39 protein-coding genes (1 of these 39 running past the window's edge) are annotated in these 57,671 nt (G+C 49.1%); 12 read left to right on the forward strand and 27 right to left on the reverse strand.

The features are described 5' to 3' along the window. Window positions 1-586: 586 nt before the first annotated feature. The 3 genes from B7988_RS10870 to B7988_RS10880 are packed head-to-tail and all read left to right on the forward strand — an operon-like array spanning window position 587 to window position 4,215. Entirely contained in the window at window positions 587-1,468 is an 882-nt protein-coding gene (locus B7988_RS10870; protein ID WP_088657926.1) for an electron transfer flavoprotein subunit beta/FixA family protein, read from the forward strand. Window positions 1,469-1,471: 3 nt separating this feature from the next. Next, window positions 1,472-2,497, forward strand: a complete 1,026-nt coding sequence (locus B7988_RS10875; RefSeq protein WP_072798132.1) for an electron transfer flavoprotein subunit alpha/FixB family protein — start codon at window positions 1,472-1,474, stop codon at window positions 2,495-2,497. Between the two features lie 5 nt (window positions 2,498-2,502). Beyond that, a complete protein-coding gene (locus tag B7988_RS10880) occupies window positions 2,503-4,215 on the forward strand; it encodes an acyl-CoA dehydrogenase family protein (protein ID WP_088657927.1) in 1,713 nt (570 codons plus the stop codon). Window positions 4,216-4,512: 297 nt separating this feature from the next. Here B7988_RS10880 and B7988_RS10885 read toward each other — a convergent pair whose 3' ends face one another. The 3 genes from B7988_RS10885 to B7988_RS10895 all read right to left on the reverse strand — a co-directional run bounded on the left by B7988_RS10885 (window position 4,513) and on the right by B7988_RS10895 (window position 9,883). Further along, window positions 4,513-5,166 carry a hypothetical protein gene (locus tag B7988_RS10885; protein WP_088657928.1) on the reverse strand — a complete coding sequence of 218 codons (654 nt, stop codon included), beginning with the start codon at window positions 5,164-5,166 and terminating at the stop codon, window positions 4,513-4,515. A 16-nt stretch (window positions 5,167-5,182) separates the two neighbouring features. Next, window positions 5,183-8,452, reverse strand: a complete 3,270-nt coding sequence (locus tag B7988_RS10890; RefSeq protein ID WP_170930637.1) for a fibrobacter succinogenes major paralogous domain-containing protein — start codon at window positions 8,450-8,452, stop codon at window positions 5,183-5,185. Between the two features lie 564 nt (window positions 8,453-9,016). After that, window positions 9,017-9,883, reverse strand: a complete 867-nt coding sequence (locus B7988_RS10895; protein ID WP_088657974.1) for an Abi family protein — start codon at window positions 9,881-9,883, stop codon at window positions 9,017-9,019. A 356-nt stretch (window positions 9,884-10,239) separates the two neighbouring features. Here B7988_RS10895 and B7988_RS10900 point away from each other — a divergent pair, with 356 nt between their 5' ends. Then, window positions 10,240-10,905 (forward strand): DUF4230 domain-containing protein, encoded by a 666-nt coding sequence (locus B7988_RS10900; RefSeq protein ID WP_088657930.1) that lies wholly within the window; start codon window positions 10,240-10,242, stop codon window positions 10,903-10,905. 14 nt (window positions 10,906-10,919) lie between these two features. On the opposite strand, the gene B7988_RS10905 is transcribed toward B7988_RS10900, so the two are convergent. The 3 genes from B7988_RS10905 to rpsB all read right to left on the reverse strand — a co-directional run bounded on the left by B7988_RS10905 (window position 10,920) and on the right by rpsB (window position 15,995). Next, window positions 10,920-14,120 (reverse strand): EAL domain-containing protein, encoded by a 3,201-nt coding sequence (locus B7988_RS10905; RefSeq protein WP_088657931.1) that lies wholly within the window; start codon window positions 14,118-14,120, stop codon window positions 10,920-10,922. A gap of 248 nt (window positions 14,121-14,368) precedes the next feature. Then, window positions 14,369-15,253 carry a translation elongation factor Ts gene (gene tsf, locus B7988_RS10910; protein WP_088657932.1) on the reverse strand — a complete coding sequence of 295 codons (885 nt, stop codon included), beginning with the start codon at window positions 15,251-15,253 and terminating at the stop codon, window positions 14,369-14,371. Between the two features lies 1 nt (window position 15,254). Next, window positions 15,255-15,995: a 30S ribosomal protein S2 gene (rpsB, locus tag B7988_RS10915; RefSeq protein ID WP_088628043.1), complete on the reverse strand. Its 741-nt coding sequence runs from the start codon at window positions 15,993-15,995 to the stop codon at window positions 15,255-15,257. 177 nt (window positions 15,996-16,172) lie between these two features. Between rpsB and B7988_RS10920 the strand changes: the two genes are divergently transcribed. Beyond that, on the forward strand, window positions 16,173-16,928 hold the full coding sequence (locus tag B7988_RS10920) for a flavodoxin family protein (RefSeq protein WP_088657933.1): 756 nt from the start codon (window positions 16,173-16,175) through the stop codon (window positions 16,926-16,928). A gap of 9 nt (window positions 16,929-16,937) precedes the next feature. Here the strand turns inward: B7988_RS10920 and B7988_RS10925 are convergent, their stop codons facing one another. The 7 genes from B7988_RS10925 to B7988_RS10955 all read right to left on the reverse strand — a co-directional run bounded on the left by B7988_RS10925 (window position 16,938) and on the right by B7988_RS10955 (window position 25,932). Continuing rightward, window positions 16,938-17,576, reverse strand: a complete 639-nt coding sequence (locus tag B7988_RS10925) for a hypothetical protein (protein WP_088657934.1) — start codon at window positions 17,574-17,576, stop codon at window positions 16,938-16,940. Continuing rightward, complete coding sequence (locus B7988_RS10930) at window positions 17,566-18,441, reverse strand: hypothetical protein (protein ID WP_088657935.1); 876 nt, start codon at window positions 18,439-18,441, stop codon at window positions 17,566-17,568. Before B7988_RS10930 ends, B7988_RS10925 begins: the two co-directional genes overlap by 11 nt. A 228-nt stretch (window positions 18,442-18,669) precedes the next feature. After that, window positions 18,670-19,074, reverse strand: coding sequence for a 30S ribosomal protein S9 (gene rpsI / locus B7988_RS10935; protein WP_088628047.1), 405 nt, complete (start codon window positions 19,072-19,074; stop codon window positions 18,670-18,672). A 17-nt stretch (window positions 19,075-19,091) separates the two neighbouring features. Next, window positions 19,092-19,520: a 50S ribosomal protein L13 gene (gene rplM / locus B7988_RS10940; protein ID WP_073055384.1), complete on the reverse strand. Its 429-nt coding sequence runs from the start codon at window positions 19,518-19,520 to the stop codon at window positions 19,092-19,094. A 512-nt stretch (window positions 19,521-20,032) separates the two neighbouring features. Continuing rightward, on the reverse strand, window positions 20,033-21,817 hold the full coding sequence (locus tag B7988_RS10945) for an endo-1,4-beta-xylanase (protein ID WP_088657936.1): 1,785 nt from the start codon (window positions 21,815-21,817) through the stop codon (window positions 20,033-20,035). Between the two features lie 189 nt (window positions 21,818-22,006). Continuing rightward, entirely contained in the window at window positions 22,007-23,872 is a 1,866-nt protein-coding gene (locus B7988_RS10950) for an endo-1,4-beta-xylanase (RefSeq protein ID WP_088657937.1), read from the reverse strand. Window positions 23,873-24,051: 179 nt separating this feature from the next. Next, window positions 24,052-25,932, reverse strand: a complete 1,881-nt coding sequence (locus B7988_RS10955; protein WP_088657975.1) for a cellulase family glycosylhydrolase — start codon at window positions 25,930-25,932, stop codon at window positions 24,052-24,054. 265 nt (window positions 25,933-26,197) lie between these two features. On the opposite strand from B7988_RS10955, the gene B7988_RS10965 reads away from it, so the two are divergent. Next, window positions 26,198-27,724: a PHB depolymerase family esterase gene (locus tag B7988_RS10965; RefSeq protein WP_088657939.1), complete on the forward strand. Its 1,527-nt coding sequence runs from the start codon at window positions 26,198-26,200 to the stop codon at window positions 27,722-27,724. A 124-nt stretch (window positions 27,725-27,848) separates the two neighbouring features. Here the strand turns inward: B7988_RS10965 and B7988_RS10970 are convergent, their stop codons facing one another. From B7988_RS10970 to B7988_RS11015, 10 genes are all read right to left on the reverse strand, one after another. After that, complete coding sequence (locus B7988_RS10970) at window positions 27,849-29,780, reverse strand: carbohydrate-binding protein (protein WP_088657976.1); 1,932 nt, start codon at window positions 29,778-29,780, stop codon at window positions 27,849-27,851. Window positions 29,781-30,097: 317 nt separating this feature from the next. Beyond that, window positions 30,098-33,589 carry a glycoside hydrolase family 2 TIM barrel-domain containing protein gene (locus B7988_RS10975; RefSeq protein ID WP_088657940.1) on the reverse strand — a complete coding sequence of 1,164 codons (3,492 nt, stop codon included), beginning with the start codon at window positions 33,587-33,589 and terminating at the stop codon, window positions 30,098-30,100. Window positions 33,590-33,865: 276 nt separating this feature from the next. Continuing rightward, window positions 33,866-35,965, reverse strand: a complete 2,100-nt coding sequence (locus tag B7988_RS10980) for a family 43 glycosylhydrolase (RefSeq protein WP_088657941.1) — start codon at window positions 35,963-35,965, stop codon at window positions 33,866-33,868. A gap of 113 nt (window positions 35,966-36,078) precedes the next feature. Beyond that, window positions 36,079-39,057: a glycoside hydrolase N-terminal domain-containing protein gene (locus tag B7988_RS10985; RefSeq protein ID WP_088657942.1), complete on the reverse strand. Its 2,979-nt coding sequence runs from the start codon at window positions 39,055-39,057 to the stop codon at window positions 36,079-36,081. A 90-nt stretch (window positions 39,058-39,147) separates the two neighbouring features. Continuing rightward, window positions 39,148-39,372 (reverse strand): winged helix-turn-helix domain-containing protein, encoded by a 225-nt coding sequence (locus B7988_RS15470; protein ID WP_088657943.1) that lies wholly within the window; start codon window positions 39,370-39,372, stop codon window positions 39,148-39,150. A gap of 3 nt (window positions 39,373-39,375) precedes the next feature. After that, the gene (locus tag B7988_RS10995; protein WP_249268968.1) at window positions 39,376-39,528 is read right to left on the reverse strand and encodes a hypothetical protein; all 153 of its coding nucleotides are present in this window, start codon (window positions 39,526-39,528) and stop codon (window positions 39,376-39,378) included. Between the two features lie 46 nt (window positions 39,529-39,574). Further along, window positions 39,575-40,627 (reverse strand): PDDEXK nuclease domain-containing protein, encoded by a 1,053-nt coding sequence (locus B7988_RS11000; protein ID WP_088657944.1) that lies wholly within the window; start codon window positions 40,625-40,627, stop codon window positions 39,575-39,577. Window positions 40,628-41,075: 448 nt separating this feature from the next. Next, window positions 41,076-42,272: an ATP-binding protein gene (locus B7988_RS11005; RefSeq protein ID WP_088657945.1), complete on the reverse strand. Its 1,197-nt coding sequence runs from the start codon at window positions 42,270-42,272 to the stop codon at window positions 41,076-41,078. Between the two features lie 338 nt (window positions 42,273-42,610). Further along, window positions 42,611-43,645: an ORF6N domain-containing protein gene (locus B7988_RS11010; protein WP_088657946.1), complete on the reverse strand. Its 1,035-nt coding sequence runs from the start codon at window positions 43,643-43,645 to the stop codon at window positions 42,611-42,613. 330 nt (window positions 43,646-43,975) lie between these two features. Then, window positions 43,976-44,308, reverse strand: coding sequence for a type II toxin-antitoxin system RelB/DinJ family antitoxin (locus B7988_RS11015; RefSeq protein ID WP_073114134.1), 333 nt, complete (start codon window positions 44,306-44,308; stop codon window positions 43,976-43,978). Between the two features lie 242 nt (window positions 44,309-44,550). On the opposite strand from B7988_RS11015, the gene B7988_RS11020 reads away from it, so the two are divergent. From B7988_RS11020 to B7988_RS11035, 4 genes are all read left to right on the forward strand, one after another. Further along, complete coding sequence (locus B7988_RS11020) at window positions 44,551-45,099, forward strand: helix-turn-helix transcriptional regulator (RefSeq protein ID WP_212668317.1); 549 nt, start codon at window positions 44,551-44,553, stop codon at window positions 45,097-45,099. A 26-nt stretch (window positions 45,100-45,125) separates the two neighbouring features. Next, complete coding sequence (locus B7988_RS11025; RefSeq protein WP_088657948.1) at window positions 45,126-48,083, forward strand: DUF3427 domain-containing protein; 2,958 nt, start codon at window positions 45,126-45,128, stop codon at window positions 48,081-48,083. A gap of 6 nt (window positions 48,084-48,089) precedes the next feature. Further along, window positions 48,090-48,473, forward strand: coding sequence for a (deoxy)nucleoside triphosphate pyrophosphohydrolase (locus tag B7988_RS11030; RefSeq protein WP_088657949.1), 384 nt, complete (start codon window positions 48,090-48,092; stop codon window positions 48,471-48,473). Between the two features lie 305 nt (window positions 48,474-48,778). After that, a complete protein-coding gene (locus tag B7988_RS11035) occupies window positions 48,779-50,434 on the forward strand; it encodes a hypothetical protein (RefSeq protein WP_170930638.1) in 1,656 nt (551 codons plus the stop codon). 284 nt (window positions 50,435-50,718) lie between these two features. Here the strand turns inward: B7988_RS11035 and B7988_RS11040 are convergent, their stop codons facing one another. Next, complete coding sequence (locus B7988_RS11040) at window positions 50,719-51,048, reverse strand: hypothetical protein (RefSeq protein WP_088657951.1); 330 nt, start codon at window positions 51,046-51,048, stop codon at window positions 50,719-50,721. Window positions 51,049-51,529: 481 nt separating this feature from the next. Here B7988_RS11040 and B7988_RS11045 point away from each other — a divergent pair, with 481 nt between their 5' ends. Both B7988_RS11045 and B7988_RS11050 read left to right on the forward strand, forming a co-directional pair. Then, window positions 51,530-52,567 (forward strand): PDDEXK nuclease domain-containing protein, encoded by a 1,038-nt coding sequence (locus B7988_RS11045; RefSeq protein ID WP_170930639.1) that lies wholly within the window; start codon window positions 51,530-51,532, stop codon window positions 52,565-52,567. Between the two features lie 180 nt (window positions 52,568-52,747). Then, the gene (locus tag B7988_RS11050; protein WP_088657953.1) at window positions 52,748-54,112 is read left to right on the forward strand and encodes an AAA family ATPase; all 1,365 of its coding nucleotides are present in this window, start codon (window positions 52,748-52,750) and stop codon (window positions 54,110-54,112) included. A 21-nt stretch (window positions 54,113-54,133) separates the two neighbouring features. On the opposite strand, the gene B7988_RS11055 is transcribed toward B7988_RS11050, so the two are convergent. The 3 genes from B7988_RS11055 to B7988_RS11065 form a co-directional block, all read right to left on the reverse strand. Then, a complete protein-coding gene (locus B7988_RS11055) occupies window positions 54,134-54,568 on the reverse strand; it encodes a MarR family transcriptional regulator (RefSeq protein WP_088657954.1) in 435 nt (144 codons plus the stop codon). 8 nt (window positions 54,569-54,576) lie between these two features. Beyond that, window positions 54,577-55,119 carry a glutathione peroxidase gene (locus B7988_RS11060; protein WP_088657955.1) on the reverse strand — a complete coding sequence of 181 codons (543 nt, stop codon included), beginning with the start codon at window positions 55,117-55,119 and terminating at the stop codon, window positions 54,577-54,579. 164 nt (window positions 55,120-55,283) lie between these two features. Then, window positions 55,284-57,671 carry the 3' portion of a carbohydrate-binding protein gene (locus B7988_RS11065; protein WP_088657956.1) on the reverse strand. Its footprint extends 231 nt past the window's final position, so the window shows 2,388 of its 2,619 coding nt (coding positions 232-2,619); its start codon lies beyond the right edge, outside the window — the gene reads right to left on this strand; its stop codon occupies window positions 55,284-55,286.

Here is a 57,671-nt window from a genome sequence, read left to right on the forward strand (position 1 = left end):
CGGAGATGAATGCCCTAAGGCGGAAGAAAATGTGTCGTTGAGCGAACATTAGAGGGCGAAGCCCGAGGCCATGCAAGCGTGCGGAGCAGGCTGAGCCGGAGCGTTTTTTTTCGGACATGAAAAGCTGATGCCGATTTTCATCGGCATGACGTGGGCGGGGAAAGGAGGTGCCGCATCAAGTGCGGCAAGACAGTGAGCAATTCATTCCACACGGCACATTTCTGGAGCCGTGGGCATTTTGAAGCCGGGGCGTTACGGGCGCGGCGATTGAGCGCCCGTTCGAGGGGGTGGTGAGCAACGAAGTGCGAGCCAGGGAGAGACTTCTCCCTTTCAGGCATCAAAGGAGGTGCCGGATTGGATCCGGCATGACAGAGGGCGGGAAAAGGAGGTCCCGGCCTTCGCCGGGAAGACAGAGGGCGGGGAATTTCGGCACGCATTCTGCGGAATCCGTTTATTACTAAAATATTACAGAATTATTACAAGACGCTAACAAGCAAAAAGATGTGATTGGCGGCGCTTTGAACAAGCGATTATTTCTATCTTGTACCCCAACTAAACATTAACCGTAAATCAATAGTTAGGATATATGAGTCTTAAAATCGTTGTGCTTGCCAAGCAAGTACCTGATACACGAAACGTAGGCCCGGACGCCATGACGCCGCAGGGTACTATCAATCGTGCCGCATTGCCCGCGGTCTTCAACCCCGAAGACCTGAACGCCCTGGAGCAAGCCCTTCGCCTGAAGGACCAGTTCCCGGGTTCCACCATCTCTGTGCTGACGATGGGTCTCCCGAAGTCTGCCGAAGTTATCCGCGAAGCTCTGTACCGCGGTGCCGACTGCGGTTACGTGATTACGGACCGTTCCCTCGGTGGCGCTGACACGCTCGCTACTAGCTACACGCTCGCCCAGGCCGTCAAGAAGGTCGGCGACTATGACATCATTCTCGGTGGCCGCCAGGCTATCGACGGTGACACCGCCCAGGTCGGTCCGCAGATTGCAGAAAAGCTCGGCCTTACCCAGGTGACCTACGCCGAAGAAATCTTGAGCCTCGACGAGAAGGCCCGCAAGGTCGTGATCCGCCGCCATATTGACGGTGGTGTGGAAACGGTGGAAGCACCGCTCCCGCTGGTCGTGACCGTGAACGGCAGTGCAGCGCCCTGCCGCCCGCGCAACGCCAAGCGTATCATGAAGTACAAGAACGCTACCGCCGTCGCCGAACGCGCTCCGGAAGCCGCCGAAAAGTACGCCGCCCTCATCGCGAAGAAGCCCTACCTCGACATCCCGCAGTGGGGTGCCGCAGACATCGACGCCGACCCGACGCAGATTGGTAAGGCCGGTTCTCCGACGAACGTGAAGGCTGTCAAGAACATCGTGTTCAAGGCGAAGGAAAGCCGCACGCTTACCGCGAGCGACGCCGACGTTGAAGGACTTATCAAGGAACTTTTAGACGAGAAGATTATTGGCTAGCCTATGAATAACGTATTTGTATATTGCGAAATTGAGGGCACGACCGTCGTTGACGTTTCCCTCGAACTTTTGTCCAAGGGTCGCAAGCTGGCCAACACGCTCGGCGTTCAGCTCGAGTGCATCTGCGCTGGCAAGGGCCTCGATGGCATTGAAAAGCAGGTGTTCCCGTACGGTGTCGACAAGGTTCATGTGTTCGATGCCGAAGGCCTGTTCCCCTACACCACCAACCCGCATGCAGCCCTCGTGGTGAACCTCTTCAAAGAAGAGCAGCCGCAGATTTGCTTGCTCGGTGCAACCGTGATTGGCCGCGACCTCGGCCCGCGCATTTCTAGCGCCATGCACAGCGGCCTTACCGCCGACTGTACCGAACTCGAAATCGACAGCTTCGAAATGAGCATCGGTGGCGTGAAGAAGGCTTACGAAAACCAGCTTTGCCAGATCCGCCCGGCATTCGGCGGTAACATCGTCGCAACGATCGTGAACCCGGAACACCGTCCGCAGATGGCAACCGTGCGCGAAGGCGTGATGAAGAAGGAAATCGTGGACCCGAACTACAAGGGCGAAGTCATCAAGCACGACGTGGCCAAGTACGTTCCGGAAACGGAATACGTGGTCAAGGTGCTCGAACGCCACGTGGAAAAGGCCAAGCACAACCTCAAGGGCGCTCCGATCGTGGTCGCCGGTGGTTACGGCATGGGCTCCAAGGAAAACTTCGACCTGCTGTTTGAACTTGCCAAGGAACTCCACGCTGAAGTCGGTGCTAGCCGCGCCGCTGTGGACGCAGGTTTCGTCGATCATGACCGTCAGATCGGTCAGACTGGCGTGACGGTCCGCCCGAAGGTCTATATCGCTTTCGGTATTTCCGGCCAGATCCAGCACCTCGCTGGCATGCAGGATTCAGGTATCATCATCTCCGTGAACTCCGACCCCGAAGCTCCGATCAACGCTATCGCTGATTACGTGATTAACGGCACCGTCGAAGAAGTTCTCCCGAAGATGATCAAGTATTACAAGGCAAACAATAAGTAGGCGATATGGCGAATTTTTATACAGATCATCCCGAGATTAAATTCAACCTCGAAAGCAATTCCCTGATGCCGCGCATTGTCGAGCTCAAGGAAAAGGGCTATGCCGACAAGGACGCTTTCGACTACGCGCCGGAAGATTTTGCCGACGCGATGGACAACTACAACCGCGTGCTCGAAGTCGCTGGCGACATCACCGCAAACACTGTCTTCCCGAACTCTGAAGAAGTGGACGCCGAAGGTCCGCACTGCGAAAACGGCCGCGTTCGTTACGCATCCAAGACTTATGAAAACCTCGAAGCCACCCGCAAGGCTGGCCTCAACGGTGTCACGATGCCGCGCCGCTTTGGCGGCTTGAACTTCCCGATTACCGCCTACACGGCCATCAACGAAATGATCGCCTCTGCAGACGCCGGTTTCGAGAACATTTGGTCTCTGCAGGACTGCATCGAGACGCTCTATGAATTTGGCGACGAAGACCAGCGTTCCCGTTTCATTCCGCGCGTGTGCGCCGGCGAAACGATGTCGATGGACTTGACCGAACCCGATGCCGGTTCCGACCTGCAGCGCGTAATGCTCAAGGCCACCTACAGCGAAGCTGACAAGTGCTGGTACCTGAACGGCGTGAAGCGCTTCATCACGAACGGCGACTCCGACATTCACCTGGTGCTCGCCCGCTCCGAAGAAGGCACCCGCGACGGTCGTGGTCTTTCCATGTTCATCTACGACAAGCGTGACGGCGGCGTTGACGTTCGCCGTATCGAAAACAAGATGGGTATCCACGGAAGCCCGACTTGCGAACTTGTCTACAAGAACGCCAAGGCTGAACTCTGCGGCCGCCGCAAGTTCGGTCTGATCAAGTACGTGATGGCCCTCATGAACGGCGCTCGCCTCGGCATTGCCGCCCAGTCTGTGGGTATCAGCCAGATGGCCTACAACGAAGCTCTCGCCTACGCCAAGGACCGTAAGCAGTTCGGTCAGGCTATCGTGAACTTCCCGGCTGTGTACGAAATGATTTCTCACATCAAGGCACGCCTTGATGCAGGCCGCGCTTTGCTGTACCAGACAGCCAGCTACGTGGACATCTACAAGGGTCTCGAAGATATCGAACGTGACCGCAAGCTCACCGACGAAGAAAAGGCCGAACTCAAGCTGTACCAGAAGCTCGCCTCTGCATGCACCCCGCTTGCAAAGGGTATGAACTCTGAATACGCCAACATCAACAGCTACGACAGCATCCAGGTTCACGGCGGTTCGGGCTACATGCTCGAATACGCTTGCCAGCGCCTGTACCGCGACGCCCGTATCACTTCGATTTACGAAGGTACGACGCAGCTCCAGACGGTTGCAGCTCTCCCGCACGTGACCACCGGCACCTACAGCCAGATGCTCGAAGAATTCGAAGCTCAGGATGTGCGCCCGGAATACGAAGCACTCAAGGCCCGCGCAAAGGCCATGGACGCCAAGTACAACGAAGCTGTGGAATTCGTGAAGTCCGCAAACAACAACGAATTCACCGACCTCTGCAGCCGTCACCTGTACGAAATGGCCGCCAACTGCGTGATGAGCCAGCTGCTCCTCCGCGATGCCACCAAGTCTCCTGAACTGTTCGACAAGAGCGTGAAGGTGTACCTGAACCTCGCCGAAGCCGAAGTCGCGAAGCACTACAACTTCGTGAAGAGCTTGAGCGTGGAATCGCTCGACAGCTACAAGCAGGCTTAAGCTGAAAGTGTCATCCTGAGCGGAGAGTCGCGAGGCTCGAAGTCGAAGGATCTAAAGAAATTGCCCCGGCTCTAACGAGTCGGGGCTTTTTATTTGCTTATTTATGTGGATTTCCCATAACGTGAATCGGGCGATGTTGTAATAGGATACACCTTATCACAAAAGCGGTTGAAGATATCCGCGACACCATCCTTATCGGCAAAACGGGATCTATTGCTTTGACAAGAATTTCTGTTCCCTTGTTCGATTCAAGTGCTGTTACATGACATTTATTTTCGCATTTACATAACAGGAAACTCAGGGCAACAGAATTGATTGAGATTGTCTTGCAACATAAGGCCAATTTCTTACACGAGCTGGATGACATATGAAGCATAAATCAAGATTTTTATTGAAGAATAATGTCGTTCTCCGAATGTTATATTCTGGAACGGGTATACCAAATACTTCCATTAGTATAGCTTGAGCTATAAAGCCACAAACGACAATTTCTTTCAAATTGATAAAGGTTTGTATAGCTCGTTCAAAACAACTTTGATAGGTGTTAGGAAAAACAGTGATGTTTTGGCGAAAAAACTCACTTAACGAAGCATAATGATTAAATCTATTATCAGTACAATGAAGTCGGTCTAATTTCTTCATTTCCTTCCAAAGCAACTCATTGTCACTAAGCCCATCGGTGATATCCAATCCTAAAGGAAATTTAAACGTTTCGAAAAGAGCGTATTTTTTTACAAATTCATTATCTCCAGCCTTAATCAACAATCCAAGAGATTGAGTTTCTTCTGGACATAATTTCGCAGTCATATTTTGTCCAGTCTTTCCTACGCACGGAAAACTGACGTTGTCTTGTAATTCATCTGCATGAGGAGACTCCATAACAAATAGAGTCTCGACTTGATTTTCTGCACCATCCGCATAATATAAGTGTTTGGGCAATCGGTTCATCATTTACATACTCAAATTATCAGTCTTTAACGCAACGAACCGAGTAACCATCATCCTTTTCAGGGTAATACCTACCTGCCGAATCATCTGAATACGAAAAATATACATGATAGGCATAGTTATCTGTTTTTTCCGTAGCACACCAAAAGAATGCGCTATATCTTTCGTTATGAAAGTACCCATCTATGCGACCACCACCAGGCAACGCATCAAAACCATAGGCGCCCATACCGTTACCATTATAGCCACTGTTACCAACAACCTGCCAGCCACTCGTTGATTTTAGCATTTTTCCAGCAGTGGAAAAACTCCCCACTGCAGAAAACAGAGTATTCCATTCAGTTGTATCAGGCAAATGCCAACCTTCTGGGCAAATTCCTCGAACGCGACGAGTATGTGAACATGTTTTGCGGAAGCCACATTCCTTTCCATTTTCGCTGAATGTCCCCGCACTATCCATAGCGGCAGCCCAGGTATAAAGGCGGCCGTAATTGGCACAACGGCTCGGATAATTACCATAGCACCAATTTCGTGTTTTCATACCGGGATAACTGATGCTATCCGCATAATTCAAATTTTCAGCCATCCAAACTTGCTTCCCAATAGTTGCAGTTTTGTAGATCCGACCATCACGAGAATCATATAATTTATTTTCTAAACTTATTACAGAAGATTCCCATAAAGAGTTCGTGCATTTGTACGCATATGCAACCTCATCAGATGTCAATTTATTAATAACTTCACCTTCTGTATAACTAACACATCCCAAATTTAAAGAAACATCTGTTTCATTTGCTATTCTAAAGGATCCTGCATCACATACATATTTATTCTCCGAGACAACATTTCCATCTACAATCGAGCCATCTTTAGAACAAGCCACCCCATAGGTGTCATACTCCAACGCTGTAGCAATCATCCAGTTACTAGATTTGCAGATGTAATACACATTATCCAGCTTCTCAACGACTCCTTCATTTGTTGAGGAACAATAACCGAGACCATATTCTTCTTCGGAAATATTTTTCCAAGCCTTATTCTCGCAGATGTAGTATTTATCGCCAATAACAATCTTTTCATTTTCACGTTCTATAACGCAAGCACCAACCTCATATTCAATTTCATCGGCAGTTTTTCTCCAATCGCCATTTTCATAAACGTAGTGGTTTGTAGCGACGACAGATCCTTCCTTCATTTCACCTTCAATGCCATCATCCCATTTATATGTATCATATTCCAAAGCTGTCGCCAAAGTCCATTTTTTTGATTTACAGATATAATAGGCTGACTGCAATTTTTCAACAACTCCTTCATTTGAAGACTTACAAAAACCAAGTCCAAATTCTTCAGCAGTTATACTATTCCACAGTTTATTCTCACAGACATAGTACTTACTATTTATAGTTTGTTTTTCACCATCGCGATTCGTTACACATGCACCCAAGACATTTTCCACTTCATTTGCACTTGTTCTCCATTTCCCATTTTCATAGACATAATAGGTATCAGTCACATCACCTTTCTTGACTTGTCCTTCATCGCCCTTGGGCCACTGGTACGTATCCTTTTCGATATCAGAAGCCCTTTGCCAACCGCTAGATTTGCATATGTAGTGAACATTGTAGTTTGCGCTTCGAGCATTCGTTACGGGGGCTACAACTTCATAGCGATTCTGTCCACAGCCGCCAAGGCCATATGCGTTGTACCAAAAAGTTCTCAGTTGCGCTTCGAATTCAGGGATAGCGGTGATATTCCAGCTTTTAACATTTGCGCGCACAATACTGTAATCAAAGCCTTCCGCCCAGTCCGCCATTTCAGCCTTGGCCTTTTCGTCATTCCATACACCATCGTCTGCAATGTCTGCCTTAAACGAATTGATAGTTCTGCTAATTTCAGCGTCACTTCGATTACCTATGAACAGAGCCGCCATCGCAAGTAGAGTCGGATCAGCTCCCGAGCCAAAGGTTTCCTTCACTTCGGAATTCGATATCGTGGGGGTTATTTCGAATGCAGTCATTATTTCGTAATCAGCCTGCGTTTTTGCCGCCGACACGCTATATCCCTTCTTAATTAAATTAACAGCGCGGTCATATTCTAAGTGGGTCAGCAAGTTCACATTCACCTTTTCAGACAGTTCCGTCAATGCACGTAAAGTCATCGAATCCTTGGACCACTCGCCTGTCACTTCATTACGCCAAATTCCACATACTTCCAGAACGGCATAGGGGTAAATCATCCGCACCTTGGGAATTACAAAATCACCCGCATTGCTGGATACCTCGTCGATGTATTTTCTGCCGGAATAGGAAAGAGTGTCATTACGCAAAAGGACTTCACGCAATTCTAGTGGCGAGTTAAACTTAAAAGGTCCTTTATGCGCAGAACCCATCACCGAGATGTTGTTGACAACATAGCCGTCAGTAGTTTCAGGAATCCAGCCCCCCGTATCGCAAACAAAAAATATGGAATCTCTTTTGACCAACATTCGCTGTTTTACATTGCCATCGTTGCAATTCGGCAGATCAACCCTTGCCGTGACGACTTCGTAACCTAGATAGACAGAATCCTTGACCCAGCCTTTCTCCATACAGGTATAATAAGAGGAATCGGCAAGCACCAAAGCACGTAAATCAATTTTGGCGGTATCACAGTTGCCAAGTTTTGTTTTTGTAGCGACCTCTATATAAGTCAATTTTGCAGACGAACTAGAACTACAGTTTACGCAAAGGGGATCTTCAATAGAGTTGCTAGAGGAAGACTCAGATTTTTTAGAATCGTTGCTTGCGACAGTACTATCGCCCACAATACTAGAAGAGGACTGAACAGTCATCTGTTGCCATTGCGTGGAGTGACAAAGATAACCCATTCCTGTTTCAAGAACGAGAATTCGGATTCCCTCGCGTTGTTCAGTACATGCACCAAGCTCATAAATGGTCTGCACTTCTGCGAGTGACTTATACGGGATATCGACTTTTGACGTATCGGGTATTTGGGAGGTATCTTTTGTTGTTGGGACGCCGGGCCATGTCGTAATGTCTATCCAATTGTTGCCTACGCACATGTATTCGATGGACTTATCAAGCACGAGAACAGTATCACCTCTACGGTCTGCGTTACAGGCACCAAGTTCAAAAACAGTCGCGACTTCACGCGGAGACATTTCAACTGAACTCGATTTGTTATCATTATCGCCACCGCAACCAAATAGAAAAGTTACGCTTGAAATTGCCACGCTTGCCTTCAGTAAGCATGCAATATATTCTTTTACCTCTTTTTTATTCCAAGCCATAACAGCCTCCATCGTTTACACCTATGGAGTTCGCCCTGTTCAGCAAAGAACCTCGCCAAAATTTGTATGAATACAAAAAAGGCGTAGATCGTTGCAATTTACCACCTTGAGGCTAGGGAAAGCCTATAACCGATAAACGCAAACAACCCACGCCCCAAAAGGGCTGTTGCTCTTTGGCTATACAACCAAAAACCGGCTAAAAAGTCGGTACAGCAAACCGAGATACACCGCAAAACGGCATACCTGCGTGAGCGTTCGCCTTGCCCTCGGTTATTGAAATTTTCCCTATTTCAAGATGAGAACAAGAGCTAAACTCTCTAATATGTCCAATTTAAAAATAACTTAAATACAGCCCAGACGAAACAAAAAATTTACAAAGCAGTCTGTTTTTGTGCGAAAAATCGCAAAAAAAAGCACCATCTAGGCCCGCCAGACGATTATTCAAGGTAGGGAAACACCAGCCATGTCGGCTTTTCTAATAAAAAAATGGTATATTATAACCGGGCTGGTCGAAAGACCCAGGTCCATCTTTGGCGAGGAAGTTCCTCGCTTTTTTTGTTCTAACTATATCTTGGCAACCGCTTTCTCCGCCCAATCTTCAGGGAACGAGATATGTTTCAACTGAATGGCCGACGAATACTTTTCAAACAAGGCCTTAATTGCCGGGAGAAATTCTTCGTTCCACTTTTGGGGATTCGGATACAAATTTCGCACAGCAAGGAACGCAGCCCAAAGAGAGCGCTCATCTTTTTCTTCTACTTCCTCAATATTTGCAGGAATTGCAGAGAAAATTCTATAGTAGAGTCGCCCGTAATGGGCACAGATATTGCGCAAGTCTGTTGCGCACCTTAGCCAACTTTTTAGATTCTTCGGAACGGTCTTATAATATTCGCTAGCAAAGTGCTTTTGGTCCGCAAGAACAAGGTCGGCATAAAAATAAGACAACATCCCAAACGAGAACAATTCTACAGCCACCCAAATAGGGAAGACTCCATTATAACAGTCTTGATGGTGCTTCACAAAAGGAACATTTGAACTATGCTCAACTTCCCTATTGAACATGTCCAGAAATTTCTGATGCTTATGCGATTGTGAATAAATCGACGCATCCAAATAGCCTACAGAGCTGTACTTATGCGCATGGAAATAAGCAAGCCTCGCCCTCATAGAAATTTCAATCTCTTCAAGAGCCGAAAAGAGCGACCTTCTCAACAGGCGGTCAAACTCATATATCTGTACAATCCTTGAAAAGCTTGTTCCGGCATTGTAGGAGCCATCTGCTTTTCTAAACGGCAGGAAGTAAGCGGAGAGCCTGTAATAATTTATGGATTCAAGGCAGCGGATGGCATCGTCAACATTTTCGATACAACAGCCGCGTTGTTCGATCTTTTCTACTTGTTCCCTATAAGTCGTCGCCTTTTTTATTTCCATAAAAAAAATGTCCCCCCTGGGACACATCAATGAGAGGTGCGGGGGGTCCTGTTACTCTAAATATACAATCTTTTTCAGAGAAAAGCAAGCACCTATTCTGCTTGTTTAGGCTAAAACAAGTCTGATTTCGGAAAGAGCTGGACAAGTTGCGGTAAGCCGGGCGTTGCGGGCTGGCGTTTGAAGCCCGCAGAAGGGGTAGCGTAAGACCCGGCCGGGGCGGGTTTATTGGAGATGCCCGATCAAGTCGGGCATGACACCAGGGCGGGGCCGGGGCTGGAGCGAGGGGGATTCTTCCCCCACCCATCAAAAAATTTCATTCCATGCACCAAAATGCAAAAAGAATATAGATTTATAGTATGAAGTTGGTCCTAAAAATACTTGCAGTTTTGATTCTTATGTGCGCGACGGCTGTAGCAACGGCCTTCGCCATAAAGAAACTGTATATTTCCGAATCCAGGGGGCCGCAAATTACGAGTGCCTTCGTGGAGCACCAAATCAGCGAGATTGCAGAGCTAGCAACACTCCACCACCACTACCGCAAAAACGCGAACTACCAAGACGCCAAGAAACTCTTGAAATACATGCCCGACTGGAGAATCAACAAGTCCATCAAGGAATTCATGCTGATTTACCAAGGCGATGTCAAGCTCGGTTACGACTTGAAAGACATCAAAATCAATGTCGAGCCCATTACAAAGACAATCCTGATTTACTTGCCGGAACCAAAGATTCTAAGTCACAGCATTGACTTCGAAAGTATCGAAGTCTTTTGGGAAAAGAAGGGCTGGTTCAACGACATCAAATTCGAAGACTTCAAGCAATTCTTTATTGCCGAGCAGAAAAAATACGAAGAAGAAAACAGCGATGAACTCAAGCGCAGGGCTCGCGAGCACGCCAAGCAAATCATACGGCTTTACCTAGGGTCAATCGTCAAATTCGCTGACCCCGAAGAGATCAGCGAACAGCCGTTCGTTAAAAGATGGCTAGAGCCCAATGATGGCTACCACATCAATCTAGAATAGCGTCAGAACCGCATTTACTTCTTCGTTGTCTTGACGCTGTCGTTTTGTAGCTTAAGAATGATGTCGCCGGAATCCGGGTCCATCATCATGTCGAAGCTAGAACGAATGGTAAACTTGTAGCCCACGACGTCATAGCTTATGTCCAGCGAATGGACCATGCATTTATTCATGTAATCGAGAATCAGCTTTTCACGGGTGTAATCCAACGCGTTCATGACATTGGTTTCACATTGCAGCATCAGGGAACTCAGGTACTTGTAATGGATTTCGTAGGTGTACTTGTCTTCGAGATCCTTGGGGATGTACGAGATTCCGCCCATGCGAAGCACCGGTGAATTCTTGGTCAGGTTCCAGAAAAGGAATCCTCGATAGCCCGGGTCGTAAGACTTCGTGTTTGTCGCGATTCCAGACGCCATGAATTTCGCGAAAGCCTCTTTACGGGTAAAGTACTTTTTCATCGCCAAGTCGTCTTCGGACATAAACGCCGAATAGATTGTTCCATACGGAGTCTTGCCAAAGACTTTGCCCACATGATAAACTCGCTTGACATTTCCGTTGGCAGTCTTTACACGGAAGGTCAATTGCTTTGTCGCCTTACTTCTACTCGTCACCTGTTCCGATATTTCCGCATTCACACTTCCGTAATCTTCAGGAAGAATTGCATTCTTGAAGAACCGTCCGGCATAATTACGGAAATCATCGACACTGCTACATCCAAACATGTCTAGTATTCGGGCATTTACATAAAGAATTTCGCCAGTCTTTACACTGAACAGAATTACCCCGCCAGGAACAAACTCCATATAGTTCAATGCAAGCTGTTGCAGATCTTCGGCATTCTTGATAGAACCATCAATTTTTGCCTTGAGCATATCCCTATCTTTTATCGGAGTCAAGAGAAACTGAGAGGCGCCTATACGAATGCTTTCTTTGGCTAAATCCTTGTTGTCGGTCATGACGACAAATGGAATTTGGAGATTGCGCCGTTCGGCCTGGAAATTCTGGATGAGCTTGAAACCGTCCATTTTCGGAAGGTTTGCGTTAATCAAGGCAAGAGCCACATGACGTCCGTATTCAAGCAGCAAGTTGAGCGCCTGTTCGCCATCTTCGGCAAGCAGCACGTGGTAATCCGATCTCAAAATACTTTCAAGGAACGCCCTCTCTTGCGGATTGGCTTCGGCAATCAAGACAGTCTTCGTATTCGCCGGAAGCGTAGCCTCCTTGCCGCGAGAAGAACTATCGTAAGCGCTCACATGCGTATTGCGGAAAGACAAGTCGTAAATGTGACATCCGTTATTGTCGGCAACCAGGCGCCCCTTCATAATGACGTACACTCCGTGCGTCACATAGGTCACTTCACAAGGAGCCTCATAGGCTACTTTTTCCGCCTCATGGAGCGTGTAGTACACCGGGTTTTCAGGATTGTTCGAAGCATCCTCGACTTCTTGGACATCCTTAAAACCGAGACTCATGAGCTGTTCTTCGTACTGCCGATTCACAAACAGGAACTTGAACTTTTCGTTCTCGTAAGACATGATCGCCCTAGGAGAATCTTCCTGGTAGTCAAGGCGTCCGATTTTAGAATACACGGCACGCGTGTTGCTATCTTCGATGACTATTCCCGAAGTCTCCATGTGCTCCATGGTAGCCTTCAACGGTTGCGGCTTTCCATAGTAGTAGCCCTGGACTTTTTCGCAACCGATGCTCTTCAGGAATTCCATCTGTTCCTTGGTTTCTACACCTTCGGCCAAGGTCTTTAACCCAAGGCTTTTCGCCATGCGGACCATCGAGCTGATAATGGTGCGAGACACATCGTTAAAGTTCGAAAGGAAGGCCATGTCGATTTTAAGTTCGTCGAACTTGTAGTCCTTGAGCGTATTCAGCGAAGAATAACCGCTCCCAAAATCGTCCATCCAGACTTCGTAGCCAACCAGACGGAATCGCTCAATTTCATGCTGGATATACGAATCCGACGCCATGATGCTTTCGGTAATTTCTACACGGATGTATTCGCGGTCAATCTTGTATTTTTGAAGAATGCTTTCGACTACCTCAAAAATATCGCAGCCGGTAAAGTCCAATCGCGAAAGGTTGAACGACACCGGAACCACAGGGTAGCCCTGGTCCAATTGCTCGCGCATTTCTCTGCAGACAAGTTCTATCACGTGGCTGTCGAGCTTATGGATTTGCTTGGATTCCTCTAATGCGCCGATAAATTCGCCCGGGTTCAAAAAGCCCTGTTCCGGATCGATCCAACGAGCTAGCGCTTCCATGCCGCAGAACGTTTCCGAAATCGTTCGCACCACCGGCTGGTAGTAAACCTTGATGTAGCCGTTCGCAATGGCGTCATCAATGTGGTTTACCACGTAATTGTGCAACATGAGAGTCCTGTGCAGGTCTTCGTCATATCGCCGAATAAACTTGTCGCCCTTTTTCTTTTGAATGTTACAGGCGAGTTTCGCCTTTTCTATCGCGTCGAGAATATCGCTATCTGTATCGGCCTCGCAAATGCCCGCGTAAAGGTCCATTGAAATTTTGGAAACCGTACCCTTAACGTTTTTTCGAATTTCGCACAACTTTTCTTCGAGGTTGGCAATGTCTGCAACAACGACAAAATGGTCGTTCGTGCTACGGCATACCAGGTTATCTGCAAACTGCTTTTTCAGTACGGCCGCAAAGTGAATCAAGAACTCGTTTCCGGAGCTAAAGCCGTTGGCATTGTTGTAAAGCTTCATCCCGATAATGTCGAAGAAAACCACTGCAGGGGTTTTACCTGCATTTAAAAGGCCCTCTACATAGTTTTCTCCGCGGATGCGGCAATACTCTAAATTCGGAAGCCCCGTCAGGGAATCGAAGAACCGGTCGGAATGATCGTTTATGCGCATGAAAACGGAACGCTTGCCATTCCAGGAAATCCGCGACGCTTCTACAACCAGGTCCTTCCCTGAATACGGACAACGAATAATCGACACCCCTTTTTCAAGGAGTTCTTCGACAAACAATGTATTCTGTTCGTTAGCAGGAAAGAAATACTCTTCGAACTTGATTCCCGGTTCATAGGGTCTTTTCGGCTTCCAAAAAAGAGAAATAGAAGGATTCACCATATAGATTTCGTGCGATTTCGCATCGAAAATCACAAACGGGTCCACCTTGGCCGTATTCAAAAGTTCCACGACTACCGACGCGGGAATGTCGGATTTCTCACGCAAAGTCATTGCTCCCACCTTAATTCACTTTTTCTCTCTCCTTTAAATTAATTGAATATTTGCAGAAATGCAAACCTTTTTTCATGTTTTGACATGTTTTTTCGTTGTTTGCGTATATAAAAAGTCGCTCCCGCGAGGGAGCGACCAATTTAGTTTTGCATGGATCCTATCGGCTTTTCAAGCCTCCAGGATGACACGATAAGCTATTTGCTCAAAGGGCCGAAGGCCCGACCTCATAGCTCATCGCTCAAAACCTCTTAGTTACCGCGTTCGAAGCGGATGAAGTTCACGACCTTCAGGCTGGAAAGACCGAGAGCCTTAGCAACGACTTCCTGGAGGTAGTCCTTGACGCTGAGCTTCTTCGGGTTCTTTTCGGACATGAAGAATTCCTGGTCTTCGAGAACGATTTCCTTGAGCACCTTGGCGACGCGACCGTCGATCTGGCGCTGCAGGAATTCGGGCTTCGGAGCCTTGCCGGAAGCTTCGATCTGAGCCTTGGCGATTTCCTTTTCCTTTTCGATGGTTTCGGCCGGGACGGCAGCATCGTTCAGGGCGACCGGAGCAAATGCGGCGGCCTGCATAGCGATGTCCTTAGCAGCCTGCTTGAGGGCTGCTTCGTCAGAAGCGGTACCTTCGAAAGCGAGTTCGGTAATCACGCCGATCTTGCCCTTCATGTGGCTGTAAACGCCAAACACGGAGTTAGCGACCTTCTTGATTTCGGCGAACTTGCGGAAGTCGATGTTTTCCTGGATCTTGACGAGCACGTCCTGGAGCACATCGTTGATCTTCTTGCCATCGACCACGGCGTTCTTGAGGTCGTCGACAGAGGCGATAGCCTGAGTTTCGACAGCCTTCACAGCCATGTTAGCGAGAGCGACGAAGTCGTCGTTGTTGGAAACCGGTTCAGTTTCGCAAGACAGTTCGAAAGCAGCAGCCTTGTCGGCGGTTTCGATCAAGTAGATGCGGCCTTCCTTGGCGGCCTTGTCGGCACGCTTGGCGGCAACAGCAGCACCCTGCTTGCGGAGGAGTTCAACGGCCTTGTCCATGTCGCCGTCAGTTTCGGTGAGGGCCTTCTTGCACTGCATCATGCCCACGCCAGTCTTCTGACGGAGTTCGTTAACGAGGGAAGCGGTAATCTGCATATTACTTTTCTTCCTCGCCGTTGTCAAACTTCTTAGCTTCTTCCTTTTCAGCCTTCTTGTCGGCGGAACGCTTTGCAACGTTGGCGGCAATGTAGTCGATGATGAGCGTGAGGGACTTCACGGCGTCATCGTTGGCCGGAATCGGATAGTCCACGAGAGTCGGGTCGACGTTCGTGTCGCAAATGCCGATGATAGGAATGTGGAGGCGGCGAGCTTCAGCCACGGCAATCTTTTCGTGAGCGAGGTCGGTCACGACGAGGAGGCCCGGGAGGTTCACCATTTCACGGATACCACCGAACACGGAAAGGAGCTTTTCGCGTTCGCGGTTCTTGTCGAGGACTTCCTTCTTGGAGAGAGCCTGGAAAGTACCGTCAGCTTCCATAGCGTCGATCTTGTCAATCTTCTTGATGGACTTACGAACGGTCTGGAAGTTCGTGAGCATACCACCGAGCCAGCGGTTGGTCACGGAGAACTGGTTGCAAGAAGCAGCAGCGTCGAGCACGCACTGACGAGCGGTCGGCTTGGTGCCAACGAAGAGCACGGTCTTGCCAGATTCAGAAATCTTGGCAGCGGCCTTGGCGGCTTCTTCAAGGAGTTCACGAGTCTTGGAGAGGTTGAGAACGTAGATGCCGTTCTTTTCAGCCAAGATGTAGGGTTTCATTTTCGGGTTCCAGCGCTGAGTCTGGTGACCAAAGTGGGAGCCTGCAGCAAGCAGATCTTCGACAGAAGGCAGATTTGCCATAATGTATTTTCCTTTTCGGTTGTTACTACCCGGACTGCAATTAAGCCGCGAAGCGATGCCCGAACCTAGGGGTGTGGACCTCGCCACCGAAGCGACTCTCGCAAGCCGGTGATTGGTTTTACCCGGGCGTAATTGCCCGAGCGCGCGAAAAGATAGAAAAATTCTAAATTTGTGTCCATGCCCGAAAAGAAGAAAGTCCTGATTATGGTTGCAAGCCCCAAAAAGGAGCGCAGCGGAACCCTGATTCCGACCAAGGCGTTCGTAGAAGGCCTGGAAGAAAGCGGCCTGTACGAGTCTGAATACCTTTTTATCGACAAGTTGAATATCAAGCCCTGCCGCGGGTGCTTGAGCTGCTGGGGTCGTGAAGACGGCAGCTGCTTCATGAAGGACGACGACGTGCCCTGGGTGCGCGAAAAGCTCACGAATGCCGACATTGTCATCTGGAGTTTTCCGCTGTACCTGTTCGGCGTGCCGGGCCAGATGAAGTGCCTGATGGACCGCATCGTAGGCATGGTTCACCCCTACATGGGCCAGAAGCTTAAGGAAGGCGCCACCGCCATGAATTCGCACCTGCACGGGTTGCAATTCCAGAAAGAAGGTCAGAAGATCATTCTGCTTTCGAGCTGCGCCTGGATGGACTTGGACGTGGTCTACGAACCGATTGTGAAGCAGTTCGACATTATCTTGGGGCACGAGGGCTACACGCTCATTGCCTGCCCGCAGATGCGTGCGCTCGACCACCGCGGTGGTCCGCGTCGCTTGAACATGCTGCGCGAAAAGTACCGCAAGGGCGGTGCGGAACTTGCCGCCACCGGCAAGCTTTCGAAAGAAGCGATCGACCTGATGCAGAAACCGATTTTTAGCGACGAGGCTTACGAGACCCTGGTCGTCGAATTCGTGACGCACATGTTCGACCGCGACGACAACTTCTAAATCAGATTCCTATGGGGTCTGCCCGAACCAATACGTCATATACAAACGGAAGCGCAATTCGCTGATGTCTGTCGACTTGTATTTATCGGTTTCCTTGAACATTCCCAGGAACTCGTAGCCGGCTCTTAAGCCGAATTCAAGGCCGTTGTATTTCCAGCCAAAGGCAAACATCGCATCAAGCCAAAAATCGTTCGCATAGTCTATTTCATCATCTGAGTAGATTTCATCGTCGCCTAATTCGACTTTTTCTTCGACAAACGGGAACCGAAAACACGGGCCCACCGCCACGAAAAAATTGTCCGACGCAAAATAGTCCCACAACACGGTAATTTCCCAAGCATTCGTCATGACAGAATCCTTAACCGTGCGGTGCTGGTATTCATATTCGCTAGAAAAACCGAAAGCACCATCGACACCTAGATCCACAAGCACCGACATTCTGCTTGCCACAGGGAACGCCATTCGGAAAGCAACACCAACCCCAGCCGACCAGTTGTCATCGTAAAGGTCAGCGTCTTCCCCGGTCATATAAGACGGTCCAAGGCCCAACATGATGCCCATGCTGAATTTTTGGAAAGCCCCGACACCAGCCAAGGCGGGAGTTGCGAGAAGCAAAGACAGAAGAATGATGACAATTCTATTTCGCATAGCTCTCCACCGGGATTTCAACGGCACGATCATTCACTCCGCCAGACAGAATAAGCGAATCGGGAAGCGGATTTACATTCAAGTACACGATTTTCTGAACGGGCACGTTCAAGAATTGCGCTATCTTAAAAGATTCCTTCGTTTCAAAATTGATGTCCACGGGTTCCACGGCAATTGCCCCCGGTTCTACGGCCCAGTAATGTTCGGTATACGAAGTATCTACCAGAGTCACGGATTTCTGCTGAACAGTATTCGCATTATTTTTTTCGAGGACGGCACTTATATCTATAGAAAGTGCGGCACGATTTTTCTTGGCATCCGAAACAGAAAAGCTGATTTTTCCATTTTTGTCGGCATAAAGAATGTCTTTAATGACGATGGTCGTGTCATGCTTAACCCACTCGTCTCCAACATAATAGCCCGTCAGCGAAACCGTATTGATAGAGTCTTTCGACTTGTTCAGGTTCATTACGGACGGCACGTATGTATCTCCCTTCATGTAAGGAATATCATCCTGTAAATACGACATCAGGGATTTAGTCTCTCCCGTATTCTCGTTCTTGACTTGCAACGTAAGGAACGAGGCTTCCTTAAACCCATAGTAGGTATCAAAATAGGTACAGCCCGTATTAGGGTTACAGCCACTCAGTTCGGATTTTTTCAACAAAAAATTGCCCAGTACGATTCCGCAATTTTTCGACTTGGAATCAACGCGGCAACGCAATGCAAAGTGAATAGAGGAAAAGTCCGTAAGGAGCACCTCGTTTTCCTTTTCTTCCCAGATGATATAATGTTTATCACCGCTGTCCAGGCCACAGGCAGCAAGCAAAAAAGAAACAGCAAATAAGAAGGCTAACTTTTTCATCAAAATTAAATATAAACTAAAATGCACAGAAAAGAAACGTTATTTACAAAAAAGAAAGGCCTCCGCAAAGCGGAGGTCTTGTGAGCCTCAAGCGATTCGTATCAACGAATCGTGGAGGCGAAAGTGAGGCGATATCATATTCCTGGATTTGCAACAGAGCCGAACGGTCTTGTAATAACAGAAAAACCCTGGCATAGCCAGGGTTTTTCGTAAAAGCAATTTCGCAGATTAGCGCTTGCTGAACTGGAAGTGCTTACGAGCCTTCTTGCGGCCGAACTTCTTACGTTCAACGGCACGAGAGTCGCGAGTCATGAGGCCTTCCTTCTTGAGGGCGGGCTTGACTTCGGCGTCGTTAGCAACCAGTGCGCGGGAGATGCCGAGACGGACAGCGCCCATCTGGCCAGCGATGCCACCGCCACGAGCGGTAACTTCGACGTCCCATTCTTCCGCGTTGCCGAGGATGGCGAACGGAAGGTTAGCAATCATGTTCTGCACTTCAGAATGGAAGTAATCCTTGAAATCACGACCATTGATAGTGCGCTTGCCGGAACCCGGCTTCAGGATCACAGCAGCGATGGCGTTCTTGCGACGGCCAGTGCCGCGGTAGATCTTCTTAGTTTTTGCGGTAGCGATAGAGGTATCCTCCGTTCTTAAAGTTCTACAACTTCAGGTTTCTGCGCGGCGTGCGGATGTTCGGCACCGGCATAGATTTTGAGCTTCTTGATCATCTTGTGACCGAGAGCGCTGTGCGGGAGCATGCCCCAGATGGCAGCTTCGAGCGGTGCAGTCGGGTGCTTTGCCAAGAGGTCGGCAAAGTTGATCCAGCGTTCACCGGCGATGTGACCGGTGTGGTGGAAGTACTGCTTCTGCAGAGCCTTGTTGCCGGTAACAGCAACTTTTTCAGCGTTGATCACAACCACGAAGTCGCCAGTGTCGACGTTCGGGGAGAAGATGGCCTTGTGCTTGCCCATCAGGAGCTTTGCAACTTCAGAAGCAACGCGACCCATAGGCTTATCGGCGGCGTCCACAAGCTTCCACTTGCGTTCGACGTTCTTCGGGTTTACCGTAATGGTCTTCATGTAAATCCTTTTTGAGTTATTCCGGAGCAAAGTCGCCCCGTGAAATGCTGCGCTAAATTTAGAAGAAAAAACGCGGCTTTGCAAGGGTAAAAAAGTACGATTTTTCGAAAAATCTGCGCCACTTTAGGCATTTTTACTCTATCAATTGATATAATTATATTTATTGATATAACAAATTTCATACTTTAGGGGGCGACAAAGCTTCTGGAAAACCGTAAAAGGAGGTCTCCCCGTTCCGAGGATTGTGGGCACATAAGCAATAAATTGCAAGTGCCCACTAACCGGTCTAGCCCGGGAAGACAATAAGGCGGTGAAACGCGATAGAGTCAAGCGGGCTCCGTGAGCGAAAAGCGACTCGTATTAACGAGTCGTGTTCGCGAGAGCGAGGCGATATCACATTTTCATGACAGCAACAGAGCCGAGCGGGCTCTTTATAGCCGAGCGGTCTCATAAACAACAAACTCCGAAGCGTCCGCTTCGGAGTCCGTTGTTTGGTGTATTGAGTACTCTAATTATCTCGTCACTCTTACAGACTGCATCTGGCCAGTGGTACGGCTGCGCAGGTAGTAGACGCCGGAGCTCTTCACAGCGCTAGAGGTCTGGAGGATTTCCTTGGCGGCATCGAATCCGTAGGCAGTGAGTACACCCATGTGGACACCGTTCTGGTCAAACACGTGGTAGTCCTGACGGCTGTTGTTGTCGAACTTGACATTCTGCTGCACGAACTGCGGTTCACCGGCATCGCCCTTCACGAAGTTGATGTAGTCAATGTCGAAGTATTCCTGAGTCACTTCCATGCGGAGGATATGCTTGCCGGCCGGGAGAGTCACCTTCTTGCTCACGTCAGTGAATTCGTCGTAGCTGGTTCCCGTGACTTCGAAGTCGGCGAGAGCCTTGCCGTCGAGGGAGAGCGTGAATGCGCCCGTGCCTTCGGTAGCGACAGAAGCAACCGCGGTGTATTCGCCCGCTTCGGCAACGTTGATGGTGTATTCGTACCAGTCACCGGTATTGTTGTAGCCGAGAGCAATGCCCGTAGCCTTCTTGTAAAGGTCGGCACCGGTATCCTTGCGGTAGTCGGAATCACCGTGGTTTTCGCCATCGTCGGCATAAGAAGCGTTGCTCGTGCCGTCTTCGTTCTTGCCCTTGCCCGGAATGTCGAAGTCTTCGACTTCAATCTTGCCCGGAACGGCGAGAGCTTCACCCTTGAACGGAGTCTGCGGTTCAGGTTCCACCGGAGTGATTTCGCCCGTAGGAAGGCCCGTCGTGTTCACGCCCTTGTTCTTGGAGAGGTAATCCTTCAACCAAGTCATGGCCGGACGGTCCTGGCCGTTCCTGATAATACCGGAGTTACCGCCAGAGGTCCAAGTAGAACCGTAGATGTAACCCCAGAGGGTGATACCGGCAATGTGTTCATTTTCCATGAAGTAGGAGATCTGCTGAGAGTAGCAGTTCTTCTGGTCGTTATCGTCGTTGGAAGCGATATCGTATTCAGAGATGAACATCGGCATCTGGGTCTTGTTCCAGATTTCTTCAATCGCGCTCTTGAGCGTATTGATGTTCAAGCAGGAACCGCCACCGCCCTGGCCACCAGCCTGACCGCCGGAAACCTGCATATCGTGAGCCTGCAAGCCATAGGCGTCCACCGGAGCGCCAGCTTTCTTAAGCTTCTGGATAAGGTCGATACCTTCGTTCTTCTGCCACTGAACGGTATTGTAGTCGTTATAGATGAGGATTGCATTCGGCCAACGTTCACGGGCCATCTTGAATGCGGTCACCACGAATTCGTAGTTACCGTTGTCGCCACCGAGAGCCGCGATGATATTGTTGTTCTTGCCGTAGCCAGAGTGGTAGCTGCCGCCCGACTTAATGGCTTCGTTCACCACGTCAATCATTTCGAGTTCGGGGTAATGCTGCTTGACGGCATCCATCCAGTTCGTGATGGCGGTCTTGGTATCGGCAGCGCTAAGGCCATTCAACCAGTTGGGGTACTGGGAGCCCCACACCAGAGCGTGGAACTTGAAGTGGCCACCGTTATTCTTTGCCCAGTTATAGGCAGCGTCGCAACCAGACCAGTTGTAACGACCGCGGGTACCTTCGATAGATGCCCACTTACATTCGTTTTCGGCCGTAATCTGGTTCCAGAGGGACGTAAAGTCGCTACGGACCTGGCCGTTAGTGGTAATGTTACCGACGAATTTGGCTGCACCATCAGCCAAGCCCGGACCGGCAAAAGAGAAAGTTGATGCTGCGAGAGCGACCGCAGCAACCTTCGTTGCTGTAGAGATTATCTTTTTCATATCCACACATCCTTTTTTGATGGTTTTTCATCCCAAAAACCATTATTAATATATCCCCTAAAAAGGGCGTTTTTTCACGGAAAAAGGGGATTGTCATGGACAATATGTCCATAAAAGCGTAAACAAAAGGAAACAAGTCCCGGAGCATTCGCCCCGGGACCCGTTGTTTGGTGTATTGAGTTTTGAAATTTACCTAGAAATTCTCACAGACTGCATTTTTCCGGTCCAGCGGTTACGCAGGTAGTAGATACCGGAGGCCTTGATGTCGCCCGTGCTCTGGAGAATTTCGGCAGCACCATCGAAACCGTAGGCCGAAAGCACGCCCAAGTTCACGCCGTGCGCATCGAACACAAAGTAGTCCTGCAGGCCGTTTTCATCGATCTGGATGCTCGGCTGGACAAACATCGGATCATCTTCGATTTCAATCGGTTCGGGGTCGGTAGCATCTTTACCCTTCACGAAGGTGAAGTAGTCGATGTCGAACCAGGAGCCAGTCACCGTCATGCGGAGGATATGCGTGCCGGCCGTGAGGGACACGTTAGCCTTGACCTTGTTGTAGTCGTCGTAGTTTTCTTCGCCGGACTTTGCAGCAGGAACAGTAATCACGTTGGTGAGTTCCTTGCCGTCGATAGAAAGCTGGAAGCTGGATGTCGAACCTGCGGCAGCCACGGCTGCGAACATGGTGTAGTCGCCCGCTTCTTTTACGTTCACGGTGTATTCGAGCCAATCGCCTTCGCTGTTGTAGCCCACGATGATGCCGGTAGCCTTCTTGTAGAGGTCGACACCAGTCGTGTCCTTGCGGTAATCCGTCACGTCGCCGTGATTTTCGATATCGCTTTCGCTGTAAGAGATGTTGCTCACGCCATTGGTTTCGCCGATACCGGAAATATCAAAGTCTTCGGCTTCGATTTTGCCCGGGATGTCGAATGCAGAGCCCTTGAACAGCTTGCGCGGCACAGGATCGACCGGAGTGAGCACACCCGTCTTGAGGCCAGTCGAGTTCACGCCCTTGTTCTTGGAGAGGTAATCTCTGAGCCAGGCCATGGCGGCGCGGTCCTTGCCGTCCTTGATGATGCCGGAGCATCCGGGAGCCTTTCCGTTACAGTCGAGCCAGGTGTGGCCATAGACATAGCCCCACAAGGTAATGCCCGCAACATGCTCGTTTTCCATGAAGTGCGTAATCTGTTCCTGATAGCACTGCTTCTGGATATTATCATCGGTAGTCGCAATGTCGTATTCGCTGATGAACATCGGGGTCTGGGTCTTGTCCCAGATTTCCTTGGTAATGCTCTTGAGCGTATTGATGTTCAAGCAGACGCCGCCGCCACCGGTACCGCCCTGGCCACCGCCCTGGCTCATCATGTCGTGGGCCTGCAAGCCGTATGCGTCGACCGGAGCACCGTTTTTCTTGATGGTCTGGATAAGCTGAATACCCTGGTCCTTGTTCCACTGGACGGTGTTGTAGTCGTTATAAATGAGGATAGCCTTCGGCCAACGTTCACGGGCCATCTTGAAGGCGGTCGTTACGAACTGGTAATTGCCACCGTTATCGCCACCGAGTGCCGGAATGATGTTGTTGTTCTTGCCGTAAGGAGAATGATAGCTGTTGTTGCCCGTGCGGATAGCTTCGTTCACCACGTCGATCATTTCGAGATCCGGGTAATGCTGCTTGACCGCATCGAACCAGGCGGTAATCGCCTTCTTGGTTTCGTCAACGCTAAGGCCATTGAGCCAGCTCGGATACTGGGAGCCCCACACCAAAGCGTGGAACTTGAAGTGACCACCGTTCTGCTTTGCCCAGTTATAGGCAGCATCGCAGGCGCCCCAGTTGTACTTGCCGCGCTGACCTTCGACGGAGCCCCACTTACAGCCGTTTTCAGCTGTCGCCTGGTTCCACAGTTTGGTAAACTGGTCATTAGGACCAGGAGCCGTGCCAGACTGAGTGATGTTACCGATGAACTTGGCCGCGCCATCGGCAAGGCCGGGGCCAGCGAACGACGGAACGGCACAAGAAAGTGCGACCGCCAAAGCAGAGAAAGAAAGTTTCTGTTTCATGAAACCACATCCTTTTTTAAAGTTACACCATGCTCCTATAAAATTATCCTGAAACGCACGAAATAATCCTAGTCGGAACAGTGATTCCATGGACAATATATCCACAATGACGTAAACAAAAAAAACAAGCTCCGGAGCGTTCGCCCCGGAACCCGTTGTTTGGTGTATTGAGTCTTAAATTATCTAGAAACTCTCACGGTATGCATCTTGCCTGTAGTGCGGCTACGCAGGTAGTAAATGCCCGAAGACCTGATGGCGCTAGAAGACTTGAGCAGGTCGGATGCGGCATTGAATCCATAGGCCGAAATCAGTCCCAAGCGGTTACCTTGCATGTCGAACACGTAGTAATCTTGAAGCTTGTCGTTCGTGAGTTCGAGGTTCTGGCCGATAAAGGTTTCCTGGCCCGGATTTTCGATCGGTTCGGGGTCAGTCGCGTCCTTGCCCTTCACGAAGGTGAAGTAGTCTACGTCGAACCAGGCGCCCGTTACGTCCATGCGGAGGATGTGCTTGCCTGCCGGGAGAGTCACGTTGGCCTTGACCTTGTTGTAGTCGTCGTAATTTTCTTCGCCTTCCTTGGCGGCAGGAACCGTAATCACGTCGGTGAGCGCCTTGCCATCGAGGGAGAGCTGGAAGCTGGAAGTAGAACCTGCGGCAGCGACGGCGGCAAACATCGTGTAGTCACCTGCATCACCCACGTTCACGGTCCATTCGAGCCAGTCGCCTTCGCTGTTGTAGCCCACGATAACGCCGGTCGCCTTCTTGTAAAGGTCGACACCGGTGTCCTTGCGGTAGTCGCTATCGCCGTGATTTTCGGAATCGTCGCTATAGGACTGGTTGCTCGTGCCGTCTTCGTTGACGCCCTTGCCCGGGATATCGAAATCTTCGGCTTCGACTTTACCCGGAATGGCAATCGGTTCTCCCTTGAACGGGAGCTGCGGTTCGGGTTCAACCGGCGTGAAGGTCACATCGTTCTTGCCCTTGCTTAAGTTGTTCGCAAAGTATTCTTCGAGCCAGTTCATGGAAGCGCGCTTGCGGCCATCTTTTTCAATAAGGCCGGTGTTTGCAACCCAAGTAGAGCCGTTGATATAGCCCCAAATGGTAATGCCCGCAACCCACGGAGTTTCCCACATGAACGGAATCTGGTTTGCGTAATCGTTTTTCTGTTTGGTATCGTCCGCTTCGCCGATATCGTATTCCGAAACGAGAAGCGGGAGGCCCGTCTCGTTATGGATTCGAGTCATCTTGCTTTCGAAATCGTTCTTGCTCATGCCCTTACAGTCGTGAGCCTGCTGGCCGTAGGCATCGACCGGAGCACCGTTCTTGACAATAGTCTGGATGAGTTCGATACCTTCGTTGATCTGCCAGGAAAGCGTATTGTAGTCGTTATAGATAAGCACGGCTTTTGGCCAGCGTTCGCGGGCCATCTTGAAAGCGGTGGTGATAAAGTCGTACTGGTGCTTGCCATTTACAACGCGGTCACCGCCGAGGGCTTCGATAATGTAGGAGCCGCCGCATTCGGTATCGTCGGTGCTGTGGCCTTCGGCACCTGCAGCAGGCTTGCCGTAACCGGAGTGGTAGTTGTTACCCGCCCAAATGGCTTCGTTCACCACGTCGATGTATTCGAGGTCCGGGAACTTAGCCGCAACGGCATCGAACCATTCGGTAATGTACTTTTTGGTGAGTTCTACGGTAATGCCCGGATTTTTCTTTTTGCAGAGGAAGTTCGGGTACTGCGAGCCCCAAACGAGGGCGTGGAACTTGAAATGGCGTTCACCCGGTTTTTCCTTGGCCCACTTGTAGGCGCTTTCGCACTTGTCGAAGTTGTCCCAGGCGAACTTGCTTGTACCGCTGTTGCCGTTAGAAAGGGAATGGATAGAACCCCACTTACAGCCGTTTTCGGGAGTAATCTGGTTCCAGTATTGGGCAAAGTCGCTACGAATCTGGCCACCCGTAGTAATATTGCCCAAGAATTTTGCACCGCCATCGGCGAGAGCGGCATTTGCCATGGTCGCAAAGCCTGCAATGGCTGCAATAGCAAGAGAGAGGGGTAGCTTTTTCATAACCAACATCCTTTAAAAACATGAACACCATAGGTAAAAGTACCTTACAAAAAGGGGAAATTACCTCATCAAAAGCAAGATTCCTTGGACAACGAATCCATGCTTTTCAAATAAAGAAATGCGCACAAAACGCTTTTTACACGGAAATGTGTAAGATTTATTCGTTGTTTAGCAAACTTTACGCAAAATATATTGCATTTCAGCAATAAATGTGTAAATTTATTATGGAGTGAAAACAAAAGGGTATCATAAAAAAGGAGTATTTATGCGTAACCCCAAATTCGCAAGTATCGCTAGCCTGGCACTGTTCGGCTTGTTCAGCAGCCAAGCTTTCGCCTGGAGCATTGACGGCGTGGTCAAATCCAAGGTTTCCGGCCGTTTGCTCGGCGGTGTAAAAATCAACACATTCAACTTCGGAGGGTACGAAACAACCTCCGGAGAAGATGGCACATTCCGCCTCAGCAGCGATGACAACACGGGCATTTTCGCCAACGCCTACACCGCAAATGTCGCCCTCCACATGGAAGGCAACATGCTCACCATTTATAACGCGGATGCACGTTCTCTCAGCGTGTCCGTGATCAACTCCCTTGGCAAGGTTCTCAAGAAAAGCAACATCGAAAACGTCCAGGGAATCGTCTCCCTCGACTTGGGCAAGCTTGCAAAAGGCGCGAAGTTCATCCGCGTCAGTGCAGACAACCGCAACAGCACCTTTATGTTGACCGACAAGGGTGCAGTCAAGGCTCTCAAGAAGGAAGGCGACCTGTTGCCGATGCTCCAGTTCGCGCTGGATGGTTATGCCAACTTTGTCTACCAAATGCAGAGCGAAACCGAGACCGGCGTGACCATCGAAATGGTAAGGCCCTCTGCCGACGCTTCTTCCAGCTCTGAAGCTGTTGAACCGCCGAAATCTTCTAGCTCTCAACAGGTTGAACCGCCGAAGTCTTCCAGCAGCGCCGGCAGCGACGAACCTATCGTAGTCGATTGCTCCGGCAAGACTGCAAAGGTCGGAGATAAGCAAAACATGTCCGTGACCGTCGATGGCAAGCAGCGCACCTTTATTATGCACATTCCGAGTGCCTACAAGGGCGACAAGCCCGTACCGCTCGTTATTGACTACCACCCGATTGGCGGTTCCGGCAATGGCGAATTCGGAAGTTCTCCGTACAAGGCCAAGACTGACCCCGAAGGCGTAATCACGCTTTACCCGGACGGCACTAGCAAACCGGGTGGAATGGGTAACGGCTGGAACGTCGGTCCGTGCTGCTCCAACGATGACGACGTCAAGTTCTCTTACGCAATGATTGACAAGCTCAAAGAAATCGCCTGTATCGACCCGCAGCGTATCTACGCAACCGGTTTCTCGATGGGTGGCGGTATGAGCAACCACGTGGCTTGCATGATGTCCGACGTCTTTGCAGCAGTCGCTCCGGCAGCTATGGACTTGAACAAGACCAATAGCGCCGCTTGCAAGATGTCACGTCCGATTTCTGTCATCAACTTCCGCGGTACGAATGACCCGGTCTGCAAATATCAGGGCGGCGATAGCGGATTCAACGACGGCCTGAACTTCCTCGGCGCCGAAGGCACCTTCAGGTTCTGGGCCGAAAAGAACGGCTGTACTGGCGCTCCGACCAAGAACGCCAATGGTTGCGACGAATACTCCAACTGCCAGGATGGCACGAAGGTTGTTCTCTGCACCAAGCAGGGCGGCGGCCACGACTACGGTGACGCAAGCATCGGCTGGCCGTTCCTGAAGCAGTTCACGCTCCCGGCAAGCTTCGTGAAGTAAGTTCTCTCTCACAAACGAATCTTAGTACTCCTAAGAATACCTCCTAAAAACCAACCAAAGAACCCCTCGCTTGCGCGGGGGGTTCTTTTGGTTGCATGGAGTCATGAAGCGTTCTAGGCGGCACTTAGCGCACTTGGATGCGCTGGGTGCGGCCGGCGGCGGTGCGGACGAGGTAGACACCGCTGGCGTAGCCGGCTTGCTTGAGCGAAGCGGCGAGCGATTCTGTAGCGGTGGCACCGATGTCGGCACGGCCGAGGAACTTACCTGTCGCGCTGAAGACGTCAAAGGTTGCGCTTGCTCGCTGGAGGGCGGGAGCGGTCGCAAAGCGCGTCGTGGTTTGCGACGGGTCCACGAATTCGAGCCAGTCGAGGTTCACGTAGTTACCCACGATTTCGAGCTTGAGCACGTGTTCGCCTTCGGTAAGGTTCACTTTGCCTGCTTCGTATGTCGAATAGGTTTCCCAGTCGGCACCTTGCGGCACGATGATGTTATCTGTAACCGCATTACCGTCGACGTAGAGCTTGAAGCCCACATTTTCAGAAGAGGTCGCGTAGCTTGCGTTCACGTTGTATTCGCCCGACTTGGCCACCTTCACGGTGTATTCGAGCCATTCGCCTTCTTGCGTGTAACCGATGGCGTAGCCATTGCCTGCTTTAACGATATCGACGGCGTCGTCGCGGTATTCACCGCCCTTGTTGTCGTCATCTTTGTCGAGGTAGGCCTTGCCCGAACCGCCCACATCGTAATTTTCGACTTCGATCTTGCCCGGGATTGCGGCGGCGACATCCTTATAAGGCGCCTGAGGAATGATCGGTGTAATGTACACGCGATAGCCGTACTTGGTATTCGTGATATTCACCGGCACCGTAATCTTGCCGTCGCTCACGTCATATTCCTTGTCGGACACCAGGTTCGTCGAGGGTACGGCCTTGTCCTTGTTTTCCCAAACCACGTATTCCACGGTCACATTCACCTTGTTGCCGAATGCAGAAGGAATACCCGAAATGTTCACGTTGATATCGCCCTTGGTGTTTCCGCCGAGCACGATGCTTGCAAAGCCTTTCTTCTTGTCGAGGGCGGCAAAGCCATCAACACCATCGCTCTTGTCGTTGGGGGGGACAACCTTTGCCATGTAGCCACTCATGTCGCCATACCACTTATAGAGCCACCAGCCGCCACCGCGTTCGTTATCCTTGGTGAGCAGGCTACCCAAGCGACCCGGAAGCGGTACGAACCACCAAGAAATCATGGCGCTTTCGACACCGTGACGTTCGAATTTAGCGATAAAGGGAATAGACAGGCCCGGGCAACCTTCTTCGCTGTGTTCGGTCGAAGAATATTCGTTGATGCTCAGCGGGCGCGGCTTGACGTTGTATTTCTTTTCGAGGTTACGGTAAGTTTCGACAGAACCCACGAAGCCACCGCTACCCCACTGGTGCCAGCTGACCACGTCGGGCATGCAGTTGTTCTGCGAACAGTACTTCACGAATTCTTCCATCTTGGAACCATGATAGAAGGAGTACGACGGGCCAATGATTTTGGCACCGGGGTCCATCTGGCGGATCAAATCGTAAGTCTGTTTCCAGAGACCGGAATTGAAGTCAATGCTCGATTTCCAGGTATCGTTCGGTTCGTTCCAAATTTCGTAACCGTCAAAGTTCTTGTTGTTCGATTTGAGCTTGTCGTTGATGACCGACTTGACTTCGTTTTTCCAGTGATCCATGTTCTGGAACTTGTACGGCCAGCCGGGCAATACGTCGGCCAGGCGGATCTGGATTTTGGCACCAATGCTTTCGACACGCGGAGCCACAAGGAACGCACCACCGATAGGCTGCTGGCGACCGCTACCGCTGCGCGCCGGCGAAAGGAATACGTTCGGTTTGAGAGGCGCCACATCTTTTTCGATATTGCTCGGGAGCGTCTCGGTCAAGCCATAAAGCGAACCGGTCGCCACATGGGTCACCGGCTTAATGCTGTCGCCCAGGCTTACATTCAGGTTTACCGCGGCACAAATGCACGACGGCAGAATAAACGGGAGAAGTACTCGAAACTTCATAATGACCATCCTTTTCAACCAATTTAAAGATATCCAAAAAAAGCCCAAATTGCGGACTCCTTCAAAAAACACTTTTGCAAAAATTTCAATCACCAAAATTTCACAAAAAGGCCCGAAAAAGTCAGATTTCTTGCCGAGTGGAGGCAACTGGCATTAGCCAGTTGTCGGAACGAAGGACGAGCAATGACTAACTAATCCTTTTGGAGCTCTCATAAGTCATTGTTCGTGTTCATGAGAAACGTCCCGGAATTTCTTCCGGGACGTTCATTGCATGGGGTGTGGAGGTTCGGGGTCCCAGATCAAGTCCGGGATGACAATTACTTTACGTTGATGCGGTAAGCCGTACCCGTCTTAGTTTTCACCAAGTAAGTACCCGAGCGCTTGACCGCGGCCGTTGTCTTGGCCTGCAAATCTTCGATACCAACTGTGCTAAATTTAGCAACAATTCTGCCCTGCATGTCAAACACGCTATAGTCGCGAACGGCATTATTTGCCATTTTTACGCCACTCGGCAGAATCGGGGTCCGACCTTCGGTTTCCTCATTGGCATCTTCGGTAATATCCTTGTCAGGCTGGTTTTCGTAAATCTTCTCGATTTCAGTTTCGCCGTACTTAGCCGGGGCGATTTCCTTGTTCCAGCCGAAGTTGCGGAATCCGAGCAGCGAGTATTCGGTCGGGTCGTTCAACTTTTTGCGGATCGGAGCCAGGCGGAAGGTGTGAGAATATTCGCGGTTCGCCTTGAGCTTGTAAGCATCGAGCGGTTCGGCACCCCAAGAGTTGATACCGCCAACACCCATCTGGTGCAAGTCCACGCGAAGCGTAATATCCTTGTCGCGCTTGAGTTCCCACGGGAGCTTTACGTTGGAAAGCTGTTCCGGAGTATAATGCTGGGCGCTGAATTCCATGCGCGGGTTACCCACAATCATTAAGCCCTTGCCATCGTTGTTGGTGAGCGTCGCCCACTTGACATCGGTACGCTGGCCGGTTTCGCCAATTTCCATGTACTTAACCGTCATAGAATCGGCAACCGTCGAATAGAGGCCCATGAAACTTCCGCGGTTACGGCCCATGTAGTTTTCATCGGGGCCGCGGCCAAACCAGCGGACCTTTTCGTAGCCGCCCGGCACGGTAAAGAGCGTTCCCACGTTCGGCAAGTAGCTCTTGGAGCCATCGGGATTGAGCGTGTAGCTCACCACGATATCGCCACTACCGTATACGTAGTAAGTCATCTTCATCTTGGTGCTGCCCACATCGGGGAAGCTGAAGTTGAAGGTCACCTGGGTTTCTTGCTGAGACACTTCCTTGACTTCGGAGGTCACGTTGCGTTTCAGGCTTGCCTTGCGCCATTCGCCATGCCCCTTTTCCATGTTGAAGCCCTTGTCGTTGTCGATCGGGGCGCGCCAGAAGTTCGGAATGCCGCCGTTCTTGATAATGGTATCGTTACCGAGCACGTAGCTTGCAAGCGTGCCGTTCTTTTCGTCGAAGCGGATCTTGAAATCTTTGCCCTCGATTTCGAGACCGTTGGTTTTGTTCACCTTGTAAGTCGGCAAGGTGCTGATATCGATTTCAGTAGACCAGAGCTGGCCCAAATCGATGCCGAACTGTTCGTGGGCAATGCTATAGCCGGCCTTAGCCCAGAGTTCGTCGTTCTTGAGGCGGAAATCGAGATCCAAGAAGTACTCGGCACCAACTGTGGTTTCGATTTTCGGCATGTCAATCGTGATTTCTTTCTTCTGGTTCGGGCCAACGTTCATCTGCGAACCGTTCAGCTTGCCTTCCTTGATGACCTTGCCGTTTTCCTTGATAGACCAGTAGCCATCGAGGAAATCTCCCAGGTTCTTGTAGAGGTAGCGGCTTTCAATCTGAATCTTGCCCTTGGCGGCATCAACGTTCTTGACGCGGACCTGAGCGTACTGATACTTGACTTCCCAAATTTCGGGCTGCAAGGCGCGATCAGGGAATACGAGGCCGTTTGCGCAGAAGTTGTCGTCGTTCTGCCAGTCGCCCCACATGCCGCCGAATTCAAAATACGGCGTACCCTTGTGGCGGAGCCCCTGGTCAATGAAGTCCCAAATAAAGCCACCGAAGCTGCGCGGGTTAGCGTAGAAGGCGTCCATGTATTCTTGCAGATCGCCCACGGAGTTACCCATGGCGTGTTCGTATTCGCAAAGCATAATTGGCTTGTTGGCGTCGTTGTAGTTACGCACGGCGTCCGGGCCAAAGTACATCCAGCTGTTCACATCGGCGTTATTCCAGTCGCCTTCGTAATGCACAAAGCGGGTGGAGTCAATCTGGTGGGCGCGTTCGCGTTCCGAGGCGAACACGTTACCGTTACCGGCTTCGTTACCCAATGACCACAAGATAATACTCGGGTGGTTCTTGTCGCGCTGCACCATGGAATTCATACGGTCCACAGCGGGGGCACGCCAGTCGTCGCTATTCTTGGGCAAGCTGTTATTTGCACCATGACTTTCGACGTTTGCTTCGTCAATCACGTAAATGCCGTACTTGTCGCAAAGATCGTACATGTAGGGGTTATTCGGATAGTGCGACATACGGAGAGCGTTAATGTTAAAGCGCTTCATGAGAATCACGTCTTTTTCCATGCGATCGTATGTAACCGCGCGGCCGTTATCCGGGTCGAGTTCATGGCGGTCAACACCATGGAATTTTACCGGCATGCCGTTCACATACAGGCGCGGAGCACCATTATCCTTCTTGATTTCGATTTTGCGGAAACCGATCTTGTTACTTTCGACCTGCACGATGTTGCCCTTGCTATCCTTGAGGGCGAGCACCGCCGTATACAGGTTCGGAGTTTCTGCAGACCACAGCTTGGGCGCGGTATACGGGATTTCGAAGTAGATATCCTTTTGGCCGCCGTTCGAGCCAATGCCCGAAACCGACTTGGATACAGGAGCAATGACTTCGGTTCCATTTTCGTTGTAGAGAGAAAGTTCTACAGTGTAGTCGCCAGAGGCAGAACCCGTGGAGTTGTAAATCCAGGTTCTGGTCTTCAAGATACCATCTTTGTAGTTGCTAGCAAGAGTGGCGTCGATCTGGAAGTCCTGAATATGCACTTCGGGCACGGCGTAAATGTACACGTCGCGCATGATACCGGCAAGGCGGATAAAGTCCTGGTCTTCGAGCCAAGAGCCGTCGCACCAGCGGAACACCTGAACGGAGATATTATTTTCGCCTTTGCGCAAGTACTTGTTGATATCGAATTCATGACCCGTAAAAGAGTCTTCGGCGTAACCGACATAGTTGCCGTTTACCCAAACATAGTAGGCGGATTCAACGCCTTCAAAGTGCAGGCGGATGCGTTTGCCGCTCCATTTTTCGGGAACGGTGAAGTTACGGCGGTAATGGCCCACTGGGTTAAAGTTGGTCGGAGCGCCCGGAGCAGACACGTTATTGTTCTGCGCCCACGGGTAAACCACGTTGGTGTAAATCGGATGGTCGTAACCCAGCAACTGCCAAGAAGACGGCACCGGGATTTCGTCCCAGCCAGAGACATCGTAGTTGTCTTTGTAGAAATCGTTATTGCGCTGGGCGGGTTTTTCGACATGGAAAAATTTCCATTTGCCCGAAAGGCTCTGGTACCATTCAGAAGCATGGCGGTCGCCCTTCACGGCTTCTTTGACCGTTGTATACGGCATGGACGTTACGTGCGGAGTAAGCACATTCACGGCAAACACGCGGGGCTTGCCATTCCATTCATCATTGGGCTGAGCGTTTGCGGTCGTTGCAAACGACGCGCATAAAGCCGCACAAGAGGCGGCAACCGAAACCAAGAAGTTCTTCATAATGACCTCACTTAAAATTCCACACCATAAGTAAAGATATCTTTTACAAGAAAAAAAAGAACTCCCTTTTAGGGAGTTCTCGTTGACAACTTATCAACGCTTGGAAAGCCGTAAAAGGAGATCCCGGGTCAAGCCCGGGAAGACAATTAGAAAGCAAGTGCATGGATTGCTTCGCCCCAAGGGGCTCGCAATGACGTGCGAGGCGAGTGCAGCGACAGGCCGCTTACGGACTGCCATTGCCGAGCCGATGCTGTCATGCGCTTGCGCAATGACGTATTAGCGGACTTGGACGCGGTGGGTTTTGTTCAGGCCAACTGCGCGCATGATGTACATGCCGCTTGCAAACCCAGCATTCTTAAGGGTTTGAGCGAGGTTAGCACCTTCGGCATCAATGCGGCCGAGGAACTTACCGGTGGCGCTGAACACGTTATAAGCAGACACCTTTTGAGCATCGAGACGCACGGCATTCGCAATCGATGTCTTGTTCGGATCGTTAAATTCAATCCAGTCCACATTCAGGTAACCGCCCGTAATCAAGAGCTTGAGCACATGTTCACCCTTCTTGAGATCCACAGAACCGATGTCTACTACTTTATATGTAGTCCACACAGAATCAATCTTTTCGAAGGTGATGGCTTCGGTAATTTCCTTGTCGTCAACGAACAGCTGCATGCCAGAAGTCTCGGAGGCAGTAGCGATATTTGCCGTGATGTCGTACTTGGCGTCGGCAGCGACATTGATCGTGTATTCTACCCATTCGTCATCTTGCGTGTAACCGATGGCGTAGCCCTTGCAAGCTTCAGCGCCGCACTTGGAATCGCTAATGTCGACAATGTCCACTTCGTCTTCGCGGTAGGCCTTCCCCTGGTTTTCGCGGTCGTTGTCGTAGAAGGCCTTATTGTGGCCGCCCACGTCATAGTTTTCGGCTTCGACCTTGCCCGGAATCTTTGCAGCCACTTCCTTGTAAGGAGTCTGCGGCACAGCATTCTTTTCGCTTTCCATGTACCAGTAGTCGAAATCGAAACCACCCTGCTTTACCACAAAGAACAAGTCATCAATGCCTGCAGCATCGCTCAGGTCATAAGAATTTTCTTGCCAGGCAGAACTAGACGGAATATTCATTGTAGCAAGGAGCGCTCCTTTTTCGGAACCGGCATGGAGTTCAAGCTTACCGCCGTTGCCCCTGGTGCAAATGATAATACGATCGGCACCGTCACCCATGTCTACAGAGCGCACCTTCGTATAGAAGTTGTTGCCCATGTTGGTCAGGTAAACCGCACCATTTTGAGCCTTCACATGGTTGATGATGGTATAGTTGCCACCTTGAGGGTCGCCAGGCCTGCTCACGCTCATGCCGCCCACCCAAGACTTAGTTTCGGCTTCTACGCGATCGAAGGGATCAAGATTCTTGACCGGTTTCACGACACCGTTATTGGTGGGATTAATTTTCGGAATGGTTCCGTCGGCACCCCAGGTAAATTCTTCGATTGCAGTGGAACGGCTGAAGCCGCCACCGCTCACGTTCTTCTGGTTATGATAGAAGAAGAAGCTACGGCCCTTAAAGTCAATGATACCGCAGTGGTTCGTAAATGCGGCACCCTGACCCGGTTCCATGATAAGGCCGCCCCAAGTCCACGGACCTGTGGGGGAATTGCTGGTGGAATACGAAATACGTTCGCCACCGTTGCCCGTACCATGAGAGGCATAGAGCATGTAATACTTGTTGTTACGCTTGTGAATCCACGGACCTTCGGTGTACACAGAATTACCGCTGGGCGAGAAACCGCGGCTCATGTCGAACACCTTGATATCGCCATCGAATTCGATCATGTTTTCTTTGAGCTTGGCGTAATAAAGCTTCGGGTTACCCCAGTAGAGCCAAGCCTGACCATCGTCATCAATCCAAACGGTGGGGTCAATGTAGTCCCAGTTGGGGCCTGCAAGGTGCTGGCCATTGCGAGCATCCTTGAACGGACCTTCGGGCTTGTCGGCCACAGCCACGTTAATAGCGCGGCCACCGCGAGTGGATTCCACGGTCACATAGTAATAGTACTTGCCGTTGCGGCGCACCACTTGAGCGGCCCAGTCACCGTTCTTCTTCGCGTTACCGCCAAAGCTTTCGTTCGAAAGAATCAGTTCGCCCTTGTCGGTCCAGTTCACCATATCGGTGGAGCAAGAAACACGCCAGCCGTGCATGGTAAAGAAGTGACCGCCTTCGTCGTTACCGGTGTACACGCAAACCGTGTCGCCAAACACGACAGGCGCCGGGTCCGGAGAATAATATGTCTGGATAATCGGGTTTTCGGCCATAGCCTGCGTGCACAGCCCGAAACCAACCAAGGCAATTGCAGCCTTAATGCTCTTCGCAAACATCATAATGCATCCCTTTACGCCCCCACCGGAGCGATTTTCCTTACTCACCAACCTAAAAATTACCCCCAAAAAAGGGTAAAACTCCACGCGAAAAGGCAATTCGCGTGGACAAATTATCAATATGCCTTGATTTTGAGCGTTTTTTGCAGGTTTCCGCTCTTGACAACCGCAATGTAAGTCCCTTGTAGCAAGCGGCCATTTTTGCCGAATTCCACCAGAGAATTACCGCTACCCTGCCGTTTGGCCACCATGTTGCCGTTGGCCGTATACAGGCGCACTTCGTAATCGCCGTCGGTATTCACCATCAGGGCTACAGAGGCGCGGGCCATAGACACCGGGCGAACCGTTAGCGTATTTGCCACGCGGGCAACTTCCACAATCGGCATCGGGTCGGTCTTAAAGTTAAACCAGTCCACATTCATCAAGAAGTCGGTAGTGCCCGAGTAAGTGAACTTGAGTTTCTGTTCGCCCTTCGCCAAATCGATGGTGGTCGAAGTTTCGTACCAGTCGTTCCAACCCTTGGTCTTTTCGGGGTCCACCGTAAGCGTTGCCAGAGCCTTGCCCGTAGAATCGCTCACCGTAATGGTGGACTTTTCTTCGGCGGCGCTTGCCACGCGGGCGGTAAGGGTGTAGGCGCCAGCAGTCGGCACCTTCACCAGGTATTCGCTAAAGTCGCCATCGTTAATCCAGCCGAGGTTCGGCACGCCTTCTTCGTCGGGCTCAATTTGCACGCCGTCCATAGCGGTGTAAGCTTCGGCCTCAATCTTGCCCGGGAGCGTCACCGGTTCGAAGGGCTGATTCGTGAGCTTGAGGTTGCCATCGAATTCATAAACCTTGCCCGGAACCGTGGTGGTCGTGAACTTGTTCGAACCATTCACCAGGTTCAGAGTCTGGCCCACATCGGACTTGATGGCCACATAAGCGAGCTTGCCGCCCTTCCAGGCCATAGAATCGATTTCGAAACCGCCGCGGGCGCGAATACCCTTGATGTTACCGTCCTTCCACTGAGAAGGCAGCGCCGGCAACAAGTTGATTCTGCCGTTATGGCTCTGCATGAGCATTTCGTTCACGCCCGAGACTGCACCGAAGTTACCATCAATCTGGAACGGCGGGTGGGAATCGAACAAATTATTATAAGTCTTGCTCGGCGTAAGCAACATGCGAATCATGGTGTAAGCGTGATCGCCGTCGTGCATACGGGCCCAGAAGTTGATCTTCCAAGCGAGCGACCAACCGGTAGCATCGTCGCCGCGCTGCTTCAGCGTAACGCCTGCGCCCTTGATCAAGTCGGGAGTTTCTTCGGGCGTAATCTGTGCGCTGGGGAAAAGACCGTACAGGTGCGAAATATGGCGGTTCTTGTTGTTCGGGTCATCCCAATCCTGCAGCCATTCCGTAATCTGGCCGTACTTACCCGTCTTTGTAGGCGGCAAGCGCTTTACCACCGCTTCCATCTTGGCGCGGGCATCTTCGTCGACACCGAGAATCTTGGAGGCCTCGATGGTGTAATTCAGCACGTCGCGAATAATCTGGTTGTCCATGGTGGGGCCAAAGCAAACGTTGTAGCCACCGTGATCGTTTTCCGGAGAATCGCTGGGTGCCGTGACCAAGTACTTGTGGCCAGTTTCGGGTTCTTCAATCAAGCTGTTCACAAAGAACAAAGCCGCGCCCTTCATGGTCGAATAAACGTCTTGCAAGTAAGCCTTATCGGTCGGGTTGAACAAGAAATGTTCCCACAAGTGCGTGCTTAGCCAGCCTGCGCCCGTGGGCCACAAGCCCCATGCGCCATCGATAGGAGCGGTACGGTTCCAAAGGTCGGTATTGTGGTGTTCCACCCAGCCTTCGTCTACACCCCAGTGCACCTTGGCCGTCTTTTCGCCCTGCGGCACCATGCTCTTGATCTTGTCAATCAGCGGCCACACGCATTCGCCCAGGTTCGCCGTTTCTACCGGCCAGTAGTTCATTTCCAAGTTGATGTTGGTGGTGTACTTACTGCCCCAAACCGGGTTCGTGTCTTTGTTCCAAATGCCCTGCAAGTTAGCCGGCTGGCCACCCTTACGAGAGCTCGAAATCAGCAAGTAACGACCGAATTGATAGTGCAATTCAACAAGCGAGGGGTCATTGGTAGAATTGAAATTCTTGACGCGAGTGCTGGTAATGTCGCCTGCGCTCTTGTCGGGTTCGCCCAGGTTCAAAGAGACGCGATTGAAAATCGTCTGGTAATCCTTGAGGTGCGCGCTGAGCAAGTCGTCGTAAGACTTTTTGGCTACCTTCGACATGATTTCAGTTGCGATTGCGCCCGGATTGCCCGAGACATCATTATAAGACTTGAAATTCGTAGCCGTGGTGAGCACGAGCATTGCGGAGTTTGCGCCCTGCACGTTGATTTTGCCGTTCGCGACCGAAACCGTACCGCCGTCGGCCACCACGTTCAGGCGATTTTGGAACTTGATGGAATTCACCGTGACATCGTAAACGAGCGTGTTGCCGCTGCTGGACATGCTGTTGCTACGGTGCGGAGTCGTCATGGTGGCGCCAAAGCTCACCGAGCCGCTCTTGTCGGCCGTGAGGCGCACCACAATCACATGGTCCGGGTAGCTTGCAAAATATTCGCGGGTGTAGTTGACGCCGCCGGCCGTGTACGTCGTTTTTGCGATAGCCGTTTTGAGGTCGAGTTCGCGGCGGTAATTGGTAGCGCCCGAATGCGACGTGGTAATCACCAGGTCGCCCACCGGCTGAAAGCTTGCCGGGCCCGGACCAATCATATAATTAGATACAATGGATTCTGCCGTGCGGTAGTCGCCACGGAACATGGCATCGCGCGCGTCTTTCAGGTGGCTTGCCGCACCCTGCTTGTTGTTGTCGCCGGGGCCGCCCGACCATACGGTACTTTCGTTCAGGCCGATAATGTCTTTTGCAACGCCACCGTAGACAATGCCGCCCATGTAGCCGTTGCCAATGGGCAAAGCATCGGTAAACGAGGTACCCGCATCGCTATTGTACCACAGTTTTAGGGGATTTTCGGCAGCGAAAGCCACAGGTGCAAACACCGTCGCCGCACACGCCAAAGTACCAAACACTAAGCCCAGCGTTCTCATAAGAGCTCCTAAAAATTTCCAACCACAATAAAATTAGCCCCAAAAACGGGCTAAAAAATGCCCCAAAAGACACTTTTTGTTGATTTTTTATCAATGGGTGCGCCCAGACTTTGTGAGATTTCTCAATTGCCATTTTACGCCGTCTGCAGTTATTCCACAAATTTCTGATAACTCCAACCTAGTCACATTAGGATTATTTGATATCGCATCAAGTATTTTCTGGGTAGTTTTCTGGGTAGTTTTTTGGGTAGGATTGGGTAGGATTGGGTGGGATTGGGTGGGATTGGGTAGTATTGGGTAGTCTTTTGGGTAAATCCTTTATTTCCCGCTCCGGGCGGCGGCAATCTCGGCGTTGATTTCGTCGAGCGTCATACCTGCAGCAGGGCCGCGCTGAGCCTGCCTGCGCAATTCCATGAAGGCCTTCCATCCAGTATTATCTTTCTTGTTCTCTTCTTCTGATTTTTTCTTCATCGTATTTCTCCATTAGTTGCTTGAAGGGCGCATCTTCACAATACTCTTATCTTGCATTTTCAAATTCATTTACCCATTCCTTGACCTTCGCCTGCAATAGTTTCTTGTCCGGCAGGTACAGCTCATAGGCGGAGGCGTAAATATTCGCATCTTCGGGCAAAGTCAGCTTCACAAGGGTGTCCTTCTTCTCCTTGCAAAGCAGAATGCCGATAGTCGGCTTTTCAAAATCCTGCTTTACATAGCGGTCGTAATAGTTTACGTACATCTGCATCTGGCCGAGATCCTGGTGCGTCAACTTATCGACCTTCAAGTCAACGAGCACATAGCACTGCAGCAGACGATTGTACAAGACCAAGTCCACATAGTAGTTGTCCTCGTCAAAGGAGAAACGCTTCTGACGCGCTTCGAACAGGAATCCTTTCCCCAATTCAAGCAGGAAATCTTGCAATTTACCGATGATAGCAGATTCCAGTTTCGATTCCGAATACGAAGCGTCCGGCTTCAAGCCAACAAATTCAAGCGTCACCGGATTCTTGATGATATCCTCCGGCTTTTCCACCACGTTGCCAACCTGTGCCAAACGGGCAACCTGCTCCTTGTCCCGGCTCAGCGCAAGACGCTCATACAGGCTTGAACCATACTGCCGCTGCAACTCGCGAAAAGACCAGTTCCCGGAAGTGGCCTCTATCTCGTAAAAACGGCGTTCATCGGCATTCTTGATACGCATGAGCACCAGGTAATGGGACCACGAAAGGGTGAATTTATATTCGCCCTCAATTTCGTAAACACTGTTTACGAAATTCGAGTACACATTGAAAAATTTTCTACAGAGAGTCAATGTTTCAACAGACCAGCCCTCCCCATGTTTTTCTATCAGTCTGGCTGACAGGTGAATGAGCACTTGTTTTCCATATGCTGCTCGGTTCTTGCCTTTCTGTTCATCTTCGACTATATACTGCCCTATCTTGAATTTGGTGCAGACTTCGGCAGCATTGATGGTCGATGCAACCATTTTTCGGGATTGTGTAATAAGGGGAGATATCTTATTGAACAGTGATTTCACCGCTTTTGCAGGGACGTTCTCTTTATTTTTAGTCATATAGCTTCCATGTGGTCACAATTTGTGACCGGTTCCTTCCCGCTCCTAGCTGCGGCAATTTAAAATGGAAAACAGCCGTTCAAAGCGAGAATTGCGTCTGCACTGCAGGCGCAATTTGGGTTTGTTATGTTTTGGGATGCTCTTGCGGTGCTGTTGGCGAGGGCTTTCCTCGGCGTTACCTGGCATGGCTTCCGCCACACACTCGAGCAGGTCGTGTTCCTATCAGCTATCCAACAACATCAACAAGAAGGTTGATGAACCCCACCGCGGATGCACGTACGGGCCGCAAGGCCTATGCCGACTGTCGTAGGGATTGTCGTAATACAGGGATAAATATACAAAGAAGTTTGAGGAAAGTCAACGCCTGCGCTATTCTTCGACGGCTTTCCATCCGCGATTTTTGCGAAGGTCTTCGTCTTCCCATATTTCATGGGGCCACACTTAGATTTTATTTCTCAACAATTTCCCAATGGCCGTTCTTGCGCGCGCCGACTCTACGGATAAGGCCAAGTTCTTGGAGTTTTTTCAAGTTCTCACGTATGGTTTCTCGAGTTTTCTGCATCTTATCGGCTAACTTGTCATAAGTGTAAGAATTATTCTCTTGCAACAAATTCAGCAACACCTTTTGCGTGCTATTTATAGGCAGATTTATAGGCAGGTTTATAGGCAGATTTATAGGCGGATTTATAGGCGGATTTATAGGCGGATTCACACCCCCTATATTCCATTTACTAGCAAGTTCCTTATACTGGTCGCTTGCACGGCATTCAACCGTAAGCCCGCCAAATTCGGCCTTTGGCTTAGGGAGCTTGGAATCAGTTTCTTCGCAAGCCAATTCGATATTGTAATAGCCGCGTCCCCAGCTTTCCACATAGCCGCTCTTAAAAAATACATTGGCGATATTGGGGTTACGCGGTTTAGAAACATGCTTTTTGAAAAGGTCCTTCACCTTCACTTCTTCAGGCATGTTGCCCGGATTCCACATCCAGATACGGTCAGAATAAATCTTGATTTGGATAGGAGTCGTTTCAGTGTAATCCTTATGGACGACGGCGTTCAACAACAATTCCCTGAAAGCGTCGGGCGGGAAAAAGAACCGCTCCTGGCGATTGATTCCCTCGTAACTCACCAACGCCTTCATGTATTTCGTGAAAATCAAGTCCATCGCCCGCTCGACCTGAATCAAAAGCGGTCCATGGATTTCGTCTTGGTACAAAATATCCGCTTCGGTCGCGAAAAAGCCAATCTTTATATACGCTCCCGTAACCCAGCGTTCCGGGTCAGGATGGAAACACATCATGGCCGCACGTGTCAAAAGGCAACCTTCGGTGCAGCGGAGATTCTGGAGAAGATTCTGCACCGAGACTCCGGCAGCCTTTTTATCGAGACGCTGCGATTCGACCGCCTTTTCCCTGAACAACTTTAGCGCTCCGTGATCCAACTCCTTCGTCGAAATTCCAGGAACAGGAACGGAATCCCAAGTGCGCCCCTGCATGAACAAAGCATAGCCTTTATCGTCAACACCGACAAAAAGCGACCCGCCTTCGGTATTTGCGAATGCACAAATCCATTTCAGGTATTCATCTTGCCAAGACTGTTTAAATTCAGCGTATTGACATTCTTTAACCAAAACTTTCGTAGCCATGCAGCCTCCATGTAGCCGCGTTCGCGGCTGGTTGATGTTAGAGGCGTCCCCATTATCCCGAAAATCGAAATAAAAAAAAGACGCATTTCTCCATTAGACGGAGAAACACGTCGGGCATTAATGTACCTAATATCCCCAAAATTGGCAAGAGTGGCAAGAAAATTTTACAGTCACCCAACCTTTTATCCAACCTATCGCCCAACCGCTGCCGCCCATCAAAATAGAACGATGTCCGCATTGGAGGTCGCGATTTGCGATCTTCATTTGTAACTAGAAATTTCGGGCAACACTGTTGCCCCAATTTGATAGACAGTGTCTGTCAAATTTGATGAGCCATTTTACCCTCTTGCTTGCTCCAACAGTTCCTCAAACATGTTCCGGTATGCATCAACGTCGTCCAGTTGCACGATGGTCGTAATCTTGTTGCCGGCATCTTTGGAAGACGCCCCGCAATGGTACAACTTTTCGCTCTTGGTCTTGAAATCCACGAGAATGTAGCGGTCGTGGAACTTGTGCATGGCGGGTTTCTTGTCAATCGACACGTCCGGTCGGGCGGCCCGATAATCGGCAAGCATGTCATCTGTCATGCGGCTTCCACCGAGCAAGTCGCTGAAAATCAGGACGAAAACGCCCTCGTGCACATTCCGCAGCAAATTCAGTGTCTTGACATCCACATAATTATCAACAATCAACAGCGACTTTTTCGCCATACCGTAAATTTGCGCATAGGCGACATCTGCCTCCAGCTTGTGCCCGTTCAGAATCAAGAAATGCTCGTATGTCGAGGGATCGACGAAATTTTCCATGACCATCTGGAGGTCCACATTGATTTTTCCCAGATCGCTCCGGATATCGCGAACTTCGCCGGAAAGCTCCTTTACTTCAGCGGAAACCGTTGCGATTTCGCGCGTGTTTTGAACAGTCTGTGCCGCAATCTGGGCAATTCCCGCAGTTCCGAGTAGTTGATGGTTTTCCGCAACGATATAGTCCTTCATCTGCTTGAAAAGGCGAATAAGGGCCATACTTTGACGAATCGCAAGGTCACCTTTTAAAACCGTCATAAGCATATAGATGCCCTGTTCGGTGAAGGCATACGGCAATTTTCGTGTTCCACCCCAACTTGATGTGCATTTTTTGCACATCAAGTTTTGCATTTCATCCTCATTCAATTGAAACCGAAAATCCTCCGCAAATCGATCAATGTTGTTTTTTACCTGGCGATTGAAAAATCTCGTCTCGTATCCGTAAATCTCGGCTAGGTCGGCATCGAGCATCACCTTGACCCCGCGGATGGTGTATATCCGCAATTTCAACAACGTTTCGTCGATGAGCGGGAACTCCGCGACAGCCAATTTATCAGTTTTTCTTGCCATAATAATCCTCTAGCCCGCTCGGCATGAGCGAACGTTAAAAACGGTTTTAATTGCGCCTACACTGCAGGCACAATCTGGGTTTGTTATGTTTTGGGATGCTCTTGCAATGCTGTTGGCGAGGGCTTTCCTCGGCGTTACCTGGCGCGGCTTTCGCCACACACTCGAGCAGGTCGTGTTCCTGCCAGCTATCCAACAACATCAACAAGAAGGTTGATGAACCCCACCGCGGATGCACGTACGGGCCGCAAGGCCTATGCCGACTGTCGCAGGGATTGTCGTAATACGGGGATAAATATACAAAGAGGCCAGCGGGAAGTCAACACCCGCGCATTACTTCCCGCTCCTGGCTGCGGCGATCTCGGCGTTTATTTCGTCGAGCGTCATGCCTGCGGAGCCGGCCTTCTCGGCATCGGCGGAAAGTTGCTGCATGGTCCGGAGCATGCGACTCGCAACCGGGTTCGCGTTATAGAACACACGCCTGTCTGCGGCATACGCCGGAGCATCGGCCGAGGCGACATCGAACGGTATGCGGCGCTCGCGCACGACTGCCCGCGCAAAGACATTTATGGCGGTACTCATTGACATCCCAAAATCCTCGCACAGCTTGTCGAAGTCCTTTTTAAGGTCGCTGTCCATCCTGATGCTAAAGGTCGTCTGAGCCATACACTCACCTCTTTTTTACTAAAAATACATAAAAACAAACCAAAATGCAACCGTTTGTGTTACAAATTATGTTATCACGCGTAGTTTGGCGCGGCCGTATGTCTAATTTTTTCGATTTTTTAGACATATCCAATCCCATATGTATAAAAATTCCCGTTTTTTATACACGTTTTGGACTAATGCGTCAGTTACAAGGAATTATTTGACGGCAGACATTGTTGTGCACTATATGGCGTGGCTAAATGCTGCGCTATTTATATGTTTTCTGGGAACCTCTCACAACCGTTTATTATATGTCCCTACAGCAGAACATCGGCGTGGCCCTCAGGGCGTTGCGTGCGCAAAAAGGCGTCTCGCAAGAAAGACTGGCACTTGAAACCGGCATCGGCCGGCGCTACATGAGCGATATCGAGAACGGACGCCGGAACGTCTCGCTCGAAATCATCGAGAAGATTGCCACATACTTTGAGATGAGCGCAAGCGAACTCGTCGAGAGAATCGAAGCAGCCGATTATCCACCCCTCACGCTGAACGGACTCAAGGACATTCTCTGCGAGCGCGGCTACGAAGATGCCGTGGTACTCGAAAGCCCCGACTACCTGAATGCAATCATCGGCGTGAGCGACGACGGACGCGTCATCTACGACTACGAGAAAATGGCGCGGTGCTTGATGGAAACCGACGGCATGGACTTCGAAGAAGCAACTGAATTCATCGACTTCAACACCCTCGGAGCGCTTCCGTATATGGGCGAGAAAAGACCGATAATTTTGAATAGAATTAATGACTAAAAATTTAAAGCAGCAAGAGGACCAGCATGTCACTTCCTAACTATCTTAAACAGGCTTTAGAAACTGGATTTTGGGATAATAGTGTAGAATCAAATGCGGCCTTTAGACCGCAGTTTGTCGCAAATGAAAAAGACAACACCATGTTTGCCTTTTTGGACAAATCACTCCATGAATGCGAAAAATTTGTGATTAGTGTCGCCTTTATTAATGATGCTGGTTTGTCTCTGTTAAAAACGACTTTAGAATATCTTGAGGATCACAATATTCCCGGAAAAATTCTCACAACGGACTATTTGACATTCACAGAACCTAAAGCGCTTAAGATATTGATGGGTTTCAAGAATATTGAACTCAAAATGTATTGCTGTGGCAATAGTCAAAAAGGGTTTCACACAAAAGGGTATTTATTTTTTAAGGACGACATCGTAAAAATTTCGATAGGAAGTTCCAACCTAACCCGAAGCGCAATTCTTGAAAACAAAGAGTGGAATACCATTTTTACATCCTCTGGAAAGGGGGAAATTTATCAGCATATTATTGACGATTTTGAAACATTATGGAATAGCGAGCATTCGCATACAATAAATGACGAAACACTAGAAGAATATCAGCTTCTTTATGCAGAAAACAAGCGATTAGAACAAGAAAAGAAGAGGATCCTAAAAGAATCGAAAGTTGTATCTATAGAGCAGATAAAACTCGAACCAAACCAAATGCAAATCGCGTTTATTAAGCGTCTAAAGCAAATGCAAGAAAATGGCGCAAAACGTGCGTTGCTTATATCAGCAACTGGAACAGGCAAAACTTATGCAGCAGCATTCGCCTTGCGAGATATGAAACCACAAAGGGCTCTCTTTTTGGTGCATCGCGAAATCATCTTGAAGCAAGCTAGGAAATCCTTTAAAAAAGTTTTTGGCGACACTAAATCTTTGGGACTTTATACAGGTTCAACCAAAGAATTAGATCGCGATTTTATTTTCGCAACTATGCAAACGATGATTAAGCATTATACTGAGTTTGCAAAAGATTCTTTTGATGTAGTTGTTGTAGACGAAGCTCATCGTGCAGGAGCTGACGGCTACCAAGAAATAATGGAATATTTTACTCCAAAATTTATGTTGGGCATGACAGCCTCACCAGATAGACTTGACGGATTCGATGTATACAAAACATTTGATTACAATATAGCGCATGAAATTCGCTTACAAGAAGCCATGCGTTTAAATCTTTTGTGTCCGTTCAACTATTATGGAATTACTGATTTATTCGTCAATGGACAAAAAAAGGAAAATCGAGAATTTGAAAATTTAGTATCCGATAAGCGAGTTAATTTTGTTATTGAAAAAGCTAACCGATATGGATATTGCGGAAAACGATTAAAAGGACTTGTATTTTGCAGCAGCGTAAAAGAAGCCGATGAATTATCAAAGAAATTTGCAGAACGAGGATTTCGAACAGCCGCCTTACATAGCAAAATGAAAATAAATGGCAAGAAAATTAGCGGAAAGGAATTGGAAAATTTAAAAGAAGAAACAATACAGAAGTTAGAAGAAGACGATTACGACAATGGCTTGGACTATATATTTACCTTCGACATGTTTAATGAAGGCGTTGATATACCGCAAGTAAATCAAGTTATAATGTTAAGGCCCACGCAATCTCCAATCGTTTTTATTCAACAATTAGGACGAGGTTTGCGCAAGGCGGACGGGAAAGAATACTTAATGGTACTTGATTTTATAGGTAATTACAATAATGATTATTTGATTGCTGTTGCACTCTCTGGAGACAGATCCTATAAAAAAGACAACATGCGTCGATTTATTCAAAATGGGTCTAAAGTTCTTGATGGAGGTTGTACGATTCATTTTGACGAAATTGCTAAAGAAAGAATTTTCAGATCGATAGACCAGATTACAAACATCACAACAATTATAAAGAACAGTTATCAATCCCTCAAGTTGAGGCTCGGAAGAGTTCCTTCTTTAATTGATTTTTGGGATAATGGTGAAGTTGATCCTCTTTTGATTTTGAATAAGTATGGCAATTATTATGAATTTTTGCGAATAACGGAATCAGAATTGCCTGATCAGGACATTCTTAACGAACAAGAAAGCAATATATTAACATATCTTTCGACGATATTAGCCAAGGGCATGCTGATTAAAGCCTCTAGACTACTACAGATTTTGTTGAACAAGGGAATAGTAGAATATGGTCCCGAAATTGAAAAAAATATTGTATCAATTCTTCAAGGATCATTTTTGAAAAAAACTTTTTATTTAGAGGAAAATGGCAAGAAATCCAAAATCGTTGACGAAAAGAAAACAGGAGAATACTGGGCTAATAATATAAACTTAATTGATATCGACGGCAATAAAGCTAAAGCAAAAGATTCGTTTGCCCAAGCTCTCTCTAAGACCGCATTTAGAAAATATGTTGACGACATTATCACATTGAGTTTTGCAATATACGATAAAGTGTACAAACCTTATTTAGTAAACGACAATCCGTTTGTCCTTTATGAAAAATATTCTCGTCAAGATGTTTGCCTACTCCTTAACGCGGATAAAGATTTATCCTCTACGATGTATGGGAAATGGCGCCAAAATGATGACGTTTGTATTTTTGTTACATACCATAAAGCGGATGCTGGAGAAAACAAAGAATATCTCGAAGGCAAGCCAAACTATGCAGATGAATTTAGAAATGACGAAATTTTTTATTGGGACACGCAGATGGGAAAAGATGAAAACAGCAGCTATATGAAAGACGTAGAAACTGCGCCTCGAAAGCATCTTTTCGTAAAGAAGAGTGATGGAGAAGGCGATGACTTCTATTATATGGGAAAATTTAAAATTATCGAGAAGAAACACGCAACAAAGAAAGATAATAAAGGGAAAGAGCACCCCATTGCAAAAGTTACATTTGAAATGGAAACACGTGTAAAAACAGAATTGCTAAATTATTTAAAAGCAAATTAGGATGATATGAAACACATTGAAGTTGTAGCTGGCATCATTAAAGATAGTGATAAGATATTCGCAACCCAACGCGGTTATGGCGAATTCAAGGATGGCTGGGAATTTCCCGGCGGCAAGATGGAGCCTGGCGAAACACCGCAACAGGCTCTAGCCCGTGAACTGAAAGAAGAACTCGCTATCGATGTTTCTGTAGGTGATTTTCTATGCACGGTTGATTACGATTATCCGACATTTCATTTGACCATGCATTGTTTTTTCTGCACGATTATAGGAGGCAAGGCTCCAGAGCTTTTGGAACATGAAGCAGCTAAGTGGCTGAGCATGTCAGAGCTTCATTCTGTAAACTGGTTGCCCGCTGACGTAGAAGTTGTCAAGGTAATTGAGAAATAACAAATCTAACAATAAAAATTTTCTCTGCATAATACCGATATTATGCATTATAGATAGCAAATAACCCTTGGGGCGGAGCCTTTAGGTGCTTTAAAAAACAGCTAGGAGAAACACGAATACACCCTTCTAGATTTTATTTTCGATTTGTTAGAGAGTTTATTATTTCCAATACATTTCAGCGCTTCCCAAACACATGGCAAACGCAGGTTTGTAACAAATTAATACGATTTATACAATTAATTTTATACATGAATTTCGTATAAAATAACTTATATTATTAGCAAGTTTTTTATTTTGAGGAAAAAATGTCACAAAATATTGTTTACATGAAACATGATGAAGTAGACGCTTTATTTAAGCAAAAATTAGGATCTAATGTTAATGAATCCCTGCTGGAAGCTCTATATGACTTTCTGCCTCAGATTTCTGCATATAAAGAAGAGGATAAAACATTTAGTTTTAAAATAGCAATAGGAGAAAATTTTAGAGAGAAAATCCGATTGGGAGATGGTTTCTACAAAATTGCAACATATGATATAAAAAACGATAAACACGATTGTTCTGAAATAAAAAAAATCCTAAAACAGATTGCCATTTTTTGTGCCAAAAATGCTGATTTGTATATAAACTTGCTGAATGATGAAAAAATTGAATTTGGGGTTTATTTTGTAGAGTTAGAACAGACTGGAGTGCTCGAGCGACAACTATTGATATCTAAAGCCGTTCTTTTGGAGGGTTTCTCTTATGAAGGAATCCGAATGTTAAGCTTTGATGGGAATTATTACAGTAGCTCTTTTATTAGGACTTCTTTTACGAAAGAGTTCAATGATAAAAAATATAATGAAGCGCCTTCTCATTGGAGCAATGAATGCCAATATTGGGACGGTGTTTTTAGAAAAGTTCGTCAGACTGTTCATGGAACAATGTGTTTGATTGTTAGACCTGAATGGAAAGAAAACGATGATAATTTTATTGGGAATAAGGCTACTGATTTTGAAGGCGTTTCTATTGCATATGAACGAACAAATGATGCAAAAAGAGTCTTTGCATTGCAAAACAGTATAGAGTTGTTTATTTCAATGTTAGACTTTGATGGAATTACCGTCTTGGATACGACTGGAAAAATAAGGTCTTATCATAATATTGTTGATAATACGAATAATCAGAACGATATTCCTGGAGGAGCTCGACATAAAGCCTACGCATCTTTGAAGAATACAATCGACTGGGAAACAAGAGGTTATGTTGGTATCTATTTTCAATCGCACGAGGGGGAAATCAAATTCCATGAATTTAGCTCCGGAGAAGAATACGATTATTTTAAATCAGAAGTAATGAATTGTGGCTCAGATGAACCCCTCTTCTCGGAATTGAAAAAATATTACTATGAGGGACGCTACGATTCCGTTGTGAATTCGTACTATAATTTTGGATGCCAGAATTATCAGATTTATTGTGACATTGAGGCTCTAGAAAAAGCCCATTTGGGATGGGATAATTTTTCAAATGAAATTCAACCAGCTAACCAATTGAACCAGCATCTTTCTGCTACGGGTGTAAGCATTAATACGGTTGCCGAATATCCTGGCGCACTTAGAAAATTGATAAATACTTTAATAATGAGCTATGTTGGAAATCGTTATGGAAATTCGGATGGAGCCGCATCATATGTTGAGGCAATTCTTAAAACAATCTCAAAGGATATGTGGAATTCTTATTTGCAAGAAAAAGATTTTATATATGGTAAATTAATTCAAGATATATCGTATTTTAGTGACTCTCAAAGGACTCGATGGAAGCTTTTGGAAAATATTATTACCGCGACTGGTTGCAACGTGCCAGAGGAATTTGCTTTTGACAACTTCTATTGGCGAACCCGTGCATATAACCATATACGCGATGTTATAATGGGATATGAAAAAGGAGACATTCCCGACAAATCTAAAAATATCGAATATTAATATTGTCCTCGTCTCGTCACATTCGTTTATGTGGATAATATGATCTAAATTGATTATGGATCTAGGTAAGATGAAAAAAAATCATTTTTTTTTCATCTGGCACTGCATCCAAGGTTTTAGGGGCGGAGCTCCTAGGAGAGGGGGTGTCCGGAAGACCCGGCCCTTCGGCAGGCTCAGGGACCTTAGCCGGGGCTGTAGGCAGGGGGAGGCTTCCCCCACTGGATCCTGCTCCTACGAACCTAACTCAACTAAGGCTACAAGTAGCCAAGTTTCGTATATCGACTTCAGCGCTTCGCGCTTTCGCTCAGGGTGACGATGCAGTCGTCCTTGTCGAAGTCCGTGCCGAAGGCTTGCCGGTAGCTCGATTCCAGCGCCTCTCCGGGGGTGCAGTTTTCCCTGAACAGGACCATGCCGCTGTCCAGGCATTCCATGTCGAGCTCGCCGTCGGTGTCGATGCTTTCCGGCCGGAACGTGGACCACAGGCAATAGTCGGTGAACCCTTCCCGAATGTCTTCTTCGAGCAGGTTGTCGCCCGTGCCCGCCTGGACTTTCAGGAACGCTTTCGCGCTCTTGACCCATGCGAGTATCGCGCCGCCGAACGTGTCGTTTTCCATAGTGCCTCCGCCCCGAAAGATAGATAATGTTCGTGACAGAAAATGACATTGTGATTATGGCGAATTCGCCACAATTAATTTTCGAGAAATCTCTTGACCGGGGCCGCGCGAGGATGTATATTTAGTGAACGGGTGTGCAGACTTCTTTCTGCGCATCCGACCTGAGATTACGACAATCCCTGCGACAGTCGGCATAGGCCATGCGCCCGTACGTGCATCCGCGGTGGGGTTCATCAACCTTCTTGTTGATGTTGTTGGATAGCTGGCAGGAGAAGCAGCCTGCTCGAGTGTGTGGCGAAAGCCGCGCCAGGTAACGCCGGGGAAAGCCCCCGCCAACAGCACCGCAAGAGCTTCCCAAATAAAACTACTAGAAAGCTAAGGCTCAACATACGTTGTGCGTCTGCGTATTTGCGCCTTCGTATTGTTATTAAAGAGAGGTTTTTTATGAGCAATCGAAAGATTGAATCTCACAATATCCATATTGATTCTGATTAAGGAGCGCTGGGGTTCGGGAGTCGTGAAGCAACTCAGTCTGGATTTGCGGCGGGAATTTCCCGATGCAGACGGATTTTCTGTGTCGAATCTGTGGTTTATGAAGAAATGGTACTGTTTTTATACGCAGAAAGGGGCTAATCAAATTCTCTACCAAGCTGGTAGAGAATTAGCCAAGACCAAGTCTAGTCAGTCTGATAGCGAAAAACTCCAACGGGCCGTTGGAGAATTAGACAAGACAAAACTGCACCAAGTTGGTGCAGTTTTGCCAGCCATCTTTACCGGTATCCCTTGGCGTCACCATGTAGAAATTATCACGAAGTGCAAATCTGTAGAAGAGGCCCTGTTTTACATCAAAAAGACTGTGGAACAGGGGATGAGCCGTGCCGCGTTGATCAACTGCATCAAGGCGGATCTTTTCAGCCACCAAGGCAAGATTGTCAACAATTTTACCGAAAAACTGCCCGATTTGCAGAGCAAACTGGTTCAAGATGTGCTGAAAGAGAACTACGATTTCGGCTTTGCTACTGTTGGTCACGAAATTTACGACGAAGCCGAATTGGAAGAGGCTCTTACGAAGAATGTCACCGACCTTTTGCTCGAGATGGGTACGGGTTTTGCCTTCATTGGACGGCAAAAGGAGGTTCTTGTAGGTGGACGAAGCCGCAAAATCGACCTGCTGTTTTACCATATCCGCTTGCGCTGTTTCGTCGCCTGCGAACTGAAGGCAAAGCCGTTCGAGCCGGAGTTTGTCGGCAAACTGAACTTTTACGTGAACGCGGTAGATGAGTTGCTGAAGGCACCCGAAGACAATCCGACAATCGGGCTGTTGATTTGTTCCAACATGGATTCAACCGATGTACAGTGGTCTTTCCGTGGGCTGGGCACGCCGATGGGGGTCGCGACATACAACAACATCCGCATCAAAGATGCGTTGCCTTCGAAGGAACTGTTGGAAGAGCGCATGCGCCTTCTGCAAAAGGAAATGCATACTACGAAACGGCTCATTCGGAAAAAAGGCGAATAGCGCGTTCATGGAGGGGCGGCGAAAAAGGGTTTTTTTGATGAAAAATGGCGAAAAACCGCTAAAATCGCCTTTTTTGAATTATTTCTTTGGAAAATATCCAAAAATGACGAATTATTTGTTTGGAAAATATCCAAAATTGATTATATTTTTCTTTGGAAAATGTCCGGAGGCGGTTCTAGAATGTATTTTGAGCGAAAAATTGACAAATTCTTGTTGGAATGGTCCAAGCAAAAAAGCCACAAGCCGCTACTGCTACGTGGGGCACGCCAAGTAGGGAAATCTAGTTCTGTTGAACACCTGGGTGAGCACTTCGAAAATTGTGTCAGCATCAATTTTGAAAAGAATCCGGAATACAAAGAGGTTTTTAACAAAAATCTGGATGTGAATAGAATCGTTGCTGAAATTTCCGCTATAAGTGCCCAGCCTATTATTCCTGGACAGACGCTCCTTTTTCTAGATGAGGTTCAGCTTTGCCCCGAAGCGATCATGTCGCTCCGTTTTTTCAAGGAGGATTTGCCCTGCTTGCACGTGATTGCCGCCGGATCACTGCTTGAATTCGCCCTACAGGAACTCCCGACTTTTGGCGTGGGCCGCATCCATTCCATGTTCATGTACCCCATGACCTTTGACGAGTTTGCGCAGGCAAACGGTTTTGACGAGCTTCTAAAAATCCGCGACCAGGCATCGAGCGATAAGCCGTTGCCGGAAACGATTCACAATAAATTCGTGGAACTTTTCAGAACCTACCTCATGGTGGGCGGAATGCCAGAAGTAGTCGCCAAGTGGGTTGAAAGCAAGGACTATCTACAGTGTCAATCTATCCAAGACGACATTCTGATTTCGTACGAAGATGACTTTGCCAAATACAAGAAGAATGTCGACCCTACTTTACTCAGGACTGCATTCCGAAGTGCGGCATTGCAAATCACAAAGAAATTCACGTATGCAAAGGTAGGGAACGGTTACAAAACAGAAAAAATCCGTGAAGCCATGCAGTTGCTTACCCTTGCGGGAATTGTCACTCCCGTAACACGTTCTGCAGCAAACGGACTCCCTTTGGGGAGCGAAGCGGATCCGTCTTACCAAAAATACCTGCTTCTCGATTCCGGTTTGCAATTACGGCTAATGAATATGTCCCTTGGCGACATTTCCGAGACAATCTCTGCGATTCTCACGGCAAGTGCCGCGGATCTTGTGAACAAAGGCTCGTTGGCAGAAATGGTTGCCGGGCTTGAACTTTTACGGAACAAGACGCCAAATATGCGGCACGAATTGTTCTATTGGACGCGGATGCAAAAGAATAGCCAGTCCGAAGTGGATTATGTGGATTCCCTTGGTGGACATGTCATGCCTATCGAGGTCAAGGCAGATACCCAGGGGGGCATGAAGAGCCTATGGAATATGATGCGCGAGAAAAATCTTTCGAACGCTTATCGTATTTCTCTTGAAAACTTAGGGCAATTCGACTATCATGATTCCGAAGCGGAAAATGCAATTCGCCACGTTCAAATATGTCCGCTTTACGCCATATCGCAGATAAAGTAGAATTGGTTGAGTAAAAGTTCTTTAAGGAGCCCCAAGCCCGTCCAATACCTTGTACAGCAGGGTGTAAAGCGTCTTGGCTTCGGCATCGGAGAGGTTCACGCAGCTGGCCATGGACTTGGGGATGCTCGCGGCTTTGCGCTTGAGCGATTCGCCTTCGGCGGTGAGGCTTACCGAGAGGCAGCGCTCGTCGCTTTGTTCGCGGGTGCGCTGGATGTAGCCCTTGGCCTCGAGCTTTTTTAAAAGCGGGGTGAGCGTGCCGGAATCGAGGAACAGTTTTTTGCCGAGTTCCGAGACGTTGCACTTCTTTTCTTCCCAGAGCACGAGCATCACTATGTACTGCGTGTACGTGAGGTCAAGCGGCTCCAGGTACGGGGCGTAGCGGCGCGTGATTTCCTTGGACGCGGCATACAGCGGGAAGCACAGCTGGTTTTCGAGTTTTAGCTGGGGGCAGTTCATGGGGGCTCCTAGAGCAGTTTCTCTACACAGGCGCGCACGGCGTCCATGTCGGCGGTGGGTTCGAAGCGTGCGACTACGTTACCAGCACGGTCCACGACGAACTTGGTGAAGTTCCACTTGATGTCGGGATTATTCTTGTAGTCCTTGTCGATGCTCTTGAGGAGTACTGCCATGGCGGCGGCCTTCACGCCAAAACCGAAGCCTTCGAAACCTTTCTGCGATTTCAGGTAGGTGTAGAGCGGGAGTTCGTTGGGGCCGTTCACGTCGGACTTTTTCATTTGCGGGAATTCGGTGCCGTAGTTGAGCGTGCAGAATTCGTGGATTTCGTCGTCGGTGCCGGGGGTCTGGCCCTTGAACTGGTTGCAGGGAATGTCGATGACTTCAAAACCCTTATCGTGAAAGTCGGAATACATCTGTTCAATGGGCTTGTAATGCGGGGTGAAGCCGCAGCCGGTCGCGGTGTTCACGATGAGCATTACCTTGCCCTTAAAATTTGCGAGCGGGACTTCGTTTCCTTTGCCGTCGGTGAGCGTGTAATCGTAGATGGTCATATTTTGCCTCCGCGTTTTATAGATTTAATTGCATACAATTCAATTTTATAAAATTTATTGTCAAATGTCAATAGTTTTAAGAAAAAAATTCTTAAAGGCCGTTTTTTTACAAAAAAAAGCCACCCGGAAGGAATCCCAGGTGGCAATTAGGCAAGGAGTAAACTCTACTTGAGCTGCACGCGGAGCGCCTTGGCGCCAGAGCCGCGTACCATGTAGATACCCTGGGCAAAGCCGGCTGCCTTGAGCGTTTCGGTGAGGGCAAGGCCTGCACGCGGTTCTACGCTACCCATAAAGCGGCCGTTTGCGCCATAAACCTTGAGCGAACGCTGCATATTGGGCATAAAGTCCATGCTGTAGGTCGGCACCTTGCGAATGCCGGTGGTGTTAAGTTCTTCCTTGGTAAGTGCGAACTGGATCCAGTCCAGATTCACGTAGCTACCGGTGAACTGCACGCGCAGCACATGGTCGCCTTTTTCAATTTCGGAGGTTTCGCCGTCCATGAGCGTATAGGTGTTCCAGTCTTCGGTTTGCGGCACCGCAACGGTATCGGTCACGGCCTTGCCGTCGATAAACAGGCGAATGCCACCGCCTTCAAGACCATCTGCCACGCTGGCGCGGAACACGAACTTGCTTGTAGTCACTACGTTCACGCTGTATTCGAGCCATTCGCCTGCCTGGGTGTAGCCGATAGCGTATCCCTTGCTGGCGTCGGCAGAATCCACCTGCACAATGTCGACACCGTCTTCGCGGTAGGCGCCTCCTTCGTTCACAAAGTCCTTGTCGTAGAACGATACGCTCTGGCCGCCCATATCGTAGTCTTCGAGCTGCACAAAGCCCGGCACGCTAAAGATGGCCTTGTAAGGTTCCTGGGTCACAGCGCCGTTAAAGTCAGCGAGCGGAATTTCCTTGATGTCGCGGATGTAACGGAAGGCCTTTTCGATACCGGCATTGTTCACGACGTCATCGCTGTAATAGTTATTGGACTGTTGCAAGGTATTCTGCCCCGCCTGATTCTGGCCCACGCCTGCAGGGGAATTCTTGAACACGTTTTCCTTCACGGTAAAGCCACTGGAGCCTTCGTCCAGATAGATGGGCACATTCCAGTAGTCGGCCCACTTGGACGTTCCGTTATCGTGGATATAGTTGTGCTGGATTTCGCTACCGGTCCCCTGGTTAGAGAGCGTGTAGATCGGGCCGGAGTCGCAAAGCAAGCGGGCAATGTGGTGAATTTCGTTCCAGTTCACATGGTTATTGGTCATGGCAGTCTGCTGCTTTGTCCAGCCAAAGCCAATAGAAATGCCGGAGTAGTAAGTGTAAGAGACTTCGTTATGCTCGATTACCACGTAGCGGGGGTAACCGGCGCCAATACCCACGGCACCCTGGTGTTCATTCGTCACGTTGGTGACCAAGTTGTTCTTGACCGTATCGCGGGTGCTGATTTCGTCCTTGTCGCTCGGGTTGTAAGCGATATGGATTTCAGTCGTAGAATCCTGATAGAACTTGCCGAGCATAATGCCCGCGGCACCGATTTCGAAGAAGGCGTTACCCTGAATCATGTCATCGTTAGTGCCCGAGACAAAGTCGAGGCCCGTAGCCGCAATTTGCGAGAACACGTTACCCTGCACCAAGAAGTGATGCGCATTTTCGACGCGGAAAGCCGCATCGGGGCGCCACAGCAAATACTTGTTACTGTTCAACTTTTCCCAGTTTCCGCGACCCGGATCCGGAAGCACGTCCACGTTGAAGTTTGCCGCCTGCAAATCCAAAAAACCTTCTTCGCTCGGGCGGGTATAATTGGAATGAGCAAAGATGAGGCCTTCGAAGCTCATGTAGCCCACTTTGTTCTTGGTGTCTTTACCCAAAACGCTGAACAAAGTATTGAGGCGGGGCGCAACCACGTGGGCAGTCGCCATGCTTTCGCCTTCACGGGGCTTGTAATAAAGCGTTTGATTTTTTTCGTCCAGGTACCATTCACCCGGAGCGTCAATCAAGTCGTAGGAGTTTTCCAGATAAAAGACCTGCTGCTTAGGCGGATTGCTCATGAAAGCGGTACCGAGCATGGGGTATGCGCGGTGGAACAACTTAGTGCGTTCAGGATCCTTGGGAATGAGCTTTGCCGTACCGCCGTTCACCTGGGCCTTTTCCAGGCGCAAGATGTTTTCGGACCAGGCGATCATCAGGTGGATTTCGACATCTTCGATGTTCTTGATATTCTTGATGTAGTCGGCGGAGACATCGAAGGCGCGACCCGCAGAGTCTACCTTCGTGAGGCGCACAAAGTCGTGGTCAAAGCCGCCGTTACCCTTTTCGTTTGCGGCAATCACGTTGGGGAAGCACGCGCGAACGGCCTTACGGTTGTTCACGTAAAGCTGGCGGAATCGACCGTCTACGCCTTCGGCTTTCCAGATGTTGTTCGCCTCGTCGTGAATGGTCCAGCCGGTAATCTGCATACCGCCGGTAATGAGCGGCTTTTCGCCATCGGCCGCTTTATAACGCACGTAGTGGCCGTCTTTACCGCCGTCGGCTTCGGTGAAGTCGACGGTTGCCGGAAG

The organism is Fibrobacter sp. UWB1 (assembly GCF_002210325.1).
Classification (GTDB): Bacteria; Fibrobacterota; Fibrobacteria; order Fibrobacterales; family Fibrobacteraceae; genus Fibrobacter.

What these genes read in the sequence shown, in the direction of transcription:
- B7988_RS10985 (WP_088657942.1), bottom strand. Translation starts at nt 39,057, where the DNA reads ATGAGAACGCTGGGCTTAGTGTTTGGTACTTTGGCGTGTGCGGCGACG.
- B7988_RS10905 (WP_088657931.1), bottom strand. Translation starts at nt 14,120, where the DNA reads ATGACTTTGCGTGAGAAATCCGACATTCCCGCGTCGGTAGTCGTGGAA.
- B7988_RS10995 (WP_249268968.1), bottom strand. Translation starts at nt 39,528, where the DNA reads ATGAAGAAAAAATCAGAAGAAGAGAACAAGAAAGATAATACTGGATGG.
- B7988_RS11000 (WP_088657944.1), bottom strand. Translation starts at nt 40,627, where the DNA reads ATGACTAAAAATAAAGAGAACGTCCCTGCAAAAGCGGTGAAATCACTG.
- B7988_RS10890 (WP_170930637.1), bottom strand. Translation starts at nt 8,452, where the DNA reads ATGGCTTGGAATAAAAAAGAGGTAAAAGAATATATTGCATGCTTACTG.
- B7988_RS10975 (WP_088657940.1), bottom strand. Translation starts at nt 33,589, where the DNA reads ATGAAGAACTTCTTGGTTTCGGTTGCCGCCTCTTGTGCGGCTTTATGC.
- B7988_RS10970 (WP_088657976.1), bottom strand. Translation starts at nt 29,780, where the DNA reads ATGAAGTTTCGAGTACTTCTCCCGTTTATTCTGCCGTCGTGCATTTGT.
- B7988_RS11015 (WP_073114134.1), bottom strand. Translation starts at nt 44,308, where the DNA reads ATGGCTCAGACGACCTTTAGCATCAGGATGGACAGCGACCTTAAAAAG.
- B7988_RS11040 (WP_088657951.1), bottom strand. Translation starts at nt 51,048, where the DNA reads ATGGAAAACGACACGTTCGGCGGCGCGATACTCGCATGGGTCAAGAGC.
- B7988_RS10895 (WP_088657974.1), bottom strand. Translation starts at nt 9,883, where the DNA reads ATGGAAATAAAAAAGGCGACGACTTATAGGGAACAAGTAGAAAAGATC.
- B7988_RS10900 (WP_088657930.1), top strand. Translation starts at nt 10,240, where the DNA reads ATGAAGTTGGTCCTAAAAATACTTGCAGTTTTGATTCTTATGTGCGCG.
- B7988_RS10965 (WP_088657939.1), top strand. Translation starts at nt 26,198, where the DNA reads ATGCGTAACCCCAAATTCGCAAGTATCGCTAGCCTGGCACTGTTCGGC.
- B7988_RS10870 (WP_088657926.1), top strand. Translation starts at nt 587, where the DNA reads ATGAGTCTTAAAATCGTTGTGCTTGCCAAGCAAGTACCTGATACACGA.
- B7988_RS10885 (WP_088657928.1), bottom strand. Translation starts at nt 5,166, where the DNA reads ATGATGAACCGATTGCCCAAACACTTATATTATGCGGATGGTGCAGAA.
- rplM (WP_073055384.1), bottom strand. Translation starts at nt 19,520, where the DNA reads ATGAAGACCATTACGGTAAACCCGAAGAACGTCGAACGCAAGTGGAAG.
- B7988_RS10875 (WP_072798132.1), top strand. Translation starts at nt 1,472, where the DNA reads ATGAATAACGTATTTGTATATTGCGAAATTGAGGGCACGACCGTCGTT.
- B7988_RS10920 (WP_088657933.1), top strand. Translation starts at nt 16,173, where the DNA reads ATGCCCGAAAAGAAGAAAGTCCTGATTATGGTTGCAAGCCCCAAAAAG.
- B7988_RS11020 (WP_212668317.1), top strand. Translation starts at nt 44,551, where the DNA reads ATGCTGCGCTATTTATATGTTTTCTGGGAACCTCTCACAACCGTTTAT.
- B7988_RS10980 (WP_088657941.1), bottom strand. Translation starts at nt 35,965, where the DNA reads ATGATGTTTGCGAAGAGCATTAAGGCTGCAATTGCCTTGGTTGGTTTC.
- B7988_RS10955 (WP_088657975.1), bottom strand. Translation starts at nt 25,932, where the DNA reads ATGAAAAAGCTACCCCTCTCTCTTGCTATTGCAGCCATTGCAGGCTTT.
- B7988_RS11050 (WP_088657953.1), top strand. Translation starts at nt 52,748, where the DNA reads ATGTATTTTGAGCGAAAAATTGACAAATTCTTGTTGGAATGGTCCAAG.
- B7988_RS11025 (WP_088657948.1), top strand. Translation starts at nt 45,126, where the DNA reads ATGTCACTTCCTAACTATCTTAAACAGGCTTTAGAAACTGGATTTTGG.
- B7988_RS10880 (WP_088657927.1), top strand. Translation starts at nt 2,503, where the DNA reads ATGGCGAATTTTTATACAGATCATCCCGAGATTAAATTCAACCTCGAA.
- B7988_RS10945 (WP_088657936.1), bottom strand. Translation starts at nt 21,817, where the DNA reads ATGAAAAAGATAATCTCTACAGCAACGAAGGTTGCTGCGGTCGCTCTC.
- B7988_RS11035 (WP_170930638.1), top strand. Translation starts at nt 48,779, where the DNA reads ATGTCACAAAATATTGTTTACATGAAACATGATGAAGTAGACGCTTTA.
- tsf (WP_088657932.1), bottom strand. Translation starts at nt 15,253, where the DNA reads ATGCAGATTACCGCTTCCCTCGTTAACGAACTCCGTCAGAAGACTGGC.
- B7988_RS10950 (WP_088657937.1), bottom strand. Translation starts at nt 23,872, where the DNA reads ATGAAACAGAAACTTTCTTTCTCTGCTTTGGCGGTCGCACTTTCTTGT.
- B7988_RS10925 (WP_088657934.1), bottom strand. Translation starts at nt 17,576, where the DNA reads ATGCGAAATAGAATTGTCATCATTCTTCTGTCTTTGCTTCTCGCAACT.
- B7988_RS11005 (WP_088657945.1), bottom strand. Translation starts at nt 42,272, where the DNA reads ATGGCTACGAAAGTTTTGGTTAAAGAATGTCAATACGCTGAATTTAAA.
- B7988_RS11010 (WP_088657946.1), bottom strand. Translation starts at nt 43,645, where the DNA reads ATGGCAAGAAAAACTGATAAATTGGCTGTCGCGGAGTTCCCGCTCATC.
- B7988_RS11060 (WP_088657955.1), bottom strand. Translation starts at nt 55,119, where the DNA reads ATGACCATCTACGATTACACGCTCACCGACGGCAAAGGAAACGAAGTC.
- B7988_RS11030 (WP_088657949.1), top strand. Translation starts at nt 48,090, where the DNA reads ATGAAACACATTGAAGTTGTAGCTGGCATCATTAAAGATAGTGATAAG.
- B7988_RS10930 (WP_088657935.1), bottom strand. Translation starts at nt 18,441, where the DNA reads ATGAAAAAGTTAGCCTTCTTATTTGCTGTTTCTTTTTTGCTTGCTGCC.
- B7988_RS11055 (WP_088657954.1), bottom strand. Translation starts at nt 54,568, where the DNA reads ATGAACTGCCCCCAGCTAAAACTCGAAAACCAGCTGTGCTTCCCGCTG.
- rpsB (WP_088628043.1), bottom strand. Translation starts at nt 15,995, where the DNA reads ATGGCAAATCTGCCTTCTGTCGAAGATCTGCTTGCTGCAGGCTCCCAC.